The sequence below is a fragment of the Candidatus Poriferisodalis sp. genome (genome assembly GCF_965204125.1).
In the GTDB taxonomy this organism is placed as follows: domain Bacteria; phylum Actinomycetota; class Acidimicrobiia; order Acidimicrobiales; family Poriferisodalaceae; genus Poriferisodalis.
The window spans coordinates 286,567-343,337 of sequence record NZ_OZ241968.1 but is presented as its reverse complement, the minus strand read 5'-3'; the positions used below and the strand labels follow the sequence as shown (position 1 = coordinate 343,337).

The window sequence follows — 56,771 nt, the reverse complement described above, 5'->3', positions numbered from 1 at the left end:
GGCAATGCGGCGAGCCCGCTCACCGACATCAGGGCCGACTCGGAATCTGCTGCTGACGTCTCTGAGCCCGAAGCCGAGTCCGCCACGGTGGTTGCCCAGACCGGCGACACAACGGGCGCCGCCGTGCCCGGCAGCGCCGACGAGTCGGCAGTCGAGGCCCACCCGCCGGTGCTGCGGGCGCAGTCGGGCCTGGCATTCGTGCCAGGTGTCGTCCAGACGGGCAATCGGTGGCTGGTTGTCATTGCGCCGCAGTCCGGCGGCGAGGCCTTCGTGACGATCATGACCGACCCGTTCGCGCCGTCAGAGAGCGATGACGAAGGTGACGGCGCTTCAGCCACTCCGACAGGCGGCGACAGCCGTGTGGTGGTCGCAACACTGGGCCGCGAGACGGTCGCCGTCATCGACGTGCCGGCATCGGGAGTGGTCACTCACCGGCTGGCCAGCGGCACGGCCCGCCTCCTCGTGTCCGACTCGCCGTTCGCAGTGCTGCTGTGGCAGGCACGAGTGGCCGATGCAGGCCTGAGCGTGGCGCATCCGGTGGCCTGGTGAGCGGCTGATGGAGCGCCTCGCAATTGCTGCTGTTCTGATCGTGGTCGCGATCGCGATCGCGACGCTGGCCCAGCGCCGCTGCAGCGCATCGGCCACGGCGGTGCCGCGGTCGGAACTGCCCCCCGCCGTCGACCTCGTGGCGGTTGGCATCCCGGAAGGTCCGGCGCTGGTGGTCTTCACCGAGGAGACCTGCCGCACCTGCCAAGCAGCGCTTGCCGTGGTGCGAGGTCCGGCTGGCGCCGGGCTGCCCGTCGCCGAAGTGCCGTTCGGCGTCGAGCGGGAACTGCATCGCCAGCACGGCATCGACACTGTGCCGACGACGGTGGTGGCCGATGCCGACGGCCGTGTGGTCGATGGCTGGGTCGGCAGCGTTGACCTGTCGGGCCTGGCTGCGGCGCTAGCGCAGGTCGTGCGCCCCGCCGAACCGCAGGACTAGCCAGCCACGAGCGCGGTGATCTGCTCGCCCGTGACGGTCTCGTGCTCGAGCAGGGCCGCGGCGATCCGGTCGAGCGCCGCCCGGTGCTCCACGAGCGCGTTGCGTGCCCGGTCCTGCTGAGTCCGCAGGATCCGCTCGACTTCCTCGTCGATGACCCGGGCAGTCTCGTCTGAGTAGTCGCGCCCCGACACGAGATCCTCGCCGAGGAAGACCTGCGCGTGCGACCCCCAGGCCATCGGCCCCACCCGGTCGCTCATGCCCCACTCGGAGACCATCTTGCGCGCCAGCTCGGTGCCCTGCACGAGGTCGTTCGCCGCCCCGGTCGAGGTCACGCCGAACACGGTTTCCTCTGCCATGCGGCCGCCGAACAGCACCGCCAGCCGGTCCTCGATGTACTCCTGGCTGTAGGCGTGGCGTTCCTCGGGCAGCTGCATGGTGACGCCGAGGGCTTGGCCGGTCGGCAGGATCGTCACCTTGTGCACCGGGTCGGCGTGCGGGAACAGCGTGGCGATCAGCGCGTGCCCGCCCTCGTGGTAGGCGGTGACTTCTCGCTCCCGCTCGGTCAGCGCCACCGACTCGCGGCGCTGGCCCATCAGCACCCGGTCGCGCGCTGCCTCGAAGTCGGCCTGGGCGATCGATTCCGAGTCGCGCCGCACGGCGTGCAGTGCCGCTTCGTTCACCAGGTTCGCCAGGTCGGCGCCGCTCATGCCGGGCGTGCCCTTCGCCAAGGTGTCGAACTGCACGTCGGGGTCGGTCTTCTTGTCCTTGGAGTGCACCTCCAGGATGGCGAGCCGCTCGGAGAACTCCGGCAGCGGCACGACCACCTGGCGGTCGAACCGGCCGGGCCGCAGCAGGGCGGGGTCCAAGATGTCGGGCCGGTTGGTGGCCGCCATCATCACGATGCCGCCGCTCTCCTCGAAGCCGTCCATCTCGGCCAGCATCTGGTTGAGCGTCTGCTCGCGCTCGTCGTGGCCGCCGCCGAGACCCGCTCCTCGCTTGCGGCCGATCGAGTCGATCTCGTCGATGAAGATGATCGCCCGCCCCAGCTTGCGGGCGCTCTGGAACAGGTCTCGCACACGGCTGGCGCCGACGCCCACGAACATCTCCATGAAGTCCGAGCCGGTGACCGACAGGAACGGCACACCGGCCTCCCCGGCCACGGCCCTGGCAATGAGCGTCTTGCCGGTGCCCGGCGGGCCCACCAGCAGCACTCCCTTGGGGACCTTGGCGCCGATCGCCGTGAAGCGTTCGGGCGTTCTGAGGAAGTCGACGACCTCGGTGATCTCCTGCTTGACGCCGTCGTAGCCGGCGATGTCCTCGAACTTCGTGGAGGGCCGCTCGGTGGTGTAGGTCTTGGCCTTGCTCCGGCCGATCGACATGATCCCCGACATCTGGCCCTGCGCCCGGCGCTGCATCCACCAGAACAGCAGGAAGATCAAGCCGAACGGCAGCAGGAACGGCAGCAGGCTGACGAGCAGGTTGGGCCGGTCGGTATGGAACTCGATGTTCACCTCGCGCTCTCGCAGCAAGTCCAGATCGGTCTCGGGCAGCTCCACCGGACCCTCGGAGGAGAACCGGGTGCCGTCGGTGTACTCGCCGGTGATCGCGCCGGTGCCGTTGGTGACCGTGACGCTGCTCACGGTCCCCGAGGAGACCTCGGCGATGAGTGCGCTGTAGTCGATGGGCTCGCCGCCGTCGTTGCGCAGGAGTCCGGGCAGGAACATCACCGACAACAGCACCATGGCGAGCAGCCAGATCGACCAGCGCGGCCAGCGCTCGCTGCGCCGGCGGGCTCCGGAGTCGGCCGGGGACGGCGCGCTGTGCCTGGACCCGTCCTTGGGCGCGTCGTCGGCCGGCACGTCGGGAGGCTCGCTGGCGCGCGGCTTGCGCGCGCGGGAGTGCCGCTCGCCCGAGGGCACCTCGGATGCCATGGGTTCATGCTAAGAGGCTGAGCCGCTATGCGGCGATGCCGTGGCCCGAGCGGCCCGTGAGCGCAGCGAACAAGAGCGGGAAATACGGGGCCCGGCAGTCGCCGGACCCCTATCGGACGGGCCGCGTCGTCGCCTCTCCGCCCGGCCTCTAGCCTGCGCGGGTGGCCGCACTGACCACGCGCCCCTCTGATACGGGGTCGGTGTTGCGAGCGTGGGTTGAGGCTGCGGTGGTTGTGGCGAGCTGCGTTGCGGCGGTGGTGTGGCTCGAGCCGGGTGCTGTCGTGTCCACGTCGATACCCACGGGCGGCGACATGGGTGCCCACGTCTGGGGCCCGGCGTTCCTGCGCGACGAACTGCTGCCGGCGGGCTCGCTGCGCGGCTGGTCGCTGGAGTGGTACGCAGGCATGCCCGCCATGCAGTTCTACATGGTGCTGCCGTACCTGATGATCGTGGCGGCGGACGTGGTGCTGCCCTACGGCGTGGCGTTCAAGCTGGTGGCGATCAGCGGCGTCGTGTCGATGCCGGCCGCTGCCTGGCTCATGGGTCGGCTGGCGGGCTGGGCACAGCCGCTGCGGATGCTGCTGCCCGCTGCGCTGCTGCTGTTCGTCTTCGATGTCAACTTCACGATCTACGGCGGGAACGCAGCCTCGACGCTGGCAGGGGAGTTCGCGTTCTCGATCGCGCTGTCGGCGACGCTCGTGTACCTGGGCATGCTCTGGCGCTCGCTGGAGCGGGGGACCGGGCGGGCCCGGGCGAGCCTGGTGCTGGCGTTCGTGGCCCTGTGCCATCCCATCCCGCTGGCATTCGCGGTGGCCGCCAGCATCCTGATGGTGGCAGTGCGCGGCCTCCATGCGCTGCCTGGCCGCATCGGCCGGACTCCGGCGCTGGGTGCGTCGATCGCGGCGATCATGCTGTGGACCGCTGTATGGAACCTCGCCGAGTCCCCGCTGGCTCGCCTGGCGGTGCCTGCGGCGGCCGTTGCGGTGCTCGTGGCGATGGAGTGGCGCCGGTCGTGGCACGCGCTGGTCATCGGCATCATCGGCGGCGCGCTGTCGGCGTTCTGGACAGTGCCGTTCGTGGCCCGGCGGGCGTACCTCAACGACATGGGCTGGGAACGGCTCACCTCGGTGCGGGAGCACCTGTTCTTCACCAACGACATCAGCGGCGACGGGGCGCACCACAGCATCACCTGGCTGCTCGTGCTGGCGGGCGTCGGGGCCGTCGTCGGCTTCGCACGCTGGTACCGCCCGGCGCTGACGTGGACGGTCATCGCCGTCACAATGGCCATGGGGTTTGTGCACTGGCCCCAGCACCGGCTGTGGAACGCACGCATCCTGCCGTTCTGGTACTTGGCGGTGTACGTGCTGGCCGCGATGGGCCTGTGGCTCATCCTCGACACGCTGACTCGTCGCCGCTCGCCTGCTCCAGATGCAGGCGACCCGGATGCGGGCGCTCCGGCTGCCGGTATCCCTTCCCCTGCCGCGCGGGTACCGGTGGCAACCGGAGATGGCGTGCTGCCCTGGGTGAGGGTGTTCGTGCCCGTCGCTGCCTTGACGGCGGTTGCAGGCCTGCTGTCGCTGCAACTCGGCAGCGCGCCCGGTGCGAGGCTCGATGCCGAGGGTGCATATCGCTGGGGTCCGTTCACCGTGTCCGCAGAGGACCGCAACTTCGTTTCCGGCTGGGCGCGCTGGAACTTCCGCGGCTACGAGGGTCGCCCGGCGTATCCCGAGTACCACGAATTCGTCACAGCCATGAGCGATATCGGCGAGACGCCCGGCCTCGACTGCGGGCGCCTGCTGTGGGAGTACGACCGGGACATCGTGGGCGCGTACGGCACGCCGATGGCCCCGATGCTGCTGCCGCACTGGACCGACGGCTGCATCGCCTCCATGGAGGGTCTCTACTTCGAGTCGTCGCCTACGGTGCCGTTCCACTTCCTCATGCAGTCGGAGCTGTCGGCGTCACCCTCGCGTCCGATGCGCGGCCTTCCGTACAACGCCTTGAACTTCGACTTGGGTGTTCCCCACCTGCAGATGTCGGGCGTGCGCTACTACGCGGCCTTCAGCTCCGAGGCCACCGCCGCGGCACTGGGCTCTGCCGACTTGCAGCACATCGCCACGGCGGGACCGTGGTCGATCTTCCTCGTCGCCGGCAGCGAACTGGTGTCACCGCTGCGGTTCGAACCGGCCGTGGCTGAAGATGTGTCGCAGGCCGGACGGGCGTGGACCGATCCGGCGGCCATCTGGTGGAACGACCCTGCGGCGTGGGCGGTGCCGATTGCAGCGGACGGGCCGGAGCACTGGTCACGGGTGGTGCTGCTGGCGCCTCCCAACCCGGACGGAGCGCCGCCTGCGTCGCTGACGCGATTCAGCGCTGCACCGAGGCGCGCCCTGCCGCCGGTGCAGATCAGCGATCCCGAGTTGAGCCGGCAGCGGCTGTCGTTCTCTGTAGATCGGACGGGCATCCCGGTGCTGGTGAAGGTGTCGTACTTCCCGAACTGGTCGGTGCGGGGTGCGCAGGGTCCGTACCGGGTGACACCCAACTGGATGGTGGTGGTCCCCACCGACGAGCGAGTCGAGCTGACCTATGGCGCTACCGCGGTGGAGTATCTGGCTTGGCTGGCAACCGTGCTCGGAGCGATAGCGCTCGCGCTGGTGGCCGTGCGGCCCCCAGTGCGCTTCGACCGACGCCGACCGGAGGCTGAGCTTCCCGCGCGGGACGCCGGTGCTGAGGAAGCGGCGGTCTCAGTTGTGCTGCCGGCGTACCAGGCAGCGCACCTCGTCGGCGCAGCCGTCACCGAGATCAGCGCAGCCTTGGGCGGCCAGGAAGTGCTGGATGGCCCACTCGAGATCGTGGTGGTCGACGACGGCTCGACCGACGGCACAGCAGAGGCGGCCCAGCGAGCAGGGGCCGATGTGGTGGTGTCGCTGGAAGCCAACCGAGGCAAGGGCGCAGCGGTGCGCGCGGGGATGCTGGCGGCGAGCGGCCGTCTGCGCCTGTTCACCGATGTCGATCTCGCCTACCCGCCCGGGCAGCTCACCTCGCTCATCGATGCGCTCCGTGACGGGGCCGATGTGGCGCTGGGCAACCGGCGCCACGCCGAGGCACGCACGATCAACCCGGCGCGGCCCGCCCGTGCGTTGGCGAGCCGGATGTTCAACGCCTTCACGCGCCTCGTGCTCCTGCGCCGCTACCGAGACACGCAGTGCGGCTTCAAGGGCTTCACCGCGGATGCTGCGCAGGAGATCTTCAGCCGTGCAGTCATTGACAGGTTCGCGTTCGACGTCGAGGTGCTCTACCTGGTCGAGCACCTCGAGCTGACGGCCGCCGAAGTGCCCGTCACCGTGGATCACTCAGCCGACACCACGGTCCGTCTGGTGGCCCAGTCGCTCCAGGTGGTGGCCGACATCGGCCGCATCCGCCACCGCGCCGCCGCCGGCGCCTACGACGCTCCTCGAGTGCCTCCAGCCGACCTGCCTGTCGGCCCGGCCCCTCAGGCTTGAGCGTCCTGAACTGCAGGTGCGGGATCGCTGACCGGGCTCTTGGGGTGCGGCCTGTGCTCGTTGCTCGCGACGACGGCCATGAGCGGGGCAGGCCGTGCCTGACCCGGCGTGCGCCCCTTCGGCGACGCACGGTGCCGTGACGGTGTGCGCGGAATGGTCACGCCGCTGGGGCGCGTCTGGGAGAACAGGCCCGCTTCGTCGAGCAGCACCCGGTCCTCGTATTCGTCGAACCACAGCGCTTCGGGGTTCCGCCCGACGATGGTGACCTTGCCCCGGTCCGGCGCGTGGGCCGGATTTCGCAGCACCTTGAAGATCACCACGCCGTTCTCGGCGCCCGGCAAGCCGGCAATCGGCTCATCGGTCACCGCTGAGACCTCCGTCTTGCCCTTGTAGTGCACGATCGTGAGCCGGGCGTGCGATTCCACGCCCGACAGGCCGCGTTGCGAATCGTTCAGGAGCTGCCACGCGGTCTCGATGGGCACATTGAATGCCTTGTAGGCAATGATGTTCCGTCCGCAGAAGAAGTAGTGGTTCTCGACGCCGACGCCCTTGAGCGTGCGCTGGAGGATCCGCAGTGCATCGGCATCGTCGTTGACTCCAGCGATGATGGGAGTCTGGTTCTCGACGCTGATCCAGCCGCGTTCGACCAGCGCATCGACGGCTCGCCGTGTGTTCGGACGCCACTGAAGGAATCCCTTCTCACCGGCGATGTACTGGCCGTCGGCATCTTTGACCAGGAATTCGTCTGGATGGTTGAAGTGGATCATGAACCGCATCGCGACATCGGGATACACCTCATGGAAACGGTCGATCATCGCGAAGAAGGCGTCATCGAAGCGATCCGGGTAGAACGCCAGCTCCTTGGTGCCCACCCGGATGGCCTCGGCGCCCGCTTCGGCCAATGCCGTGAACCATGCTGCGAGCTTGGAATTCGGCAGCACCATGGGGTCGCCGCCCGACAGGAGAATCTCACGCAGCTTCGGTCTGCCGGTTTCCGGATGAAGTCCCCCGTTCGCTGCGACCGCGGCATTGTGTGTCTGGATGTACTCGGTGATCTCGCCGACCTGCGCCAGGCCCTTTTTCTTGACGGTGCCGTCCGACCGTTCAATCTCTTTGCGCCCAATCAACTCCTCGCGATAGCAGAATCTGCAATGAGCAGAGCAGGTTGAGATCACATACAACAGCGCCATTTCATACTTGTGCAGCAGTCCCTCGATAGGGCTGTAGTCAAGTTGATTGGCGGGGTCTGGATCACCCTCAAGATCCACAGTTTCATCAGGTGATGCCTTGACGAGCTTTTGAAGTGCTGCGCTCGACTTGGCCATTTCGAAATAATGCCGTGTCAGTTTGACAGGCATTCTTACTTCTACATCACGATCAGTCCCACGCAGTTGGCTTAAATCACTGAGCTCTTTCTCACTATAGAATGTGCGGAAATCCTCAGGAGCGGAGCCACTCATGAAGGGTTCGAGACCATTGACAATTTGACGGTCGTACCTGGGGTTCTCGACCTCGTCAAGCACCAATTGTTCCCGGTCTGTTGGCTGGTATTTGCTCTTCGTCATCGCCTCGCTCGCTTGCTTCAGGCAGGGTCGCATCCCACTCTCTGCTCCCACCCTAGGGAAACGAGGGTGCAGATTGCAAGGGGCTTGTCCGCGAGGGCCGCGCACCGCTGCGCGGTCTTTTAGGCTTTGCGAGCGTATGACGGCCCGAATCGACCCTGTAACTGCTGGCGTTCTGGCGGGCATTGTCAAGGCATATGACATACGTGGTATTTGCCCTGAGGAGCTCAGCCCGTCAGTGGCGCGCGGCATCGGTTTCGCCTTTGCGGCGTGGTCGACAGCACCGCAGATCGTCATGGCGCGCGACATGCGCCCGAGCGGCGTTTCGCTAGCCGAGGCGTTCGCCGATGGTGCCCAAGCTGCCGGTGTCGATGTGATCGACATCGGGCTGGCTTCCACGGATCTGCTCTACTTCGCCTCCGGCCACCTGGGCATGCCGGGAGCGATGCTCACGGCGTCGCACAATCCGGCGTCCTACAACGGCATCAAGCTATGCGGCCCGGGTGCTGCACCGGTAGGTGCGGGCAGCGGTCTCGATGAGATCGCTGAGCGGGCGGCACGGGGGGCCCCATCGCCGCCTGGCGGCGGCCGGCGCAGCCGCCGCCGTCTGCTCGACACGTTCGCCGGCCACGTCCGCTCGTTCGTCGATGTCTCGCGACTCGGACCGCTGCGCGTGGTGGCCGACACTGCGAACGGCATGGGAGGCCTCGTGGTGCCGGCAGTCTTCGACCCGCTGCCGTTCGAGTGGGAGCTGATGTACGGCGAGCTCGACGGCACCTTTCCCAACCATCCAGCCGACCCGATCCAGCCGGAGAACCTGGTCGATCTGAGTGAGCGCGTGCGCAGCACCGGGGCCGACGTGGGACTGGCATTCGACGGCGATGCCGACCGGGTGTTCCTTGTGGACGAGCAAGGCAGGGCAGTCAGCGGGTCGTCGCTCACTGCGCTGGTGGCTCAGGCCATGCTGCGCCACAACGGGCCGGGCCCGATCCTGCACAACCTGATCTGCTCACGCGCCGTGCCCGAGGCGATCGTCGAAGCGGGCGGTCAACCCGTGCGCACCCGGGTGGGTCACAGCTTCATCAAGGCAGAGATGGCACGCACCGGGGCCGTCTTCGGCGGTGAGCACAGTGGCCACTACTACTTCGCCGATAACTACCGGGCCGACTCAGGCCTCATCGCGGCGCTCATCGCACTCGAGCAGCTGAGTGCCGCGCAGGTGCCGCTCTCGGAGCTGCTGGCGCCGCTCGACAGGTACGCATCCTCGGGTGAGATCAACACCCGTGTTGCCGATGTCGACGAGGTGCTGCGACGGGTCGGCGCGCACTTCGCGACATTCTCACAGGACCATCTGGACGGCCTCACGGTCGACGGTGGCGACTGGTGGTTCAACCTGCGGCCGTCCAACACCGAGCCCCTGCTGCGGCTGAATCTCGAGGCGCCTGACGCCGGTGCGGTTGCAGAGCGCGTGAGTGAGATCACGGCATTGCTGGCATGATCGCCGCATGGAACCGCAGGCGCCGCCGCACGACAGCGTCACGGCACGTCCGGGAGGCACGCGTGGGCCTTGATCCGGTCGTGGCCGAAGTCCTGGCGTGCCCGCAGGACAAAGGACCGCTGTACTTCGTGCCCGCCAACGATCTGCTGTACAACCCGCGCCTGCGGAAGACGTACGCCGTCGACGGCGGCATCCCGGTGCTGCTGATCGACGAGGCGACCGATGCCGATCCGGCCTCCGCTGCAGCGTTGGACGCCCGCATTGCGAGCGGCGAACTCATCCCGACATTCCAGCCGTGACATTGCCGCGCAATGACACCCCGGTGACGACCGCCCCTGAGGCTGCGGCTGATTCCCTCGACTTGGCGCGAGCAGTGGCCGGTCTGCCCGAGCAGATGGAGGCTGCGCTCGCCTCGTCTCAGGCCACAGAGGGGGCAGTCGACGGCAGCCGTATCGCCAACGTCGTGGTCATGGGCATGGGCGGTTCCGGCGTCGCCGGTGACATCGTCTCGGCGCTTGCAGCCCCCCTGATGCCGGTTCCCGTCGCCGTAGCCAAGGGCTACGAGTGTCCGGCATTCGTCGGTCCGACCACGCTCGCCATCGCCGTTTCGTTCAGCGGCAACACCGAAGAGACGCTGACCGCAGCCACGGCGGCCCACGATGCAGGTGCTTCGGTATTGGCCGTCACATCAGGCGGGCGCTTGGCCGAGCTGGCCGGCGAGTGGGCTGCACCGCTCTACGAGGTGGATTCCGCGATCCCGATGCCGCGGGCCGCGGTGGGCGCTATCTCCGTCGCCCCGCTCGTCGCACTGGAGCGAGCCGGTCTGCTGTCCGGCATTGCCGATTGGGTGGACTCAGCGGCAGCCCAGCTGCGCACCCGTCGCAATGCCGCCGACGGTGACGGAGCCGCTGCAGATCCGCTTGAGGGCATCGTGAGAGCGGTGGGCAACGGTGAGCTGACTCCCGTCTTCTACGGCGGGGGCGCGCTCGGTGCGGTGGCTGCGGGGCGTGCCAAGGCTCAGATCAACGAGAACGCCAAGATCCCTGCCTTCGCCAGCTTCATGCCCGAGCTGTGCCACAACGAACTGGCCGGATGGGACCAAGCCGGTCGCTTGGCCGACGGCTCGCCGCTGGCGGTGATCGCGCTGCGCCACGACTTCGAGCACGTTCAGCTACAGCGTCGCTACGACTTCACCCACGGCGTGCTTGACGGTGCCCGCATCGCCGTGCCGCATGCCGAACTGCACGCTGCGGGCGACGGCCCCATGGCGCAGCTGTTCGACCTCATCTACCAGGTCGACGTGCTGAGCCTGCGTGTCGCAGCAGCCGCCCGGCGTGACCCCGGCCCGATCCCCCTGCTCGAAGAGCTGAAGGCATTCCTTGCCTGAGGCGGCAGGCTGTCGGCCTCTGCGAACGAGGTGATCCCATGACCCAGGCGTCGAGCCTGATCGATGATTTCGAGGTAGCCGACCTGAGCTTGGCGGCTGCAGGACGGCTCCAGATCGAGCTGGCTGAGACCGAGATGCCCGGGCTTATGGCCCTGCGCGCGCAGCACATGGACGCCCGGCCGCTGGCAGGCGCGCGCATCACGGGGTCGCTGCACATGACCGTGCAGACAGCGGTGCTGATCGAGACCTTGGTCGACTTGGGCGCGCGAGTGCGCTGGGCGTCCTGCAACATCTTCTCCACCCAGGACGAGGCCGCGGCTGCAGTCGTGTTGGGGCGCGGCGGAACAGTGGACAGCCCGCAAGGCGTGCCCGTGTTCGCATGGAAGGGCGAGACGCTCGCCGAGTACTGGCGCTGCAATTTCCGTGCGCTTCGCTGGCCCGACGGGCCCGGCCCGACGCTGATCGTCGACGACGGCGGGGACGCCACGCTGATGGTTCACCTCGGGGCTCGCTACGAGTCTCAAGGCGGTGTGCCGAGCCAGTCTGCCGACGGCCCGGATGCGGCATCGCCCGACGAGGTAGCGGTGCACGAGTTGCTCGACGAGATCCAGCGCGCCGAGCCCGGCCTGTGGACCCAGGTCTCGGCCGGTCTGCGAGGTGTCTCCGAGGAAACCACCACCGGCGTGAACCGGCTCTACGAGATGGCAGCACGCGGGGAGCTGACTTTCCCGGCCTACAGCGTCAACGACTCGGTCACGAAGTCGAAGTTCGACAATCTCTACGGCTGCCGGCACTCCCTGATCGACGGCATCAACCGGGCGACCGACGTGATGCTGGGCGGCAAGGTGGCCTTCGTGGCGGGCTACGGCGATGTCGGCAAGGGGTGCGCGCAGGCGCTGCGCGGCCAGGGTTGCCGGGTCATCGTCTCCGAGATCGACCCCATCAACGCGCTGCAGGCCGCCATGGAGGGCTTCGAGGTGGATCGGCTCGACAACGTGCTCGATATCGCCGACATATACGTGACCGCGACGGGCAACCGCGACATCATCTCGGCCGAGCACATGTCGGCCATGAAGCACCAGGCAGTCGTGGCCAACATCGGGCACTTCGACAACGAGATCGACATGGCGGGATTGGCGGCGATGTCCGATGTCCAACGCCGTTCGATCAAGCCGCAGGTGGACGAGTTCGTGTTCCCGAACGGGAATTCGGTGATTGTGCTGGCTGAGGGTCGCTTGGTGAACCTCGGCTGCGCGACCGGGCATCCGAGCTTCGTGATGTCGATGAGCTTCACGAACCAAGTGCTTGCTCAGCTTGAGCTGCACGCTCATGCAGAGGAGCTCGAGGCTGATGTTCACGTGCTTCCCAAGCGGCTGGATGAGGAGGTGGCTCGGCTGCATCTGGATCGGCTGGGTGCAAAACTCACTCGTCTGACGCCGGGACAGGCCTCGTACCTCGGTCTCGACGTGGACGGTCCCTACAAGGCGGATCGCTACCGCTATTGAAGAACAAATTCGTTTCAGCAGCGGGCACCGTCGCTTCTATGGTCCGGCGGGTGCTGTTTGAGGTTCGGTGTGCTGGGTGTGGAGCGTTGGGGTGGTGTCCGTGTGCGGGGTGCATCGAGGCGCTGGCTGATCCTGAGCCCGCGCCGGTGCCGGGCGCGCAGTCCGTCGCGGTGCTGTTCGCTCACGACGATGTCGGGCGTGAGTTCATTCATGCGCTCAAGTACCGGGGCGAGCGGGCCATTGCCGGATGGCTGGGCGAGTCGTTGGCACTTGCTCATCTGGCCGCGCGAGGAAATGCGGTGCCGATTGACACGGTGCCGGTCGGGCCGGCGCCGATTGACACGGTGCCGGTCGGGCCGGTGCCGATTGACACAGTGACGTGGGCGCCGACTACTGCGGCGCACCGCCGGGCGCGGGGGTTTGACCAAGCCGAGACGCTGGCGAGGGCCACGGCCAAGGCGCTGCGGGCACGGCCGATGCGGCTGCTGCGACGGATCGGCGGGACGGCGCAGTCCGGCGCCAGCCGGGAAGAGCGGCTGGCCGGCCCTCGCTTCGAGGGCCGCGCACGCGCGGCCGGGCGCCGGATCTTGCTCGTGGACGACGTGGTCACCACCGGGGCCACGCTGCGGGCAGCAACGGTTGCGCTGATGGATGCCGGTGCTGCGGCTGTCCATGTGGCAGCGTGTGCTCGACGGGGTCGCGACCGCTGCGCGGCGGTTGCCTAACATGGCACTCCCTTCAGTTGGAGCAGAGCTGCAGCCCGGTGCAGCCGCTCAGAAAGCCGAGGCAATGCAGATCACCATCACGGGTCGCAAAGTTCAGGTTCCCGACGATGTGCGGGCTGCGGTGGAGCGGAAGATCGGGGCACTGGATCGATTCGTCAGCGGGTTGGATCGTGCCGAGGTGGTGTTCCGTGAAGAGAAGAATCCTCGCATCGCCGAGCGGGAGCAGGTGGAGGTGACGCTGCTCGGCCACGGCCACCATGTGCGCGCCTCGGTCGCCGGTGTCGACCAGCACCAGGCGGTCGACCTGGCGGTCGGCAAGCTGGGCAAGCAGCTGCGCAAGCTCAAGACCCGTGTCGTGCGCCGGCACCGTCCCAATCTGCACCGCGACGAGGCGCATCATCCGCTCGCACGTCTCGAGAACGACCTCGTCAATGGCGCTCAGGCGCCCGACACCACCGCTGGGCCTGACGATCCCGAGTGGGTGCCGCGCATCGTGCGGCGCAAGAGCTTCGACCTGGAGCTGATGGACGCCGCCGAAGCCGTCACTCGGATGCAGCTGCTGGATCACGATTTCTTCCTCTTCGTGAACGCAGACACCAGCAAGCCGAGCGTGGTGTATCTCCGCTCCGACGGCGACGCCGGCCTCATCGAGATCGACGCATAAGCATCGACCGGCAGCGGAATAATCCTCGGCTCTGGCGCCGGGGGGCAGCGGTAGCCTGCGTTTGTGGCTCTGTTTCAGCGCGTGCTCCGTGCCGGGGAAGGCAAGAAGCTGCGCCTGCTGACCGAGTTGGTGCCCGAGATCAACGCTGTCGAGCCGGAAATCGAGCGCCTCTCCGACGATGCGCTGCGAGCCCGCACGGGCGAGTTCCGCGCTGAGATCGATCGTGGCGCCGACCTCAACGACGTCTTGGTTGATGCCTTCGCGGTCACCCGCGAAGCCGCACGCCGGGTCATCGGTCAGCGCCACTACGACGTGCAGCTCATCGGCGGCGCGGCGCTGCATTTCGGCTGGGTGGCCGAGATGCGCACCGGCGAGGGAAAGACGCTGGTGTCCACCCTGCCGGTGTACCTCAATGCGCTGAGCGGCAAGGGCGTCCACGTGGTCACCGTGAACGACTACCTGGCCGCTCGCGACGCCGAGTGGATGGGACGCATCCACCGGTTCCTGGGCCTGGAAGTGGGGCTGGTGGTGCCCGGCCCCTATGACGCAGCACACAAGCGCCGCCAGTACGAAGCCGACATCACCTACGGCACCAACAACGAACTCGGCTTCGACTACCTGCGAGACAACATGGCGCCGAATCGCGGCGCTCAGGTCCAGCGCGGCCACAACTACTGCATCGTCGACGAGGTCGACTCGATCCTCATCGACGAAGCCCGCACGCCGCTCATCATCAGCGGCCGGGTGGCCGACGCCGCCAAGCTCTACCAGCAGTTCGCACGCATCGCCGCCACCATGACCCGCGACGTCGACTACGAGGTGGAAGAAGACAAGCGCAACGTGGCCGTGCTCGAGCCGGGCATCTCCAAGGTCGAGCGAGCGCTCAACATCGACAACCTGTACGACCAGGTCTCGGCCAATCTCGTCCACCAGATGAACGCGGCGCTGCGGGCCAAGGAGCTGTACCGGCGCGACAAGGACTACGTCGTCTCCCACGGCGAGGTGAAGATCGTCGACGAGTTCACCGGGCGCATCCTGGAAGGGCGGCGCTGGAGCGAGGGTCTCCACCAGGCGGTTGAAGCCAAAGAGGGCGTGGCGATCAAGGAGGAGAACCAGACGCTCGCCACGATCACGCTGCAGAACTACTTCCGCCTCTACGACAAGCTCGCCGGCATGACCGGCACGGCCACCACCGAAGCCGCCGAGTTCAACGGCACATACGGACTCGACGTGGTGCCGGTGCCGACCCACCTGCCCGTGGCCCGCGACGATCAGGGCGATCTCATCTACAAGACCGAGGCAGCCAAGCTGGAGGCGGTCGTCGACGACATCTCCGAGCGGATCCGCTCCGGGCAGCCCACGCTGGTCGGCACGGTCAGCGTGGAGAACTCCGAGAAGCTGTCCACGGCACTCGAACGCCGGGGCATCGATCACAACGTGCTCAACGCCAAGGAGCACACGCGCGAGGCCGAGATCATCGCCCAGGCGGGCCGGCTGGGATCGGTCACCGTGGCTACGAACATGGCCGGCCGCGGCGTCGACATCCTGCTCGGCGGCAACCCCGAGGGCTTGGCGCGGCGCGACATGCTGCGCGAGAAGCTCGACCCCGACGATCCCGACAACATCGCGGACCTGGCGACCCGGGCTGAGCGCTACGAGCCCGAGTGCCGTGCCGAGGGCGACGAGGTGCGCAAGCTGGGCGGCCTGTACGTGCTGGGCACCGAGCGGCACGAGTCTCGGCGCATCGACAACCAGCTGCGAGGCCGTGCGGGCCGTCAGGGCGACCCCGGCGCCAGCCGCTTCTACCTCTCGCTGGAAGACGACCTGATGCGCCTGTTCGCGACCGGCGCCGTGAACTGGGTGATGGATCGCACGCTGCCCGATGACGTGCCGCTCGAGGCGAAGATGGTCACCAAGGCCATCGAGCGGGCGCAGAACACCGTCGAGCAGAAGAACGCTGAGGTCCGCAAGAACGTCCTCAAGTACGACGAGGTGATGAACGAGCAGCGCAAGGTGATCTACGCGCGGCGCGAGCAGATCCTCGACGGCGACGATCTGCGCACCGAGTCGCTGGGGTATCTCCGCGATGCCGCCGAAGCTGCGGTGCTGGACCACTGTGTGAGCGAGGTCCCGACCGAGTGGGACCTCGACGGGCTGCTGGCCATGATCGGCACCTACTGGCCAACCGAGCTCACGGCTGCGGAGCTGTCGGGCGACGGCGAGCGCGACTGGAGCGTCGACGACGCCGTGGAGCTGGCGTGCGCCGACGGCGAGCATCACTACGAGGCGCGAGAGGCCGAGATCGGTCCCGAGGCCATGCGCGAGGTGGAGCGCCAGGTGATGCTGCGCCTCATCGACCAGCGCTGGCGCGAGCATCTCGCCGACATGGACCACCTGCGCGAGGGCATCCACCTGCGCGGCATCGGCCAGAAGGATCCCGTGGCGGAGTGGCAGCGGGAGGGCTTCGACATGTTCGGCGCCATGCTCGAGCGCGTCTACCGCGACTTCGTGACTTACGTGATGCACGTGCAGGTCACCGCGGCACCGCCTGACGCCGAGACCGCCACCGACGGCGCAGCCCCGCCGGCCGGGCCGTCACGGTCGACCTCGGCAGACGGCACACCCCGCACGACCGACGTGCAGTACTCGGCACCCGACCTCACGCCCGCCACCGTCGGAGCCGGCAACGGCGCATCGGCTGCTGGCCCTGCGCCCGCGGCGCAGCGGGGCCCCAGCGGGCCGTCGCAGTCGCGCCGGATTGCCGGCGCGTCGACCGGCACCGTGGTCAAGTCGGCCCAGGAGAAGCTGGGCCGCAACGATCCCTGCCATTGCGGATCAGGACGCAAGTTCAAGCACTGCTGCGGTCGCTGAGGTGAGCCGATCGTTGAGCGATCTTGCCGACGCGCTGGCCGACTTGGATCGGCGCGTCAACGAGGCGCACCAGTATCTCGGGATCGACGAGGCCCGTGCGGTGGCGAATGGCTTGGAGGCCGAAGCATCGGAGCCGTCGCTGTGGGACGAGCCCGACCGCGCCCGTGCGGTCACCACGCGCTTGTCGCGTGTGCGTGACGACATCGAACGCTGGGAGCGGGCACGAGCCGAGGTCGATGATGCGGCGGCACTGGTCGAGCTGGCCACCGAAGAAGACGACGCGGAGCTGCTGCCTGAGATCGACGAGGTGGTCACCGCAGCCGAAGGTCGGCTCGCCGACATCGAGCTGATGGCGCTGTTCGGCGGCGAGCACGACGAGAACGACGCCGTGTGCGAGATCAACTCCGGGGCCGGAGGCACCGACGCCTGCGACTGGGCCGAGATGCTGCTGCGCATGTACCAGCGATGGGCCGAGCGCAACGACTTCTCCGTAGAGCTCACCGAGGCCACCGACGGCGGGGAAGCCGGGCTCAGCTCTGCGACGTTCCTGGTCAAGGGACGGCACGCGTTCGGGTTTCTTGCAGCGGAACGGGGAGTGCACCGGTTGGTGCGCATCTCGCCGTTCGACTCGCAATCGCGCCGGCACACAGCCTTCGCGTCGCTGTCGGTGGTGCCGTTCTTCGACGAGGTGTCAGACGAGGTGCCCATCGACGAGAGCGATCTGCGCATCGACACCTACCGTTCGTCGGGCGCGGGCGGCCAGCATGTGAATGTCACCGACTCCGCCGTGCGCATCACACACCTGCCCACCGGGGTCGTCGTGGCCTGCCAGAACGAGCGGAGCCAGCACCAGAACAAGGACCGGGCCATGCAGATGCTGGCGGCCAAGTTGGCCGATCTGCAGCGAACCGAGCGGGAGGCCGAAGTAGCGGCCCTCGCAGGCGAGCAGCGCGATGTTGCGTGGGGCAGCCAGATCCGCTCGTACGTGCTGCACCCCTACCAGCAGGTCAAGGATCTGCGCACCGGCATGGAGATCGGCAACGTCGACGCCGTGCTCGACGGCGACCTCAGCGGCCTGATGGAGGCTTACCTGCGCTGGCAGCGCTCCCAGCAACCCCCGGCCGTCGAGACCTGAGGCTGAGCCGATTGGTGACGGGGTTGCGGCGGGTCGCTGGCGTACCTTGGGACGCGCATGATCCGCTTCGACAACGTCACGAAGATCTACAAGGGCGAGACGCGGGCGGTCAATGGCGTGACGCTCAACATCGAGAAGGGTGAGTTCGTCTTCCTGGTGGGACCGTCGGGCTCGGGCAAGTCCACGATGCTGCGCCTCATGACGTGCGAGGAGAAGGTCACCGCCGGTGACGTCCACGTGGCCGGCAAGGACCTCTCCAAGCTGAACAGCTGGCGTGTGCCCTACCTGCGACGGAACATCGGCTCGGTCTTCCAAGACTTCAAGCTGCTGCCGAACAAAACCGTCTACCAGAACGTGGCGTTCGCGCTCGAAGTCATCGGCCGCCCCGAGAACGTCATCCGCACGCAGGTGCCGGCCATCTTGGAGCTGGTCGGCTTGGAGGACAAGCACCGGCGGTTTCCCGACGAGCTCTCGGGTGGCGAGCAGCAGCGTGTGAGCATCGCCCGGGCATTCGTGAACCGGCCTCTGATCCTGCTGGCAGACGAGCCCACCGGAAACCTCGACCCCGACACCTCAGAAGAGCTCACGTCGCTGCTCGACCGGATCAATCGCACCGGCACCACCGTGGTCATGGCCACGCACGACCGCACGATCGTGGACCGCATGCGGCGCCGGGTGATCGCGCTGCGCCACGGCGAGCTCGTGCGTGACGAACAGCGCGGCGCCTACGGCAGCGAGACCGACTCGCCAGAGTCGCTCGGGGTCCATCCTGTCGATGGGGCGAGTCCGTGAGCCGGATCCGTTACTTCGCGCGGGAGACCTGGACCAATATCCGGCGCAACCTCACGCTGACGTTCGCAGCGATTCTCACCGTGGCTGTCGGCGTGATGCTGGTGGGCATGGGGCTCATGGCTGGCTACGCCAGCGGGAACGCGCTCGATCGCTGGGAGGGCGGCGTCCAGTTCGAGGTGTTCCTGAATCCCCAGATCGATCCCAGCCAGATCGATGCGCTCGGCATCGAGCTGCAGACCCACCCCGAGATCGACCGCATCGAGTTCTTCAGCGCCGAGGAGGCTTACGCGCTGGTGTCCCAGCAGATGGCCGACCAGCCCGAGCTGCTCGCCCAGGTGTCGCCCGAGGCGCTGCCTGCGTCGTACCGGGTAGTGCCCCGGTCGGTCGAGGCGGAGCTGATCGAATCGCTGGCCGCCCAGTTCCGCCAGCGGCCCGGTGTGATGTCAGTCCAGACAGGCCGAGAAGAGGTCGACGCCATTCGCACATGGTTCACGTCGTTCCAGGGCATCGTGCTGCTGCTGTCGATCGTGCTGTCTGGCGCCAGCGTCATGCTCATCTTCAACTCGATCCGAGTGGCGATGTTCGCCCGCCGGCGCGAGATCGAAGTCATGAAGCTGGTCGGCGCCACGAACAGCTTCATCCGGTTCCCGTTCATGCTCGAAGGCATGCTGCACGGCCTCGCCGGCGGCATCATCGGTGCCATAGCCGCGGGAGCTCTGCGAGGCCACGTCGAAGGCCTGTTCTCGCGCTCGGACATCCTGGCGTTCTTCCGGTCGTTCGTGGTCACGTCCAATCAGTTCACGACCGTGGTGTTCGTGACGGTGATCGCCGGCGTGCTCGTGGGGATGATCGGCTCGGCGTTCGCAGCCAGCCGCTTCCTCGACGTGTAGCGCAGCCCGGCTCAGCCTCTCAATCGGCTGCTCGACGCAGGGTGCGGCCGGGCGTGTAGAAAAGCCGCCGACACCGCCGTCCGTAACCCGGGCGGCAACGGATTGAGGGGGCGCTGTGCCGGAGTTCGAGACGATCCTGTACGAGGTTGACGACCGCGTCGCCACCATCACGCTGAACCGCCCCGAGCGCCTGAATGCGTTCAACAGCCAGATGCTGCGTGATGTGATGGACGCCATCGACCTGGTCGATGCCGACGACGATGTACGGGCGGTGATCTTCACCGGCGCCGGCCGTGGCTACTGCGCCGGGGCCGACCTGAGCGGGGGCGCCGACACCTTCGACTTCGACAGCCAATCCGATGAGCGCAAGGCCGAGCGAGCCTCTGAGCGGGGCGAGGGCGGCGACCTGGCGTGGATGCGCGACGGCGGTGGGCTGCTCACGCTGCGCTTGTACGAGTGCAACAAGCCGCTGATCGCGGCGATCAATGGGCCTGCGGTCGGCGTGGGCGTCACGATGACGTTGCCGATGGACATCCGGCTGGCGTCCACCAAGGCCCGTATCGGGTTCGTGTTCGCCCGTCGCGGCGTGGTGCCCGAGGCCTGCTCGTCGTACTTCCTGCCGCGCGTGGTGGGGTTGTCGCGGGCGCTGGAGTGGTGCTTCAGCGGCCGGGTGTTCGACGCAGACGAGGCGCTCGAAGGCGGGCTGGTGCGCAGCCTCCACGAACCCGATGACCTGCTGCCGACGGCCCGGGCCATTGCAGCGGAGATCGCCGAGAACACCTCGGCCATCTCGGTGACGGTGATCCGCCACATGCTGTGGCGCATGCTGGCTGCCGATCACCCGATGGAGGCCCACAAGATCGACTCCCGGGGGATCTTCCACCTCGGACGGGGCGCCGATGCTCATGAGGGCGTGGCGTCGTTCCTCGAGAAGCGGCCACCGGAATTCTCGCTGCGCCCCACCCAGGACCTGCCCGAGTACTTCCCCTGGTGGGACGAGCCCGAATTCAGCTAACCCCGAATTCGGCTGGCTCGGGCCGGTCGGCTCAGGCCTCGGACTGCTCTATAGGCACAGGGTCGTCGCCCCAGCCGGTGAGCAGGACGCCTGCGACGCAGGCGGCAACGGCGAGCCCGAACGCGGGACCGAAGCTGTCGAACCAGTCGGCTGTTGCACCGCCGAGCTGCGGTCCGGCCGCCAGGCCGAGGCCGAACACGATCGTGGCGACCCCGTAGGCCGCGCCGAACTCATCACCGGCGAGGCTGTCGCTGACGCGGGCCGCGATCGAGGCGATGATGCCGGTGAACGCCGTGCCGAAGATGAACGCCGCCGCCCACGCCAGTGCCTGCCCGCCTACGGCGAGCAAGGGGTAGGCCGTCATGAAGACCATGGAGATCATGGACACGCAGAACCCGATGGTGACGGTGCGCCGCCTGCCAAGACGGTCGGCTGAGCGTCCGAAGATCGGCCCGCCGGCGATGCTGCCGACGCCGATCAACGAAAAGGCGATCGTGGCGTCCCGAGGGTTGAAGAGGTCGGCGTAGCCCTCGAGATGCGCCACGATGAACGTGAGCGCCGTGGTGACGACGAAGGCGTGCAGCGTGTAGGCGGTGATGAGCCGTCCCGCTTGCGGCACCTTGGCGAGGGCGGCGCGGGCACCCCCGAAACCCGTGCGACCGGGTGTGCGCGGCCATCTGCGCACGGCGACGGCGAGGGCGATCAACATCGCCGCGCCGATGATGAGCTCGACCCGGTACACGTTGCGCGGATGGCTGAGGTCGGCCGCGACCAGCACTGCCTCGCCAGACTCGATGCCGTCGGGACGGCTCAGCAGCGCGTCGATGGCCGCCGCTGCGACCATGCCGCTGCCGACGCCGCCGGTCATCCAGCCGGCTGCTGCGCCTCGGCGCTCAGGTCCCAGCAGCTCCGCGGCGAGCCCAGGAGTGCCCACCCACACGCCGGCTGCGCAGAAGCCCGTCAACGCGAGCGCGAAGGCCGCAACGCCCACGTTCGGGCTCCACGACAGCAGCGCCAGCCCGGCCACGTTGCCCGCAAGGCCGATCCGCACAGCGCCGCTCAGGCCGGTGCGTCCCACCGTGAGCGCAACCACCAGCGAGCCCACCACGTACAGCAGCAGGTTGAGCGAGCTGAGAGCGCTGGCCACGGTGTTGGACAGGCTGAACCCGTCGCGCATGTCGGCATAGAGCAGCGAAAAGGTGAAGCGGCCGAACGATTGCGACACCGCCGCTGCCCCCGCCAGCGTCAGCAGAGTGCCGATCCGGCGTGCAGGGCTGAACGCTTCGGTATGGGGCGTGGCGGTCACGACGAGTTCGCTTGGTGGCTCATGGCGCGAGGAAGGCGAGGCCCGGCGTGGGGAACTGTGCGCGGGTCAGTCGTGCGGCCAGGTCACTGCCGGCAGCGGGGGACGCTCGCGGTAGATTGTCTCGGTCGCTATCACCCGCCGTGGCGAGCGCTCGGTGTCGGCGAACTTCGCCACGTCGGCACGGATGACGTCGCGGTCGTGGTCATCGCCGAAGAAGCGTTCACGCATGTCCTCAAGCGAGGCGAACGCGACCAGCGCGAACCCGTCGTAGGACGGGCCGTTGAGGGTGGCCACGACGCTCAGCTGGGTGTAGTCCCACATGCCCGGGTGATGCTGCAGCGCCAGCGGAACGTGGGTGTCGCGCCAGTGGCTGTCGCCCTGCGCGTGGGTCAGCCGAGGGTGATGGACCATGGGGAAGATGGCGGTGAGGCCCGGCGAGGCAGTGCCCGGGTCGGCCCCCAGCGGGCGCTCGCGGATGACGCGTGAGAACGCCAGGTAGGTGCCGACCGTCGCGGCGGGCGTCAGCAGGTCCGGGGAATCGGTCATGGCGCGCACGAGCGTGCGGAAGGGGAACTCGCGGCGATCGTCGGGATCGGCCGCGTAACACACGCCCCCGACGCTGGCCGCTACGTCCGCAGCGGCATCCGGATCGTTTCCCGTGACGACGAGCTCGTGCATGCCTGCAACCTACTGCTGGCCCCAGCACAGCGCCCGACCCCCCAACAGTGCCTTGCCGCTGACGCGGGCCGGCTGGCCCGGCAGGATGGGGGCGTGCTCGAGATGGACGAGGCCCGCTTTGCCGACCTGGTGGAACAGGCGCTCGAAGACATTCCCGACGCGCTGCGCTCGCTGATGGACAACGTGGCCATCTTCGTGGAGGACCGCGGGGAGGATCCGGACCTGCTCGGCGTCTATGAGGGCATCCCGCTGACCGAGCGCCACGACTACGGCGGCTTGGCGATGCCCGACAGCATCGTCATCTACCGGCTGCCGATCCTGGAGATGTGCGAGACGGCCGACGACGTCGTCGAAGAAGTGCTGGTGACGGTGGTGCACGAGATCGCGCACCACTTCGGCATCGACGACGACCGGCTGCACGAGCTCGGTTGGGACTGATCGAGGCCCAGCAGTCACACCCGGCCAAGGCCGAGGTCCAGCCGGCCTCGGGCAACGTTTGCCGCGAGTACTTCGGTGGGTCCCTCCGCCAGTCTCAGTGCGCGGACTCGCCGCAGCATGTCGGCCAACGGATGGCCGTCCACGAGCGCGGTTCCTCCGACGAGTTGCACGGCGTCGTCGCAGATCCGGCTCAGCGTCTCGGTCGCCAGCGACTTGGCCGCCATCACCTCGTTGACGGCGTTCTCGCCGGCATCGAGCAGTCGTGCCGTGCGGTAGAGCGCGCTGCGAGCCGCGTAGGCGGCGATCCGCATGTCTCCCAGCGCCACCCGCTCCAGGTCGGTGCCGACCTGTGCCCGTTCGTCTGTCGAGTCGCGCCGCCCCGCCCGCTCCACCATCAGCTGCTCGACGAAGTCGATTGCGAATCGGCACTGGCCGATGCATTCGGCTGCAATTGCCATACGCGTGGCGTTGATCTGGCTCATCGCCCGTCGCAGGCCGCCCCCGGCCTCGCCGATGACGTGGGTGGCCGGCACGCGCACATCGCTGAATGTGAATGCAGCATGGTGGCTGCCGTCGAGGGTGCCGAATCGCTGCTCAAGCGTCACGCCCGCCCGATCGGTCTCGATAAGCACCATCGCGGGGCCGATCCCATCGACCTCCACCAGCGCGTTGATGAAGTCGGCGTCAGCGCCTCCCGTCACGTAGGACTTCGCTCCGTTGACCACCAAGTCGTCGCCGTCACGGCGTGCCCACGTGTGGCGCGTGGCGTTGGCAGGCTCAGTGAACCCGAATCCGCTGCGCATGTCCCCAGCGAGATACGGCAGCAGGAACTGGCTGCGCAGGGGCTCGCTGACGTCGGCGAGCACGCCCGGCGAAGGCCCGCAGACTCCTGGCAGGTGACCCACATTGCGGCTGGCGAGCGTGTCGCGCACCACGGCAAGTGCCAGCGCGCCCGCTTCGGTGCCGCCAACCGACGTCGGTTGGGTCATGCCGAACACTCCAACCGCCTTGGACGCGTCCCGGACCGCCGCCCCGATGTCGCTCTCGGCGACCCGGCCCGAGAGCGTCGCAAGCTCGTCGGCAAGCCGCTCGGCGGTGCGCAACAGCTCGGTGTGCTCGGCGTCGAGGAAATCGGGCATCTCTCGCGCTCTCTAGGCCGTGTGGGTGCGGACCCAGTCGGCTATGAGGTCAGCGGCTTCGGCCCGCGCACCGGCGGGTTCCGTCAGGTAGTGGTCGCCGGAGATGGAGTGCACCGGCACGTCCGGTGCACCGGGCCGGCCGCGTAGCGCGTTGACGATCTTGGCGGTATCGGAGGAGAAGATGCCCGTGTCGGCATCGGCGTCGATGACCATCGCCGGCAGATCGATGTGCCGCGCTTGGTCGGTGCTGCACTGCGAATCGGCGAGGCTCCACATCGACAACCAGGTGCGCAGGGAGCTCACCGTTCCGACGCCGAAGATCCCGTAGTTGGCCCGGCGCGGATCGCCGAGGTAGCAGCCGGGCACGATGCGCTGGCTGGGGTCGATCGAGCCGTCGAGCATGCGCAGGTCGGCCCACAGCCGCGGCACCACGAACAGGCGCTCGCGATGCCCCGCTGCTGCGAGCCGGTCCAGCTCGTTCTTGCACCAGGCAGTGATCCGGTCGTTGCGAGCACGCTGGCCACGCCGGTACGCCGCGATGAATTCAGCGTCGAACGGCGGCTCCCGGTCGGCGCTGAACGGGTCGAGAGCCGGGTCGGCGCTGAGCGGGTCGTTCTCGTCGGTCACCGACGGATCCATCCAGTTGGTCAGCACCTCGGCACGGCCGGTGTGGGCCACGATCGAGACGTACAGGTCGCCTCCCGCCAGGTCCTCGATCGCCGGGTGTAAGCCTCGCCGGCTGTACTCCGGAACCAGATTGGGCGCCGTGGCCTGCGCCTGGTAGGTGGCCATGAGCGAGCCGCCCCCGCTGTTGCCAAGCAGCACGACGCAGTCGACGCCCTGGCTGCGCAGCCAGCGGACGCCGACGTCGATGTCGGCGAGCGCCAGATCGGCCAGGAAGTAGGGCTCGGCACCCCGGAAGCGGGTGTTCCAGCCGAGAAAGCCCAGGCCCCGCTCGGCGATGTAGGAGGCCAGGTAGTGCTCGCTGAAGTCGATGTTGTAGTGGGTCGCGATCAGCGCCGTGCGCGGCTTGTGTCCTTCGGGTCGGTGGTAGACGCCTTGGCAGGGATGCCCGCCCACGCCGGACCGGGGGGCACTGGCGCTCGGCAGCGCGACGAACTCGCGGGCGATGCCCATCTGTCGGCCAGCCCGGAGCTCAGGCCGTTGCGTCGGCGGGGATGGGGGAGCGCATCACTTCCAGCGCCTCGGCTGGATCGGGCTCGATGCCGGTGGTGTCCCGGCAGAGCTCCACCATGATCCCGTTCGGGTCCACGAAATAGAGCGAATGGCACCAGCCGTGGTCCACTTCCATCAGCGGCTCGATGTCGGCGGCAGCCATACGCTCGCGGGCGGCCTCTTGCTGCTCAGGCGTCGCCCGGACGGCGACGTGATTGACCCACACCGGCAGCCCCACCGTCGCGCTGAGATCGGTGCTGTAGTCGGCCCGCTCGCCCATGTTCTGGATGTAGAAGAAAGCGATGCACTCGCCGTCGCCGATGTCGTAGAAGACGTGCTTGATGTGGCCTGTCGGCCCGCCGTCGGGGTGCGGCCGCTCTGCCTGTTCGGCGTGGACCAGCGGGAACCCCATCAGGTCCTCGTAGAAGCGATGTGTCGCCTCGAGATCTCGTGTCGCGTAGGCGACGTGGTGAAGTCCCATGGCTCCCCCTGCTGCGGTGTTCACCGCAAGGTTCTCACATCCCGATGGGCCGATTCGCCTCACGGACCGGGCCCGGCGTGCTCGTGGAGCGGGAACTTCGCGACGTCCAGGTACTCGCCCCACGGAGATGACTCGACCAGGCTGATCTCGGTGACCTCGAACGTCTCACCCAGGCGTGGCCAGTCCACCGTCGGCTGCCGCTTGCGGAACCTGGCAACCGTGAGGTGCCCCACGAAGGGGTGATCCGGCGGCGGATCACCGATGTAGCGAGTGCAGTCGATGACGGACGCAGCGAGATCGTCGACGCCCACAGCCGGAAGCATGAGCACGCCCCGACCGAGACGCTCCGGCGCCGGGCCGAGCGTTACCGACGTCTTGCCGAATGACTGCGCACCGAGGGCGCTGAGCGCTTCGCCGGTGTCGCATTCGCCGAGGAAGCGGAGCGTGATGTGCAAGCGGTGTGGCTTGGTCCAGCTGACACCTGGCTCGGATGGTCTTGGCAGCCCAGCCAGTTCGTCGACGACGGAGGGGGGCGGCCACACGGCGACGAACAGGCGCGGCACGGCGCGAACCTAGCGGCGCGTCTCCGCCATGCCGGAGACACTCGGCCCCAGGGTTGATGCTGCTTGTGAGCCGGCAAGCCGGAGACACCCGCTCAGGTTCCGAAGCCGCTTCTGAGCCCGCGCGGAGGCGGGTTACGCTCGCAAGGGTGATGCTGGTACTGCGCCGAGCGGCTCTGTTCGCTGCCTCGTGCGCAGTAGGTGTGGGCCTGTTCGCCGGTTGCAGCGACAGCGACGAGACACCGCAGACCGTGGCAGCCACCACGGCCGTACCGGCGGCGGCGAAGACCGAGCCGTCTGCCAGCGGGACCAAGGCGCCCGTGTCTGCTGAGCCTGCAGATGCCGAAGGCACTGCAGATGACGCCGGCACCGCCGACGAGGCGGGCACTGATGTTGCGGATCAGGCCGCCGCGCAGCCCGAGGACGACGCTGCCGCAGAGCAGCAGGACGAACCTGACGATCAGCCCGGTGATGCTGCCGAGCAGCCGGCGGACGACGAAGCCGATGATGCTGGTAGCGGCGGAGAACAGGACGCTGCCGCGGCCGCCACCGGCGAGGACAGCGAAGACAAGGCCCAAGCAACGGAGTCAGAAGCCGGCGGCTCATCGCAAGAAACCCAAACGGAGGATGAGCGGGCTGCCGAACCGGAAGCCGACGACGGCGAGCAGGACGGAGAAGACAGCAAGTCCGAGGGTGAGTCCGAAGAAGCCGCGGAAGCTGAGGAACCCGAGGAGGCTGAGACTGCCGGCGAGGCAGAGCAGGACCCCGACGGAGACGACGCCGAAGAAGCTGTCACCGATCCCGAGCCCACCGAGGATCGGCCCAAGGTGCTGGCGCTGGCCGTCGCACAAGTCGACGGCACGACGCTCGACGTCAGTGCATTCGCTGGCCGCGACGTGCTGGTGTGGTTCTGGGCGCCCTGGTGACCGAACTGCCAGCGAGAGGCGCCTGCGGTCGCAGCGCTGAAGACACAACACGGAGGCAAACTGGCCCTCGTCAGCGTCGGGGGACATGACACAGCGTCGGCCATCTCACGCTTCGTGAGCTCCTACGGACTTGGCCACATGCCGAACTTGCCCGACACCGAGAATCAGCTCGCCAGAGCGCTCGGCGTCAGCTATCACCCCCGCTGGCTGCTGATCCGCGCCGACGGCACTGAGCAGGCAGGCGGCGGCGCGATCCCCGATGCAGTCGTGACCGACGCCCTCACCCCCGGCTGATCGGGGAGCGGCTAGTGGCCGCGGGAGTCAGCAAGCAGGTCGCGCAGCAGCTCGGGCGGGTCGTCGGCCACGACGAGTGCTTCGCCGATCAGGGCGGCGTGGTAGCCGGCTTGGGCTATCGCTCGCATGGACGTGCCGCCGGATACGCCGATGCCTGAGGCCGCAATCAGCAGGATCTGATCGTCGATGTTCTCGAAACTGCGGCTGACCCGGACGGCCTTGTCGTAGTCGACGGTGAACTTGGTCGACTCGGGGTTGTCGCGCTGGTTGATGGCGATCATGTAGGCGCCGAGATCGACTGCCGTCTCTAGCTCGGCTTCGTCGCGGACCTCGGTGAGAACGTCCACGCCGAGCGACAGCGCCAGTTCCTGCATGGGCGGCAAATCGGCCGGGTCGATGTCGGCGAGGATGACGAGCATTGCATCGGCGCCCATGGCATGGCTGTCGCGGACGTCATCGAGCGTGCGCAGGAAATCCTTGCGCAGCACAGGCAGACCCGTCACCGCCTTGGCCGCTTGCAAATCCTCGGGCGATCCGCCGAACCGCTCGCTCTCGGTCAGCACCGACAGGCACGCAGCCCCGCCCGCCTTGTATTCGGATGCCAGATCGGCTGCGTCGGCGTCGGCGTTCAGCGCCCCGCGAGACGGCGAGCGCCGCTTGATCTCGGCGATGACCGACAGTCCAGCTTCTCGCAGTGCGGCCGCAAACCGGTTCCCAACCGCGACCGAGCCCGGCTCGGCGTCGTCAGCGGGATTGTCTGCTGCCATGGGACGATCTCACTCCGCGAGTCGGCCTGATTGACCAGCGACTCTACGCCGCCGCTCGTCACGTCGGCCCTCAGATTGGGCCGCAGCATCTGGCAGTTACGCCTGCAGCCGGGGAAGTCCTACCGCGACTGCAACGTGGCAACGACAGATGACTACACTGTAGTCATGCCAGTTGTGTCGGTCCGCATTTCGGATAACGAGTTGTATGACCGGCTTCGCCAGAACGCACGACGTCACAGTCAGGGAATCTCGACACTCGCGGAGCGTCTGATCGACGAAGGATTGCGCATGCAGGCCCATCCGGCGCTGATGTTTCGGGACGGTCCACGGGGCCGCCGGGCAGCGCTGGCAGCCGGACCGGAGATCGTCGATGTCATCGGATCGCTCATTGGGGGCGATGTGCCGGCCGGTCAACGACGAGCGCGAGCGGCTGAGCTGCTGAACATCAGCCCGGCTACCGTCGACGCGGCACTCACGTACTACGCAGAATTCACCGACGAAATCGACGCGGAGATGGCCGAACGAGCGAGGGCGTCCGAAGAGGCTGAGGCTGCTTGGGCCCGTCAGCAAGCACTGCTTGAAGCGTGAAGCTGCTCCTCGACGAGATGCATGCGCCGACCGTCGCGGCCGCACTCGTCGAAGCCGGGCATGACGTCGTAGCCGTGGCGGCGAACCCCTCGCTTCGTGGGTGCAGCGATGCGAGCCTGTTGCAGCACGCGATGGAGTCTGGTCGGGCGCTGGTGACCGAGAACGTCGGCGATTTCTCGGTGCTGGTGCAGCGCCGCGTGGCCGCTGGAAAGTCGCATCCAGGCGTCATCCTCACGAACCCCGCCCGCTTCAACCGGGCGTCACTGGCCTACCCGGGAAATCTGATAGCCGCGCTCGCTGCCTTGCTCATTGACCCGCCAGTGGATGGCGATTCGTGGATGTGGTGGCTTCAGCGCGCTTGAAGGCACGAGCAGCATAAATCACTTGGATGATGGGAAAATAATGAAATAAATTGAAATATATGGAAGATGAGCTCATGAACGATGATGGCGGCGAGCTGCAGCGCCGCCAGCTGCGTGCCGCTGGGGTGCTGGTGGCTTCCGATGCACGCCTGCGGCCGACGACCACGATGGTCGCGGATGACGAGTCGGGCGCCACGGTCGCCGTCGCCACGCTGCTGCTCGACGTCACCCGCCCGGATTGCATCGATCGGGTCGTGAGCTGGATGCGCGACACCGCCACCCTCCTCGAGACCATCCGAGAACTCGAACGCTGAGCGGATCGAGCATGATCAGGAGTTGCTTGAGCGCTTGGCCAGGTGACGCTGTATCTCAGTGCCGCCGATCAGACGTCCGTGCCTCGGTCGGGGGTTCGGAGTTGGCTGTGCTCAGTGAGGCTTCGGTGCTGGGTTGTTGGGCCTGGGGTTGCGAACAGGAGGCGTCCGGGTTCGTTAACGACGAGCCGGTGCCATGTGCCGCGGGGCACGACACACATGCGGCCGTGCCCGAGGGCTGCGGATTCGATCTCGTGTCCGTGATCAAGGATGATCTCGATCGAGCCGGACAGCCCCACCAAAATCTCATCGCCGCCCGGATGCATCTCCCACTGGCTGTCCTGTCCTAGGTGAACCACTCCGGTCAGGCGACCGTCGAGGTTGCGCTCGGCGAGTGACTGCCAGAAGTCGGGCGCGCTGGCGTCGAGCCGGATGGCATCGCCGTCGAGCGCGAGGTGCAGGAAGGTCTGCTCGGGATCCAGTGACGCGTGCTCAGCCACAACGGCGATCCTTGCACTTCTCGGCGGCCTGTTGCGATCGCCGGGTGGGGTGCGGATGTGTAGCGCAGGGAGCGCGGTAGCGTCGCCGCGGTGCTGAGCGAACTGCGGGAGCTGCCGCGGGCGGTGTGGCCGAGAGCCGTGGCGTACGGCGTCATTGCCGCCGTGCTCATCGGGATTCCGTCGGATCTGATCGACACGCCGATCTTCGGCCGACCCATCGACGCTCGGTGGCTGGACTGGGTGATCCTGGCGACGACCTCGGCGTTGATCGGGCTGATCCTGGCAATCCGGCCGCCGTCGAGCGCCGAGACAGGCACCGAAGAGGCCGTTGAGCGGCAGGGCACCACCACCTTGTGGGGCGGGCTGATCTCGTTTCTCGCGGTCGGCTGTCCGGTGTGCAACCAGGCGGTCGTGGCGCTCGTGGGCATCTCGGGGGCGCTGTCGTGGTGGGCGCCGGTGCAGCCCTTCGTGGGGCTGGCAGCACTCACGCTCTTGGTGTGGACACTGCGCAAGCGACTGCGTACCTATCGAGCCGTCGCCTGCCCAGTTCCCGCGCCGTAATCGAGCATCGAGAGCGCTGCAGGCGAATGCCGGCCGGTCAGTCGGGCGGCCTGAGCTCGGTGCGGATCCGGTGGCGGGTGATCCACAGTCGCAGCAGTATTCCCGCCGCAAGCAGGAATGCAGTGCCTCCGTAAAACATGATCGGTATCGCCGCGACCAGAACCCCGAAATAACCCCACAAGATTCCCTCCCAGGCCGTGAGCACCCACGTGAGCGGGGCCACGCCGACCGGCGCGTATGACCGCCAGGCAGCCCACACCGACGGCCCCAGGTACAGGCCATTCGCAAAGGCGAGCACCGTGCCCAGCCACGTCCAGCCCGCGACAAGCTGCAAGCCCACACATGCCACGCCCACGGCAATACCGGCAATGACAGCGATGCGCACGTCTGCGCCATTGCGCCAGAGCAGATACAGCACGAGACCGAAGCTGATGACCGCCGCCAGTACGGCGGGCATTGCCTCCCAGACCTCTTCGGCGATCACCCACGCAGTCCAGCCAACGTTAACCACCATGCCGATTGCTGCCCATGCAGGCGTGGTGCCTTCGATTCGCTTCAGGCGCACCAGCCGCACCACCTGGGGCACGACTTGCACGAATGTCACCGTGTTGGCGACGACGGCGATCAGGAATGCCAACGGGTCCTCGCTCACGGCACGCTCTGGCCATCTCGCGCAGCGTCACACCATGACCGTTGTCGACGACAGCCTGGGCGCACCGCGACCATCCCGAAAGTGTCGCATCCCGAAGCGATTCGCAGAGCGCCGACCGGCTCGGCGAGGCCAGCCGGAGGCGTGAGCTCGGCACCCGAGAGTGCACCCGACGCCGTTTCGGGGTTGGATGGTCATTCGTGACCGCCCTCGGCAGCGACGCGACATCCCATCGGCGCAGGCTGATGGGTACGGCCGCGGTGATCCTCATGGCGCTGCTCGCTGCCATCGCTCAGTCGTTCGGGCGATTCACCTACGGAGTGCTGCTTCCCGCAGTGCGTGACGATCTCGACCTGTCGAACACGGTCGCCGGGTCGCTCGCAACCGTCAACATGGCGGCATACCTGCTGGGCACACTCGTCGTCGCCGCGGCCTCCAGCCGCTTTCGACTGTTGTCCGTGATGCGGGTCGGACTAGTGCTCGCCATCATCGGCCAGGCGCTCGCGACCATTGCTCCAGGGGCGGCGGTGCTGGGTGTCGGATTGTTCACGCAGGGTCTGGGCGGTGCCTTGACCTGGATCCCCGCCCCGGTCGTCACCGCCGATGCGATAGCTCCTGAGCGGCGCGGTCTCGCCGTGGGTTTCCTCGGCGCGGGGATGGGTTTCGGCGTTGTCTTCGCCGGTCAGCTCGCGAGCTTCGTTCGCTCCACCATGGGCGACGCGTCCTGGCGCAACGTGTACTTCGTGCAGCTCATCATTGGCGCCATCGTGGCGGCCGGCGTGCTGCTGTTCATCGGCCATCGCCAAGAGCGGCTTGCGTCACGGACAGGCGTCGGCGGATTCAGCGCACTGCGGCGGATGCCCGGCTGGGTGCCGCTCGTAGGGGCATTCGTCACCTTCGGGTTGCTGTACCTGATGGTCATCGCGTTCTTGACCACACGGCTCGAGGACGACAGCGGTTGGACCAGCTCGCAGGCAGCGCTGGCGTTCACGCTCGTCGGCTTGGCGATGATCTTCGGCGGACCGCTGTTCATCGCGATCTCGGAACGCATCGGACCGAGACCGACACTGGCGATGTCATTCGCGGGCTGGGCCATCGTCACCACGCTGATCTTGCCGGGCTGGTTCGTGCCGACGATCGTCCTGTCGGTGGCTATCGGCGTGTTGTTCGCTGCCATGCCCACGGTGCTGACCGTCTATGTCGTCAACAACACCACCACCGACGACTACGGACCCGCGTTCTCCGCCACCACCTTCTGCTTCGGCGTGGCTCAGATGATCTCGCCGCAGCTCGGCGGGTTCATTGCCGACGCGGCCGGGTCATTCACGCCCGTCTTCCTGCTGTCGGCGGCGCTTGGCGTGGTCGGCATGTTTGCGTCGCTTGGACTGCCGCGCCGTGTGCGGCCAGGCTTTGCGGCCGTGCCGGCTCCCGTGTCGGCTGTGGCGCCGGAGCCCGACTGGCGCTTGGTCAACATGACCTTCGACGTCATCGCTGCCGACGCCACGGCCGACGCGGTAGTCCAAGGATCACGGTCGGGCACTGTCAGGGCGTGACCTAGGCTCAGGCTTGGCGCCGTGATGGCGTGCACGCCTTTCGAGGCGTCGCAACCTCACGTCCGAGGAGGCGCTTCCCTGTGATGAACCTGCGGGTCCTCAAGGCCTCACTACTGCTTGCCGCCACAGCACTCCTTGCTGCGTCGTGCGGAGATTCCGACGACAGCGATGCGCCCGCGGCTCCCGCAGAACCCGCGCCGACCGAGGCCGCCGTGCCCGATGAGGTCTCGCTGACGCCGGGCGAGGGCGTGCCGGTCACCCTGGGCCGGGCCAACTGGAACAGCGGTTACTTCCAGGCCGAGATATTCCGCCAGCTGCTCGGAGAACTCGGCTACGAGGTGTCCGATCCCGCAGAGCTGGAGCTCGGCCCCAACGCCGCCTATGTCGCGATGGCAGAAGGCCAGATGGACTTCTGGGCGAACAGCTGGTACCCGCTGCACCTGTCGTGGCTCGCCGGCGAGCTGCCCGACGGCTCGCTCGTCGGCGATCACTTGACTGTCGTCGGCGAGCAGATGATCGCCGGCGGCATCCAGGGCTTCCTGATCACCAAGTCTTTCGCGGACGAATTCGGCGTCTACACGATGGACGAGCTCAACCGCAACGCCGACGCGCTCGCGGCCTTTGATGCGGCTGACCCGGTGCCCGGCAACGGCATTGCGGACATCTTCGGCTGTGCCGAGTCGTGGACCTGCGACAACATCATCGAGTCGCAGATCGCGTTCTCGGGCTGGGACAACATTGCGCAGACGATCGCCGGCTACGACGCGATGTTCGCCCAGGCGGTGGATGCCGCGGACGAAGGTGTGCCGATGGTGATCTACATGTGGACGCCATCGGCGTATATCACCCTGCTTCGGCCCGGCGACAACGTGTACTGGCTGGGAGTCGAGCAGATTCTGGACGACTCGAATCCGACCGGCTTCGAGGGCGGCGAGGCGCACGATCAGCGGGGTGCCGACGGGACCGGCGGCTATGCCGCGATCGGGCCGGACCTGTGCCCCGCCGCCACGGACCATGCCGAGGGTTTGTGCCCGATCGGCTGGGTCGCGGCAGACATTCTCGTCACGGCAAACACCGAGTTCCTCGAGGCCAATCCGGCAGCCGGGGCACTCTTCGAGGCTGTGACGCTGTCGGTGATCGAAGTTTCATTGGCCAACGTGGCACAAGACGAGGGCACAGGAGCTGCCGACCTGGCAACGGCGTGGATCGCGGACAATCGCACCACAGTCGACGCCTGGCTCGACGCCGCTCGAGCCGCCGCGTAGGCCATTCCTTCGAGCCGTCGCCCCACCGGCGCGTCCTCAACGGCACCGGCACCGTACGAACTAGCGTCCACATTGATGTCTGGTCCGAGCGGGCCTCGTGTGCCCACCGGCAATCCGGTCGTGCCCTTGACGCCGTCGGACATCGCCACCCAGGTGTCTCACCTGGCGATACGTCGGGCAGCGCTGAGCTTCGGGTCGATGTCGGTGCTGGCCGCGATGGCGGGCGTGTTCGTTGCACTCGGCGCCATGCTGACCAACACCATTTCGGCGTCGTCGAACCTCGGCCTCGGCCCCACCCGGCTCCTGATGGGCATCGGACTGTCGACGGGGCTGTTCCTTGTGGTGATCACCGGCGCGGAGCTGTTCACCGGCAACAACCTCATGGTGATCGGGCTGCTGGACCACCAGATCACCGTCCGCCAGCTCATCCGGAACTGGATCTCGGTGTACTTGGGCAATTTCATCGGTGCCTTGGCCGTGGTGCTGGTGGTGTTCTGGTCGCGCTGGTGGGAGATCGCTGATTATTCGTTCGGTGCCGCGGCGCTCACGAACGCCCACGCCAAGATCGATCTCGGGCTCGGCACGGTGTTCGCCCGGGGGATTCTCGCGAACGTGTTCGTGTGCCTGGCGCTGTGGCTGGCGACCGCAGGCCGCTCGCTCATCGACAAGCTGGTTGCCGTGGTGCTGCCGATCTCCGCGTTCGTGGCCGGCGGGTTCGAGCACAGCGTGGCCGACATGTACTTCGTGCCGATCGGCATGCTGGTCTCGGGTCAATCCGAGGTGGCTGCAGCTGCCGGGCTCTCGACCGCCCAGCTGGACGGCCTGAACGGGGCGTGGTTCGCCGGTTTCCTGGCGATCGTGACGCTGGGCAATGTGGTGGGCGGCGTCCTGGTGTCGCTGGCCAACTGGTTCGTGCATCTGCGGAGGATCCCGACCGTCGGCTGAGCCTTCGCATAGCTGCCGGCTCGGGTGCGCTTAGCTGCCCCCGGTCTCGGCTGCGGTCTCCTCGACCGGCTCGAGCATGACGATGGGGAACTCGCGGTCGGTCTTGCGCTGGAAGTCGACGTAGTGATCACCCTGGCTGGAGATGTGGTCCCACAGCTCGGCGCGCTCGTCGCCTTCGGTGAGGCGAGCCGTCATTTGGCGCGTGCCGCTGCGGTTGCGCACGGTGACTGCAGGATCGTCACGCATGTTCAGGAACCATGCGGGGTGATGGTCGGAACCGCCACGCGAGCCGATGACTGCGAAGGCGCCGTCGCGCTCGGCGACCGCGGACAGCAGCGTCGTGCGGGGCTGGCCGCTGCGGCGGCCCGTCATGGTCACCTCGATGATGGGTGTGCCCTTGTGGATCCAGCCGAGCCGGCCGCCGCTCAACCGGATCGTCGTGCGGTTCAGCCAGTTGGCCGCTTTGAAGGTGAAATCGTTCGTCCACATGGAAATCCTCGGCGATCAGGCGCGGGCGCTCGCTCCACGCTCGCGATCTAGTTTGGGACGCTGCTTCCACCGATCACGTGCCTGTGTGTCATGGCTCTCACAGTAGTGACACCTCGAATCCTCGCCCATTCGTGCTCGGCGACGGTCATACGTGCAGACTGGGTGTCTGAGCATCACCCCGAGGAGGCGGCCCGGCCATGACCCGCCCTACTGAGCACGGCGGCGGCGAAGCCGGCCCCCTGATCGCAGGAGACCCCTCGTCGTTTCCCACTGATGCCGAGCTGTCGCGCACCTTGGTGGCAGCGGCCAAGGTCGCCAGCCTCGCGACGCTGACTGCGGACGGCTTTCCCTACGGCAGCGTGGTGTCCTACGCCGCAGACGACGCCGGCAACCCTGTCGTGCTCATCTCGGAGATGGCTGAGCACACGGTGAACGCCCGGGGCGACGACCGTGCGAGCATGCTGATCGTCGACAGCGCCAGTGACGGCGACCCGCTGGGCAGGGCCCGGTTGACGCTGGTGGGCCGTCTAGGGGTGCTCGACGACCCCGGTGAGCTGCGTGACCGCTACCTCGAAGCACACCCGTACGCGGCCTACTACGCAGACTTCACCGACTTCTCGTTCTGGCGCCTGGAGGTAGAGCAGTGCCGCTACGTGGGCGGATTCGGCCACATGAGCTGGGTGACTGCCGACGGCTACCGCGGCTCGGGCGTGGACCCGCTGTGGCAGGCCGCCGCGGGCATCATCGAGCACATGAACGACGACCACGCCGACGCCAACCTGATGTATGCGCAGGTGCAGGCTGGGCTCGGCGACGCGACCGAGGCGACAATGGTGGGGATCGACCGCTACGGGCTCACACTGCGCGTCGCCACCCCAGCCGGGCCCCGGATGGCACGCGTCCCGTTTCCCGCCGCGCTTCCGGATGCTGAGGCCGCTCAAGCGGCCGTGATCGACCTGCTCAAGGTGGCCCGCGCTCAGCTGCAGCAGCAGTCCTGATCGATCGCATAGCCAGCAGCTCGGGTTGCGAGACAACTATGAACGCCGCGCAAAGAACGTAGAAGTGCGCGCAGTACTGTTGGCCGCGTGACGTCACAGCCCGAAACGGCCACTGTGGCCGAACTCAAAGAACTCCTGGCCGATCCGGCGTGCCGCATCGAGCTCCACGACTTCGTCAGCGACGAGACGCTGCGAACCATCGAGGCCCTCCGCAGCGCCGACTGCGAGGGTTATGACGAGTGCCTGCGGGCGTACGAGCATGCGTCCGCCGATCTGATCGGCATGCTCGTCACCGGCGCGTACTTCTCCAACTGCGCTGATCACGACAAGGCCTGGGCACACGCCGTACGCCTGCTGGCCAACCGGATCCCGTACACGAGTTCTGACGGCGGGCCCGCCATCAATCTGGAGCACCACGTCACGCTGTTGGCGATCTACGCCGTCGCCTTCGGTGCCGCCGCAGCCGATCGGCTCGATCCGCTCGCGAGAATCATCGGCACGGTGCGAGCCGAGGAGGACGGCAGGGTCGGGCGGGTCACCTACCTGGTCAACTGCGACCGGCTGAAGAAGCCAGATGAAGCGCCGATCCAGGCATCGCTCCGGCTGTGGATGACGCTGCGCTCGATGACCGACGAGTTCATTCCCAGGACCACCGAGGACACACTGTTCGATGCCATGCTCGACGAGATCGAGTACCTGCTCGGTGTGACACATGGGCGGGACACCGCAGAGGGCACCGGGCCCGTCGGATACGGGGCTATCCAGGTGCTGGCGACCCGAGTGGCGCCCGATCGTCTCGTGCGGCGCAATCTGGATCTGTTGATCGCCCACGAGGCGTTCCAGAGCGCCGACGAGTTCTACATCTGCCGCGAGCGGTACAACAAGGCCTACGCCGCAGAAGCCCGCGTCTGAGCCGCTCGACGTTATGCCGATGATTCAAGGAGACGGAGTCGAGCTGTACGCGGAGGAAGCCGGCGATGGGCACCCCATCGTGTGGCTGCACGAGTTCGCCGCCGACTACCGCACGTGGGAGGGGCAGATCCGGCGGTTCAGCCGGAGCCATCGGTGCATCGCGTACAACGCCCGCGGCTATCCGCCGTCGGATGTGCCCGACAGCGATGCTGCGTACACGTTCGAGCGGGAACGGGACGACTTGCGGGCCGTCGTCGACAGCCTCGGCATCGAGCGGGCCCACGTCGTCGGTCTCAGCATGGGTGCCTACACGGGGCTGATGTTTGCGTTGCGGCATCCGGAGCGGGTCACGTCGTTGCTGTTTGCCAGCGGCGGGTCGGGCGCGTTCGGCGACACCCGTGAGGCGTTCCTGGCCGAGGTCCGCGCGGCTGCCGAGGCGATGATGAACGAGGGGATGGAGGTGGCTGCGGAGCGGCTGGCGGTGGGCGCCACCCGAGTCCAGCTCCAGAACAAGGACCCGCGGGGCTGGGAGGAGTTCAAGCAGTACCTGTCGGAGCACTCGGCGATCGGCTCCGGGCTGACCATGCGCAACTTCCAGGCCGGGCGACCGTCGCTGTACGACTTCGAGGCCGAGCTGCGCCAGCTCGACGTTCCCGTGCTGCTGGCCGTCGGCGACGAGGACGACCCCGTCATCGAGACCAACATCTTCCTCAAGCGGGTGCTGCCGAAGGCCGGCCTGTGGATTGCGCCCCGCACCGGCCACGGCATCAACCTGGAGGAGCCGGCCGCCTTCAACCAGATGGCGGCGGACTTCTTCAGCGCCGTCGAGGCTGGTCAGTGGACCCGCCGTGACCCGCGCGCCGATCCCGCCCACTCCTCGCTCGGCGGTGCCCGCCCCGGGAGCTGAGCCGGCGAAGGTCGCGATGCGCCGATGGCCGGGCGGGTGAGAGGTCCTTCCGGGGACGTGTCAGACTCGATGGCAATCGGCGTGATCGCAGGAGCGAAGCGTGGACGATGAAGGTCTGAACGTCGCCAGGGCACTTGAGGAGACGATCCAGCAGGAGGCCGCCGAGGCCGAAGCGGCGAATCCGCCGGACGTGCCGCCCGATTCGTGGGTCCGCAAGAACATCAAGTCATATCCGCATGCGGAGAAGCTGCAGTTGCCCCACCCTGCTCCCGCCCCCATGTCTGTCGGCGACGTGTTGTCTCGCCGTCGCTCGTGCCGGAATTACTCGGGCGAAGCGGTGCAGCTCACGGCGCTGGCTTCCGCGCTGGGAAGCGCGCTGTTGACCCGCGGCGACGCGTTGTCGCGGCCCTATCCCTCGGCAGGTGCCCGATGGGCCGTTGAGACGTACGTGATTGCCCGCAATGTCGAGGGTCTGGCTGAGGGCGCATATCACTACGACGCGGCCAACCATCTGCTCGCTCGTGTGAACGCGAGCATCAGCGCCGAGTCGCTCGCGAAATGCTTCAGAGTGCAAGAGTTCGGCCCGCTGCCTCAGGCGGTGGCGGTCGCGACGGCCACGTTCACACGGTCGTGGGCCAGATACGGCACCCGGGGCTCCAGATTTGCCTACCAGGAAGCCGGAGCGGCAATCATGGCCCTCGATCTCGCGAGCATCGCTGCGGGGCTCGACACCGTCTGGCTCGGCGGGTTCGACGATGTCGTGCTCTCGGAAATCCTCGGCCTTGACTGGAGTCAAGACTCGGAGACACCCGTCCTCGGATTGGGCATTGGCCGAGCTGTGCCAGAGTGACCCCCCGGGGGAACCCGAGCGCTCGGCACATCGTGGCCTACGCCGCCAGCAAGCTGGCAACCCGCGACACGCACATCGACCACAGTGCCCGAACTGATCGGAACCGAACGCAGCACCATGACCCGCCAAGAAAACGTCCGCCGCCGAGCCGCACGATGAACGAGCAGAGCCGCTGGCGGCAGGCGGCAGAGTGGACGCTTCTGATAGTGACCGTAGCCGTGAGCTGCTGGCTGTTCGTCGGCGACGTAGTCGGGGCGTGGTGATGGGCCGCGCGATGGGCAGGATGCGGCAACGGCAATCTGCACCAGCGACGGGAGGCGGCATCGGGACGGGTCGAGCACTCGGGGAGCGGGACGGTGACTTCTGAACAAGAGGGCCGGCCGGGCCGGCCAGCGAGGCCACAGCGACTGCGGCGGATGGAGCGTCGGACGCCGGTCTGGGAGGCGCCGGGCGAGATCGTCGAGTTGATGGGCGAGGTGTCGGGCAACGAGCTGAACGGCTGGGGCTCGTCTGAGTCTCGGCAGCCGACGCTGGTCATGTGGGCTCATCCCGCCACGATCGCCCATGGCCCAGTCCAGGTGCGCATGACCGAGGAGTTCCTGGCTCATCCTCAACTCCGCACAGTGCTGCGAACCGATGACCGCCACGAGCCCGCACCGGTCGATCCGCACAGGATCGATCGCACGCCCGCGGAATGGCTAGCGGACATCACCGAGTTCGCGACGAGCGAGCAGGGCCACAGCGTCGAACTGGTGGCGGTCGTGGCCGCCCGACGCGAGTGGTTCTTCGAGGGCCGCGAGTCCGGCCTTCCCTGGGCGATCCTGCTGGCGGTCGCGATGGACCACGGCGAGTTGTCGACCGCGCCCGAGTACACCTCGGCCATGGAGGTCCACCGCCAATACAACCGGGGAACCGCTGCGGCGAGGGCGCTGGCCGACTGGATCCGCAGCCGAGGATTCGAAGCGGTCGGCCACGGCGGCCCCGGCGCGGGACCGATGCAGATGGTCCCCGCTGCGATCGCCGCCGGGCTCGGAGAGCTCGGCAAACACGGCTCGATCATCAACAGCGAACTCGGGTCCTCGTTCCGGCTAGCGCTGGTGCTGACCGACGCGCCGCTCGTTGCGACCCCTCCGGACACCTTCGGTGTCGACGAATTCTGCAGCGGCTGTCGCGTCTGCACCGATGCCTGCCCTCCCGACGCCATCGCCCCCGACAAGCGCCTGGTACGAGGAACCGAGAAATGGGCGGTCGACTTCGACCGATGCCTGCCGTATTTCGCCGTCAGCTACGGGTGCGGCATCTGTATCGCTGTGTGCCCGTGGTCGACACCCGGCGCCGCCCCGCGGCTCGCCGACAACATGCGCCGCAAGCTCGCCCGAGACCAAGCAGACGAGCCTCCAGCGCAGACCAACTGATGTCAGGGGCACATCGTCGCCCCAGGCAGCCTCCCCGCGACCTTGGACGTCTCGGTGGGTCTTCTCCGAGCGCAGTCGCTCCCTCGGGCCTGGTTCGATTCCCGCTAGAAAACCCGGATGGGAAAGATCGTCATCACCGGCTCCGCCGGCGGGATCGGCCAAGCAACCAGGGAGCGGCTTGCGCGCGACGGCCACGAGGTGATCGGGGTGGACCTCCGGGACGCCGAGGTGATCGCCGACCTCTCCACGGCCGAGGGTCGCGCTGCGATGGTCGATGCGGTTGCCGCCGCCAGTGGTGGGCGGATCGACGGTCTCGTAGCCGGTGCTGGAATCACCGGACCCGACCCGGCGGAGGTCGTGTCGATCAACTACTTCGGGGCAGTGGCCACGATCGCAGGGCTGAGACCGCTGCTCGTCGACGGGTCTGATCCCTCAGCAGTCGCCGTCAGCTCAAACTCCAGCACCGCCATGCCTGACCTGCCTGAGGATCTGGTGGATGCCTGCTTGGGCGGCGACGAAGCCGAGGCTCGTGCCCTGGCGGGTACTGAACCCATCGTGGCCTATGCCGTCAGCAAGCTGGCACTGGCTCGATGGGTGCGGCGCACCGCAGTGGGCTCGGATTGGGCCGGTTCCCGAATCCGCCTGAACGCAGTGGCTCCGGGGCTCATCGACACTCCCATGACGGCAGACATGATCGACGTCGTCCTGTCGCTCGGCGAGCTCTACCCCATCCCGCAGGAACGGGCGGGACGCCCAGAAGAGGTGGCGAACCTGCTGGCGTTCCTGCTGTCGCCCGAAGCGGGCTTCTTCTGCGGATCGGTCGTGTACATGGACGGCGGCAGTGACGCCGCCCTCAACCCCGACGCCTGGCCCACCCACGTCACCTAGCTGCAACCGCGGGAGAGAGCGGTTTCTGGCGCCATAACGGCCTTGTGGCGCGGTGTTGAGTATGCAAACTGAAGTTAGTACTTGCAGATTGCATACTCAGTTACCACGGCCCGACTGGTTGTTGGAGGTTTCAGCGGCGCCAACAGGCCGCTGTCAGTCCCAGTCGGCGACTCCGTCGACACCAGTGATGCTGGTGGGGTGCAGGCGCACCAGGCACTCGCCTGGACCGGAGTTTCGCTCGCCGAACGACTCGGCCTGATCCTCGCCCATGTAGCGGGCGCCAGTGAGGGTGGACACGCGCCGAAGTTCCTCGGAGTTTTCGGTGAGTTCCACGACCCCGTCCACCTTCACGAACGCGTACGGCGGCGTTTCGGTGTCGACGACGAGCGAGACACGCGGTTCGCGCTTCATGGCCAGTGCCTTGCCGCTTCGAGTGCCGGTAGCGAAGAGCAGGTCACCGTCTTCCACGATGAACCACACCGGCGCCACATGAGGGCGCCCGTCGGCCGCGACCCATGCGAGCTTGCCCGTCCGTGAGCCCTCGCCCAGGAAATCCAACGCCTCCGTATTGCTCATCGGTTGCATGTCGGCTCCCTTCGTGCAGCCGAACGCATCGGGATCGAACGAATCCTCGACGGGGATGGCCTCAATGGCTGGTCCCGCCATGAACTCACCCACGGTATGTGCATCTAGCGCGCCAACTCGCTCATGCAACTCCTCACCAGCGCCCGCACTGCGCGGTCGAAGTGCTCTCGATCGAGAATGTCGAGGTGGTCGCCGAGGGAGCTTCGGTAGACCGTGCCGATGACGAAGCGCTCAAGCAGATCGAAGCACAGATCGACTGCGCGCGTGTCGTTGCCTTCGGGCACCAACCGTCCCATCCCCGTCCGTCGCCGATCGACGAGGACCGGCATGAGCGCGGGGTGTGCACTCAGTGTGTCGAGCAGCAGATGGGCACCTTGAATCAGAAGCTCCTCGGGCGCACCATCGTCGCTCCAGACATCCGTGAGGGGCGTGCGCCGGAGCGCAAGCTCCGCCGCTCCGACGACGATTTCCTGCTTGTTCTCGAAGTGGTGGTAGAGAGCCGCGCTCGAGACTCCCAGCTCGCGGCCGAGACGGCGAACGCTGAGGGCATCGATCCCGTCGTCGTCGATGACCCTCAGCGCGACCGCGAACACCGTGTCGCGCTGGACGATCGGGGTGGACGGTCGCGGCACGTCGCCCAGTCTGTATCCGGCTACTGCTTGCGGTCGGGATGCCCCAGCAGTTGCCTGCCGAGCTCGACCGGTTCGTCCTCGAACCGCGCCTGGGGATGCACACTCGCAGCAAGCGTGTCACGGAAAACCCGCTCGAACGGATACTTGTCGAGCACGACGCTGGGGCCGATGGTGTTGTACAAGCTGAGCACTGCTTGTTGCACCTGCTGGCCGATCCTGCCGAGGTCCATGAAGTTGGCCAGCACGCCGGGCGGCAGGCCCTCGCCGTTGACGACTCTCTCAACCGCCTCGCGGTAAACGCCCTCAAGACGCGACCGGCAGCCGTTCACCACCGCCTGCGCATGGCCCAGCCGTTCCTGGACGCGAAGATCGTCAGTAATGAAGCCAGTGCCATAGGACCGCTTCTTGCCCTCGACCATTTCGATGCACACGTCGATAGCGCTCTGGCCAAACCCAATGATGACCGAGTTGATCGCGGCAGTGGCCATCAGCCAGAACGGCAGCCCGTTCCTCGACCCCGTCAGTGATGTCACACGGTGATCAGGAACGAAGGCTCCTTCGAAGGTGATGGTGCACGAGGCAGTCCCTTGCAGACCCATGGCATGCCAGTCGTCGACGATCTCGCCCTCGTCGAGCGGGATGAAAAACCCCAGATGATCGTCTTGGCCGTCGAGACCCGGCCCATGGGCTCCTACAAGCGCCCAGCCAGCGTTGCGGCATCCGCTCGATGTCGGCCACTCGCCCCCGACTACATAGCCTCCGTCGACCTTCTTGCACGTGCCGCGCGGCACGTACGAGGACGAAATCAGAACGCTGTCATCCTCGCCCCAGACCTCCTCCATGCACTGCGGCAGGGCAGCCACTGTTCCTTGGTGGGCGCCCAACACCAAATACACCCAGGCCGCACTCCCGCTGCTCCCCCCTCGGGCCAACTCCTGCACCACCCTCATGAAGGTCAGTAGGTCATGCCCGTATCCACCGAACTGCCGCGGTTGCACCACCTTGAACAGACCGGCATCTCGGATCGCGTCGATGACATCCGGCGGAACGCTGCGCTCAGCGTCGATATCAGCAGCTCGTTCGCGCAAGAATGGAATCAGCTTCCTGGCCCGCTCCAAGAGTTCTTCTTCGCTTGGGATCTCAACTTCGACGGACGTGCCTGGGCTCGATGTGTATGTCACCGTGGGTCCCCTCCGTGGCGGTGTCTCCGAATAAACTAATCAGCGATAAGTTTCTGGCGCAAGGGATCTCTCGCGACGTCAGTTTGGGTCGCTGCTCGGGCACGATGTCAGATCAAGACTGGCCGGACTTGGAGCGAGCACTCGCCGCGTGGAGGTGGCGGGAATCGAACCCGCGTCCTTCAACGTTTCGGTGAGTCTTCTCCGAGCGCAGTCGCTGGGGGATTGTCGGGCGACGGCGGGCAGCGACACCCTGCCAGTCGCCGTAGCCGTCTGTGCGTGTCCCCGGCGCCCCGTCGGCACGGGCGGCGGGCGAGCCCTGCAGATGATGGCACCGGCGCCCGCAGGACTGGGGCTACCGGGCCGAACTCACAACCTGAGATCAGGCTGCGAGCACCAGATCGTCTTGATCGACGTTGGCGTTTGTATTTGTTTCCGGCTCTTTTTCGTGGATCCGGAGACCACGGCTCGCTTCTCTCACTTCAACCGTCAAAGTCGAAACCGATCACCCCCAGGTGGTTAGCGGTACCCACGCTGTGCGGGTCCCGTTCGGCGGGCTACCACCCTAGCGATGGGCTGTGACGGGCCGAACGCGGCGTCATGACGGTCTGATGGCGAGAATGCTGGGGTGAGCGATCCGCTGCCGCCGGCTGCGCTGTGGGGTGACGAGCGGTACGGCGGTGCGTGCGTGGTGCTCGCCGACGATGCTCCGCTGGGGATGGGTGGCGGTGAAACGCCAGATGGCGGGCTGCTCAGACCCCCGCTGCCGGAACGGCTGGATACAGCGGCGCTGACGGTCACGCACGGATGGCTCGGGCGGGGCCGGTGGGTGAGTCGGGTGCGGGTGACCGACGACCGCACCGCTCGGGAAGTGGTGGCGGAGCTGCGAGCCGACTCTCACGCCGCCGTGCTGGGGCCGCCCGACGAGGCGCACGCTGTGGGTTGGCTGAATCGCAATCGGGCGGTGCTGGTCGGCGGGAAGCTGGCCGTTTGCTTCCCGTGGTCAGACGCCGACACTCCGGCGGTCGTCGAGATCGACCCAGGCGAGGCTTTCGGAGCGGGCACCCACCCGTCTACCCGGCTCCTGGCCGAGTGGCTCGCTGAGCACATCGCCGGCGGCGAGCGGGTGCTCGACGTGGGGTGCGGCAGTGGGGTACTGGCGCTTGTAGCGGCTCGGCTGGGCGCAGCCGAAGCGCTGGGCATCGACATCGAGCCCGCAGCAGTCGCGGCGGCCGTGGCCAATGCCCGCCGCAACGGCCTCGACAAGGTAACTGCCTTCGGCACCGCTCCAGTCGGCGGGGCCGAACTCGGCACATTCGACGTAGTCGTCGCCAACATCACCGTCGATGTGCTGGTGCCGCTGGCCGGCGATATCGCCGAGCGCGTCGCGCAAGGTGGCCAACTCGCCATCAGCGGCGTCTCCGCCGGACAAGCCTCGCCGGTCGGCGCCGCCTACCGCCGTCATGGCATCGAACTGGCCGATCCCGTCCGGCTCGATGACTGGGTCTCGTTGTCCGGGCGAAGGTCGTAGGGCTTCTCGAGTGCTTCCCTGAAGCTGCCGCACAGACTCGCAGCAGAGCCTGGTGCTGATTGCTACGAGCTGGGGGCGGGGTAGTTGGCCCAGGCGGTGACGCCTTGGTAGCCGCCGTCGACGGTGATGGTTTGGCCGGTGACGTAACGGGCTTCGTCGCTGGCGAGGAACGCGACGACGTCGGCGATCTCTTCGGGCACGCCCCATCGGCCCAATGCGATATGGCGCTCGAGGCCGTCGGCGAGACCGGGGATCTCGCGGCCTGCCGCCCACATCTCAGTGATGATCAGACCAGGCGCCACGGCGTTCACACGGATGCCGAAGCGGCCATATGTGGCTGCCTGCGAGCGGGTGAGCGAGTCCAAAGCAGCCTTGGTTGCCCCATAGGTGGCCAGCTCGCTGACGCCGACCGAGCCGGCGATCGAGGACATGTGGATCACCGAGCCGTGACCTCGCTCGCCCATCTGGCGGGCCAGTGCCCGGGTGGTCTCCAGCGGCGCCAGATAGTTGAGCTGCAGCACTGCCTGATCGCCTCCGGGTTCTCGCAGCTCGCCCCGGCCGGCGTTGTTCACCAAGATGTCGACCCCGCCGAGAGCATCAACAGCGACGGCGGCCAGATCGGCCCCGGCACCCTCCGCGCTCAAGTCACTCTCGATCACCACCGGGTCGTGCGGCAGCTCGGCCGCGATCCGGTCAAGATCGTCGGTGGTTCTCGCCGCCAGCGCCACCCGTGCACCGTCCCGGGCCAAGGCCCGGGCGCAATGCTCGCCGATACCCCGGCTTGCCCCCGTCACCAACGCCGTCCGTCCGCTCAACCGTTCTGCCACGTCCCGATCCCTCTGTTGCCGTGCGCTGCATCAGTCTGCGCCAGATGATGGCCAGCCGCTCGCTTGACGTTGGCACCGCTCGCGTCACACGGCCCGTGCGCTCGCCCGAAAACCTGTTCGGACAGCCCGCACGGAGTGCGTAGCGTCGTGCGCATGGCAGACGGACGAGGGGGCGGGACGCTGCGGATCACGGATGCCCACGTCCATTTCGACGGCTTCAGGGCGCTGGACGGGGTGGACCTTGCCGTCGGCGACGGAGAGATGGTGGTGCTGCTAGGACCGTCGGGCTGCGGCAAGACCACGCTGCTGCGTGCTGCCTCGGGGCTGCAGCCGCTGGACGCTGGCCAGATCGAACTCGACGGGCGCGACCTGACCGGTCAGCGCCCCGACCAGCGCGGCATCGGCCTGATGTTCCAGGACGAAGTGCTGTTCCCGCACTTCGATGTCGAGGGCAACGTGGCGTTCGGGCTGCGCATGGCCAGAGTGCCCTTCGCGGAACGGCGCCGGCGGGTGGCTGAAGTGCTTGAGCTGGTGGGGCTTGCGGGCTTTGAAGGCCGCGACGTGGCCACGCTGTCGGGCGGTGAGGCGCAGCGGGTCTCGCTGGCGCGGGCGCTTGCGCCCGAACCCAGAGTGCTGCTGCTCGACGAGCCGTTCGGCTCGCTGGACCGGTTGCTGCGAGAGCGGCTCATCGACGAGCTGCGCCCCGTGCTCGACCAGGTCGGCGTCACCGCCGTGCACGTCACCCACGACCATCACGAGGCGTTTGCCCTGGCCGACCGAATTGCGGTGATGGCGTCGGGCCGCATATTGCGGATCGGCACGCCCGAAGAGGTGTGGACGGATCCTCGAACTGCCCAGGTGGCCCGATTCTTGGGTCACACGAACGTGTTCGACTCCGAAGTGCCGCCGGTGCTCGCCAGTGCTGCCGGGCGCCAGGACAGCTTCGTGCTGCGCGCCGACCGCATCGAGGTGGTGGTAGCCGACGACGACGGCGCGGAGGTCGTAGACGCGGTGACGGCGCAGCTGCCGGCCACGGTGGACCGGCGTCGTTTCCGCGGCGACCGCTACGAGCTGCGGCTGGAGGCAGACATCGGCGGCGTCGCCACCACCTTGGACGCCATCACGCCCCACGGCCCCGCAGTGGGCGCCAACGTGACGCTGCTCATCGGCCCAAGCGCTGTGCTCGCGCTTGAGTCCTGACACAAACCCTGTCGGGCCGAAAGCACCGCGAGCCCGAACGGACGGGCGGCCCGCCGGACCGGCGACTCGTGCAGTTCAGAAACGCTAGATGCCGAGGTCTTTGAGGTTGTAGTCCTTGATGGCCTCGCGAGCGTCGTCGTCCCAGACGAACTCGTGCTCGCGGCCCACGTTGGGCTGGTACACGAACGGCGTCTCGTCACCGAAGCGCTTGCTGCGGGCATCGATCGCCCAGCCGATCACCCGGGAGCGCTCGGCGATGTAGGCCTCGTCGTACAGCGAGATCGGGTTGTGGACGCCGCCGCTGCGCACGCCCAGCACTGAGCGACGCCGGTGGAAGCCGAAGTTGATGGTGACCCGCGGCCGCTCGGACGTGTTCGCGAACGAGCCATGGATGGCCTGGCGGCTGGTGATCGCGACATCGCCAGGGTTGCAGATGAGCGGCACTGCATCAGGGAGTCGGTCTGAGCCTGCCTCCTGGCACATCGCATTGATGTCCAGCTTGCCCATGCGGTGCGAGCCGGGCACTACCCACAGGCCGTTGGTGGCATCGCAGCCGTAGAGCTGGGCCATGAAGTTGAAGCCGTGGGTGCCTTCGTCGAGCTCGGGATGGTCCCAGTGCGTCCAGCCGTCCTGGTGCCACGCCACCGAGCCGCCGAGGCCCGGGTGCTTGATCCACACCACCTCGTTGAACGGCGTGAAATCGGGGCCGTTGAGCGCTTGCGCGACGCCCAGCAGGCCGGGGTGCGCGTACACCCGCAGGCAGGCCTCGGAGTACTGCAGCGAACCGCTGATGACCTGCGCCACCCATTCCGGCGCGCCGTCGGGGGCTGCGGGCTCGAACATCTTGAACGGATGGCGCCCGTGGGCGACATCGGTGCCGCCATAGGGATCCGACAGCGGGCGGACGAACGAGATGGCCTTGCCCGTGCGGCCGGCATCGAGCGCCGGGCGGCCGTGCCGGTCGATGTCGGAGTCGGGGCCGGTGGGGCAGCGGTCGAGCAGGTCGATGACATCGGCCTCGATGTCGGCCAGCTCGTCAGGGCCGAGCACGCCCGTGAAGACGTAGAAGCCGCAGCGCGAGTAGGCCTCGGCGATCTCGGGATGCAGATCGCCGCTGTCGGTGAAGCGGATCGGTCCACGGTTGCCGAGCTGCATCGCCCGCTCGGTGCCGGCTGCCCGGTAGGCGACCATGTCGTCTTCGACATCGCCGTATTCGACGATGGGTACCTCGGTGAGTCCCAGCGTTGCTGCGTTCGCGCTCATAGTGCCCCCATTGTGGTCAGTCGGCGGCTGGTTCGCTGGATTGCTCGGCGGGCGCTGCCGGGCGCAGGTCGCGTTCGCGGCCGTGCTCAGAGGGTTCCCAGTAGACGTTGCCGGCCACCTCGTCGGGCCGGTGCTGCTGGGGAACCCAGCCACTCGGGTCGTCATGCGGGTAGACGTAGCCCTCGCCGTGGCCGAGCGACGCGGCGCCCTGGTAGTGGGCGTCTCGCAGGTGGATCGGTACCTCGCCGGCGCCGGCGGACCGGGCATCGGACTTGGCGCGGCTGAGTGCGACCGTGACCCGGTTCGATTTGGGGGCGGTGGCGAGGCGCACCACAGCGTGCGCCAGGTTGAGCTGGGCCTCCGGCAGCCCCACGTACTCGACCGCCCGGGCGGCAGCTTCTGCCACCAGCAAGGCGGTGCTGTCGGCCATGCCGATGTCCTCCGAAGCGAGGATCACCATGCGGCGGGCGATGAAGCGAGGGTCCTCGCCGGCGTCGAGCATGCGGGCCAGCCAGTACAGACCGGCGTCGGGATCGGAGCCCCGCAGCGACTTGATGAACGCGCTGATGGTGTCGTAGTGGCCATCGGCGCCGTAGCGCACCGCCTTGGCATCCACGGCATGCTCGGCATCGGCCAGCGTGACGTGAGTGCCTGCAGTCGATGCTTCGGGGGCAGCGTGGGCTGCTCCGCTGATCTCGATGGCTTCGAGGGCCTCTGCCTCCTGGCGGCGCATGGCGAGTGCCACCGCCACCTCGGTGCTGGTGAGAGCGTGGCGCCCGTCGCCGCCGCTGCGGGCAGCGATGTGGTCAACGGCGTCGGCGTCGGCCTGGGCACCCTCGGCTTCCAACGCCCGATCGATGAGGGTGCGCAGCGCGCCGTCGTCGAGCGGCACCAGCCGGAATAGCGTTGAGCGGGACAGCAGCGGCGGGTTTACCTCGAAGTGCGGGTTCTCGGTGGTGGCGCCGATCAGCACGATCAGGCCGTCCTCGACCGCCGGCAGCAGCGCATCCTGCTGCGCTTTGTTGAAGCGATGCACTTCGTCGAGAAACAGGATGGTGCCCCTGCTGTGCTCGCCGAGCCGCAGCCGGGCGTCCGCGATGACCTCGCGCACGTCCTTGACAGTGGCGCTCACCGCTGACAGCTCGCAGAACTCCTTGGCGGTCGATGCGGCAACCACCCGGGCCAGCGTGGTCTTGCCGGTGCCTGGCGGCCCCCACAGGATCACCGACGACAGCCGGTCAGCCTCGATCAGCTCCCGCAGCGGCCGCCCGGGAGCAAGCAGATGGTCCTGGCCGACGATCTCGTCGAGCGTGCGAGGGCGAAGCCGTGCGGCGAGCGGCGCCAGGCGCGCCAGCCGCTCGTTGCCGGCAGCCTCGAACAGCCCCTCGCTCACGCCCCGACGGTACGCGCTCGTCGTGTCGGCGGGATCACAGCTCGGGGTGGTCGACCTCGTATGCGCGGATGCGCTTGGCGAAGCTCAGGTCGTGTCCTGCGGGGTCGAAGATGGGGAACATGCGCTCACCCCAAGGGGCGTCCCGGGGAGCTGCTTGCGGCGTCAGGCCCGCGTCGAGCGCTTGCTGGTAGAGCGCGTCCACATCGTCCACATGGAAGATCACCCGGCCCCAGCCGGTCTCGGCCCCCGCAGGGTTGTCCACGGCGATCAGGTTGACGAAGCAGTCGGCGCTGCGCAGCGTGCTGAACGGCGCATCGTCCCCGCCGTAGGTGAGCCGGAATCCCAGTGCCTCGTAGAACCGCACCGATGCGGACATGTCGGCGGTCCGCAGCGTGATCGCATTGATCGACTCGACGCCAGCCACGACGCCATTCTCGCCGCAAGATCCGCTCACGCGCCGACACCGCCCGCAAGCGTCACAAACCCGACGTGCCGGTGCGGTCGGCTCGCCAGCGTGCAAGCGTCCGTAGCATGAAGCAATGAGCACCTACGCCCACGTGGAGTTGCTTCCCACGGGCCCTGCCGACGTGACTTACCGGCACCTCACCTCCGACCATGTCTCGACTGTCACCGCCGCGGGCCGGCGCTTCCTGCAGGTTGAGCCCGAAGCGCTGCGGTTGCTCACTGCTGAGGCCATGCGAGACATCTCGCACCTGTTCCGCACCGGTCATCTGGCCTCGATCGCTGCGATCCTGGACGATCCCGAAGCCTCGGCCAACGACCGGTTCGTCGCCCTGGAACTGCTCAAGAACGCCAACATCGCTGCCGGGGGAGTGCTGCCGAGCTGCCAGGACACCGGCACGGCAATCATCTGGGGCCACAAGGGTGAGCGGGTGCTCACCGGCACCGATGACGAGCCCGACTTCGACGATGCCGAGGCCATCTCACAGGGAGTTGCCGACACGTTTCTCACGTCGAACCTGCGCTACTCGCAGATGGCCCCGCTCGACATGTTCACCGAGCGCAACACCGGCAACAACCTGCCCGCACAGATCGAGATCTACGCATCGCCGGGCGACGAGTACGAGCTGGTCTTCATGGCCAAAGGAGGCGGCTCGGCCAACAAGAGCTTCCTGTTCCAGGAGACCAAGGCCCTGCTCAATCCCGACAGCCTCACCCGGTTCCTCGACGAGAAGCTGCGCACGCTGGGCACTTCCGCCTGCCCGCCGTACCACTTGGCGGTGGTGATCGGCGGTACTTCGGCCGAGTTCGCGGTGAAGGTGGCCAAGTACGCGTCGGCCAAGTATCTCGACACGCTGCCCACTGCCGGCAGCGAGGCTGGCCACGGCTTCCGCGACCTCGAATGGGAAGGCCGGATCTTGGAGCTCACCCGTGAGTTCGGCATCGGCGCACAGTTCGGCGGCAAGTACTTCTGCCACGACGTGCGGGTGGTGCGCCTGCCCCGTCACGGGGCGAGCTGCCCCGTTGGCATCGCTGTCTCGTGCTCGGCCGACCGCCAGGCACTCGGACGCATCACCGCCGACGGCATCTTTCTCGAACAGCTCGAGACCGACCCCGCCCGGTTCTTGCCCGAGACCGAGGAGCAGGAGTTGTCCACCGGGGTGGTGCCCATCGACGTGAACCAGCCCATGGATGCCATCCGCAACCAGCTCACCCAGCACCCCGTCAAGACCCGCTTGTCGCTCACCGGCACGCTGGTGGTGGCCCGCGACATCGCTCACGCCAAGCTGAAGGAACGCCTCGACGCCGGCGAGGGGCTGCCCGACTACCTCCGCGAGCGGCCGGTGTATTACGCCGGCCCTGCCAAGACACCCGAGGGCTACGCCTCGGGCTCGTTCGGCCCCACGACTGCGGGGCGCATGGATTCCTACGTGGAGCAGTTCCAGGCGGCCGGGGGCAGCCTTGTCATGCTGGCCAAGGGCAACAGGTCTCGCCAGGTCATCGAGGCGTGCGCTCGCTACGGCGGCTTCTACCTGGGCTCCATCGGCGGCCCGGCGGCGCGGCTGGCCAAGGACTCGATCCGCAAGGTCGAGGTGCTTGAGTATCCCGAGCTGGGCATGGAGGCGGTCTGGCAGATCGAGGTGGAGGACTTTCCGGCCTTCATCGTGGTGGACGACAAGGGCAACGACTTCTTCAGCGAAGTCTCAACGCCCGTGCTGATTTCTGCGAGCGAAGGGGCTTCGCCCCCGCTCGCGACATAAGGAACTGAGGGCCTTGCCCTCAGTTCCGCCAGAACAGGATCACGTCGAGCGGGTTGATGTCGCCGACCGTGAACCAGATCGAGGCGGCAATGCCCGCCGCGGCGAGCAGCACCATGGTGGCGATGGTCGAGCGTGGCAGCTTGCCATCGGCATCGGAGGGCAGGCGTTCCCGCACCTTGCCCAGCAACCGGTCGGCCCATGCTGCGTCCCGGGCCAGGATCGCCAAGCCCACGGCCACCACCAGCATCCCCGGCCCGGGCAGCGGCATCATGATCACGCCGAGCACCACCACGCTGAACCCGAAGCCCATCCGCACCATCCGGAGCATCGAGCTGCGCCACGCCTTCTGACGGGTCGGCTCGCGCTCGCCTGTCTCCAGCTCGGCCGCGATGGCGGCTTCGCGGAAGCGCTCGCTGCGGGTCGGATCGCTGGGATCAGGCGTGTGTCGATCGGGTTCGTTCATGGTTCAGCACGGCAGCGGTCGGCAAGGCGGCAATAGTGTGGCGCGTCGCAGGCGCTGCGCAACGTCGCCTCCGCGATCAGCGCCGCGCTTGTGAAACCGAAATGAGGAGAGCCGACGATGCCGACCGTCGACAAGTCCACACCCATCGCGTGGACCGTGGGCGATGCCCAGCTCACGCGCATCGCAGAGCTCGAAGTGCACTGGCCCTTCGGCATCCTGCTGCCGGGCGCCGAAGACGTCATCGACGACTACGACTGGCTGCGGCCCGACTTCGTCACCGACGACGGCCGTATGCGCCTGTCCATGCATTCGGTGGTCATCGAGTCGGCGGGATCGCGCATCATCGTGGACACCTGCGTCGGCAACGACAAGTCACGCCCGGGCGCGCCCCCGTTCGAGCAGCTCTCCACCCCGTTCATGGCAGACCTCGAAGCGGCGGGATTCGCGCCCGAGACGATCGACTTCGTGGTGTGCACCCACCTGCACGTCGACCATGTGGGCTGGAACACCCGCCTCGTCGACGGCGCCTGGGTGCCCACGTTCCCCAACGCCCGCTACCTGTTCGTGCAAGCCGAGTACGACTACTGGCGCGCCGAGCCGCAGGACTACGGGCCGGTCTTCGAGGATTCGGTGCAGCCCATCATGGACGCCGGGCTCGCCGACCTCGTCAGCCCCGACCATCGCATCAACGACGAGGTCTGGTTCGAGTCCACGCCCGGCCACACCCCCGGCCACGTCAGCGTGATCATCGAATCGGCGGGCGAGCGAGCCGTCATTACCGGCGACATGATCCACCACCCCCTGCAGTTCGCCCGCCCCGACATGGCCTCCAGCGCCGATTACACCGCTGACGGAGCCTCCACGGCCACGCGACTCGAAGCGTTCCCACGCTGGTCTGACGGCCGGCTGGTGATCGGCACGCACTTCGCCGGCCGCACCGCAGGCCACATCCAGACAACCGACCAGCCCAACAGCTGGATCTTCGCCCCCTGACCGCAGCGCGGGCCCGGTGAATCTCGGCCCCTAGCCGCGGGGTTCTCGGGGCAGCCTGAGGATCCGCTCGCCGATGATGTTGCGCAGGATCTGCGTGGTGCCGCCCATGATCGTGTAGGCGGGCGCATACACCACGTTGCGTGACACCCGGTTGGCAAGCATCGTCTCGGCGCCGGCCACGTCGCCCACGAAGCGGGAGACCTCCTGCTCGAACTCGGTGCACCACGTCTTGGTCACCGCCGAGTACTGGGGGAAGGGCGTCTGGCGCAGCACGTTGCGCAGCACCATGTCGCGGCCGATCCGGTAGCCGGTCTCGATACGGGCCATTCGCTGGCGAATGAGCGGGTTCGAGGTGTCGGCCCGGTCCTTCATGTCGAGGTACAGGCGCTGGTTCGACGCCAGCCGGTCGATGCCGCCCCGCTCGTGCTCCAGCTGGCGCATGGTCTGGGAGAAGCTGTTATTGAGCTCGCCCACCAGGTGCTCGACCGGCACGGCCACCTCGTCGAAGTACACCTCGTTGAAGTGGGCGTCGCCCGACGCGTCACGGATCGGCCGCACCTCGATGCCCGGGGTGTCCATCGACACGACCAGCTCGCTCATGCCCTTGTGCGGCGGGGCGTCGGGATCGGTCCGGCAGATCAGGTAGCACCAGTTCGCAGTAGCGGCGCCGCTCGTCCAGATCTTCTGGCCGTTCACGATGAAGCGGTCGCCGTCTCGCACCGCCGTCGTGCCGATCGCGGCCACGTCCGAGCCCGCATCGGGCTCCGACATGCCGATGCACCAGCGGGATCGCCCGGCGCGCATCTCGGGCAGGAACCGGGCCTGCTGTTCGGGCGTGCCGTAGGTGAGCAGTACCGGGCCGATCTGGCGATCCGGGAAGAACGAGCTGGCCATCGGAGCGCCCGCGAGCAGCAGCTGCTCGGTCACCACGAACCGCTCGACTTCGGGCCGCCCGTCGCCGCCGGCCTCGGCGGGCCAGCACATCCCGATCCAGCCGCGCTCGCCCAGCCGCAGCGTGAACTCCTCCGAGTAACCCACCAGCCAGCTGTCGTCGATGGTGAACAGGTCGGCGGTCGCCTCGCGCACCCACCGGGCTGCTTCGTCGGCCAGATCGGTCAGTTCCTGGGGCCAGCGGTAATCCATCGCCGAGACCCTACGGCGCAAGGGCGAGACGGTTCATGACACCGATCGTCCCGGGGGCACGGAGGCTCCGCTGGGTCGGCGAGGCCGAGTTGTACTCTGCCCGACCGTCGGCCCGCCCACATTTTCCTGACGCGAGGACACACCCATGATCCGAGCCCGTCGCGGCACGGCGGCCAAGGCCGCAGCCATCTCGCTCGTCGCTGTGCTGGCATTGCAGCTGGCGGTCCCAGCTGCCGCTAGCGAGCACAACGACGAGCGGTCAGAGCGCCAAGCGCTTGAGGAGCTGTTTGCTGCGACCGGCGGGGACAACTGGAGCCGCAACGACCTCTGGGGCTCGGGCGCGCCGCTCGGCCAGTGGCACGGCGTCACCACCGACGGCGACGGGCGGGTGGTGCGGCTCGAACTGCAGTCCAACGGGCTATCGGGGGAACTGCCGGAGGCGATCGGCCAGCTCACGCGCCTGCAACGCCTCGACCTAGGAGACAACGGCATTCACGGCGAGATTCCCCGAGCCATCGGCGAGCTCACCGATCTCCGAGAGCTCGACCTGCAGAACAACCGGCTCTACCGCCAGATCCCTGCCGAGATCGGCGAACTCACCAACCTGACGCTGCTCGACGTCAAGCACAACGCCCTGTGGGGCCGGAATCCCGTCGAACTGTGGCAGCTCGACAACCTGCGAGTCCTCGACATGCGGGGCAATCGCATGTCGGGCCCGCTGCCGTCCGAACTGGGCGAGATGACCCAGCTCTCGCACCTGGTGATCAGCGACAACCTGTTCTGGGGCGAGCTTCCCGCCGAGATCGGCCAGCTCGGCAACTTGGCGTGGCTTGATGTCAGCCGCAACAGCCTGTCCGGCGAGCTTCCCGCGGAGATTGGCGACCTTGCCAGCTTGACCTGGCTCGATGCCAGCAACAACACGCTCTCGGGTGAGATTCCCGCCGAAGTGGGCAATCTCGGCGAACTCATCACGCTCGACCTGCGCGCCAACCAGCTCACCGGGCCGATCCCCGCAGAACTGGGCGGCCTCGGCGAACTCGAGTATCTGGTCATCAGCGAGAACCGGCTGTCCGGGGAGCTTCCCGCCGAGATCGGCCAGCTCGCCGAACTCAGGCATCTGCGCCTCGAGCACAACAGCCTCGGCGGAGCGCTGCCGCCCGAGTTGGGCGACCTGGGCGAACTGCGCTACCTGCGGCTTGAAAGCAACCAGCTGACGGGTCAGATTCCGTCAGAAGTGGGCCAGCTCGCCAGGCTCAAGGAACTCCGGCTGGAGCGCAACCGGCTCACGGGCGACATTCCGAGCCAAATCGGCGAACTCGGCAAGCTCCAAGCGTTGAACCTGGGCGACAACCAGCTCTCGGGCACCATTCCCGCTGAGCTCGCGGACGCAGCGAGCCTCGCCGAACTGCGTCTCGACCGCAACCTGCTGACTGGCCGGATCCCGAGTGCCCTGGGCGCGCTCACGAAGCTGAAGCACCTCGACCTCAGCGACAACGTCCTCTACGGTCAGGTCCCCTATGCGCTGTGGGACCTGACCGAGCTTCGCGAGCTCCGGCTGAATGACAACGAGCTGTCCGGCCCGCTGAAGACGGCGGTTGCCAACCTCACCGAGCTCACCGAACTCGACCTGAGCAACAACCTGTTCTCCGGCCAGATCCCGGTAACCGTCGGTCACCTCGCCAAGCTGCGCAGCCTGCGCATGGCGAACAACGAACTGAGCGGTTCCATCCCCAGCAGCATCGGCAGGCTCGGCCAGCTCAGGAGCCTTGATCTCAGCCGGAACTCGCTCACCGGCACATTGCCGGGGGGCTTGGCTCGGCTGGCGCAGCTCCAGCAACTCGTCGTGCACGACAACCAGTTGTCGGGAGAGATCCCCGCTGAGCTCAGCGGCCTAGACGAGCTGCGCAACCTCGACCTGAG

The 56,771-nt window shown here is 67.5% G+C and carries 56 protein-coding genes and 1 other RNA gene (2 of these 57 only partly in view); 35 read left to right on the top strand and 22 right to left on the bottom strand.

Features of this window, described 5'->3' with window-relative positions; translation table 11 throughout:
* Positions 1–549 carry the 3' portion of a hypothetical protein gene (locus ACOGXD_RS01805; RefSeq protein ID WP_419916222.1) on the top strand. It extends 1,107 nt beyond the left edge of the window, so the window shows 549 of its 1,656 coding nt (coding positions 1,108–1,656); its start codon lies off the left edge, out of view; the stop codon is at positions 547–549.
* A gap of 7 nt (positions 550–556) precedes the next feature.
* The gene (locus ACOGXD_RS01800; protein WP_419916221.1) at positions 557–985 is read left to right on the top strand and encodes a TlpA family protein disulfide reductase; all 429 of its coding nucleotides are present in this window, start codon (positions 557–559) and stop codon (positions 983–985) included.
* Here ACOGXD_RS01800 and ftsH read toward each other — a convergent pair.
* The gene (gene ftsH / locus ACOGXD_RS01795) at positions 982–2,916 is read right to left on the bottom strand and encodes an ATP-dependent zinc metalloprotease FtsH (RefSeq protein WP_419916220.1); all 1,935 of its coding nucleotides are present in this window, start codon (positions 2,914–2,916) and stop codon (positions 982–984) included. The two genes, ACOGXD_RS01800 and ftsH, sit on opposite strands and share 4 nt — an antisense overlap.
* A gap of 161 nt (positions 2,917–3,077) precedes the next feature.
* Between ftsH and ACOGXD_RS01790 the strand changes: the two genes are divergently transcribed.
* Positions 3,078–6,419 carry a glycosyltransferase gene (locus ACOGXD_RS01790; RefSeq protein WP_419916219.1) on the top strand — a complete coding sequence of 1,114 codons (3,342 nt, stop codon included), beginning with the start codon at positions 3,078–3,080 and terminating at the stop codon, positions 6,417–6,419.
* On the opposite strand, the gene ACOGXD_RS01785 is transcribed toward ACOGXD_RS01790, so the two are convergent.
* Complete coding sequence (locus ACOGXD_RS01785; protein ID WP_419916218.1) at positions 6,410–7,984, bottom strand: KamA family radical SAM protein; 1,575 nt, start codon at positions 7,982–7,984, stop codon at positions 6,410–6,412. The two genes, ACOGXD_RS01790 and ACOGXD_RS01785, sit on opposite strands and share 10 nt — an antisense overlap.
* A gap of 136 nt (positions 7,985–8,120) precedes the next feature.
* Here ACOGXD_RS01785 and manB point away from each other — a divergent pair, with 136 nt between their 5' ends.
* From manB to ACOGXD_RS01730, 11 genes are all read left to right on the top strand, one after another.
* Entirely contained in the window at positions 8,121–9,479 is a 1,359-nt protein-coding gene (gene manB, locus ACOGXD_RS01780) for a phosphomannomutase/phosphoglucomutase (RefSeq protein ID WP_419916217.1), read from the top strand.
* 62 nt (positions 9,480–9,541) lie between these two features.
* Complete coding sequence (locus ACOGXD_RS01775; RefSeq protein ID WP_419916216.1) at positions 9,542–9,778, top strand: Trm112 family protein; 237 nt, start codon at positions 9,542–9,544, stop codon at positions 9,776–9,778.
* The gene (locus tag ACOGXD_RS01770; RefSeq protein WP_419916215.1) at positions 9,775–10,866 is read left to right on the top strand and encodes an SIS domain-containing protein; all 1,092 of its coding nucleotides are present in this window, start codon (positions 9,775–9,777) and stop codon (positions 10,864–10,866) included. Before ACOGXD_RS01775 ends, ACOGXD_RS01770 begins: the two co-directional genes overlap by 4 nt.
* Before the next feature lie 38 nt (positions 10,867–10,904).
* Positions 10,905–12,371, top strand: coding sequence for an adenosylhomocysteinase (gene ahcY, locus ACOGXD_RS01765; RefSeq protein ID WP_419916214.1), 1,467 nt, complete (start codon positions 10,905–10,907; stop codon positions 12,369–12,371).
* A gap of 50 nt (positions 12,372–12,421) precedes the next feature.
* Positions 12,422–13,096 (top strand): ComF family protein, encoded by a 675-nt coding sequence (locus ACOGXD_RS01760; RefSeq protein WP_419916213.1) that lies wholly within the window; start codon positions 12,422–12,424, stop codon positions 13,094–13,096.
* A gap of 64 nt (positions 13,097–13,160) precedes the next feature.
* Positions 13,161–13,760 (top strand): ribosome hibernation-promoting factor, HPF/YfiA family, encoded by a 600-nt coding sequence (gene hpf / locus ACOGXD_RS01755; RefSeq protein WP_419916212.1) that lies wholly within the window; start codon positions 13,161–13,163, stop codon positions 13,758–13,760.
* Between the two features lie 63 nt (positions 13,761–13,823).
* Positions 13,824–16,631 carry a preprotein translocase subunit SecA gene (gene secA, locus ACOGXD_RS01750; protein WP_419916211.1) on the top strand — a complete coding sequence of 936 codons (2,808 nt, stop codon included), beginning with the start codon at positions 13,824–13,826 and terminating at the stop codon, positions 16,629–16,631.
* 13 nt (positions 16,632–16,644) lie between these two features.
* Positions 16,645–17,766 (top strand): peptide chain release factor 2, encoded by a 1,122-nt coding sequence (gene prfB, locus ACOGXD_RS01745; protein WP_419917342.1) that lies wholly within the window; start codon positions 16,645–16,647, stop codon positions 17,764–17,766.
* 57 nt (positions 17,767–17,823) lie between these two features.
* Positions 17,824–18,558, top strand: a complete 735-nt coding sequence (gene ftsE / locus ACOGXD_RS01740; protein ID WP_419916210.1) for a cell division ATP-binding protein FtsE — start codon at positions 17,824–17,826, stop codon at positions 18,556–18,558.
* Entirely contained in the window at positions 18,555–19,448 is an 894-nt protein-coding gene (locus ACOGXD_RS01735) for a cell division protein FtsX (RefSeq protein WP_419916209.1), read from the top strand. Before ftsE ends, ACOGXD_RS01735 begins: the two co-directional genes overlap by 4 nt.
* 115 nt (positions 19,449–19,563) lie before the next feature.
* On the top strand, positions 19,564–20,463 hold the full coding sequence (locus tag ACOGXD_RS01730) for a crotonase/enoyl-CoA hydratase family protein (protein WP_419912526.1): 900 nt from the start codon (positions 19,564–19,566) through the stop codon (positions 20,461–20,463).
* Between the two features lie 31 nt (positions 20,464–20,494).
* On the opposite strand, the gene ACOGXD_RS01725 is transcribed toward ACOGXD_RS01730, so the two are convergent.
* Entirely contained in the window at positions 20,495–21,769 is a 1,275-nt protein-coding gene (locus ACOGXD_RS01725) for an MFS transporter (RefSeq protein ID WP_419916208.1), read from the bottom strand.
* Between the two features lie 66 nt (positions 21,770–21,835).
* Positions 21,836–22,447: an EthD family reductase gene (locus ACOGXD_RS01720; RefSeq protein ID WP_419916207.1), complete on the bottom strand. Its 612-nt coding sequence runs from the start codon at positions 22,445–22,447 to the stop codon at positions 21,836–21,838.
* A gap of 93 nt (positions 22,448–22,540) precedes the next feature.
* Here ACOGXD_RS01720 and ACOGXD_RS01715 point away from each other — a divergent pair, with 93 nt between their 5' ends.
* Positions 22,541–22,885 carry a metallopeptidase family protein gene (locus tag ACOGXD_RS01715; RefSeq protein ID WP_416246681.1) on the top strand — a complete coding sequence of 115 codons (345 nt, stop codon included), beginning with the start codon at positions 22,541–22,543 and terminating at the stop codon, positions 22,883–22,885.
* Positions 22,886–22,899: 14 nt separating this feature from the next.
* Here the strand turns inward: ACOGXD_RS01715 and ACOGXD_RS01710 are convergent, their stop codons facing one another.
* Genes ACOGXD_RS01710 through ACOGXD_RS01695 form a run of 4 tightly spaced genes read right to left on the bottom strand, consistent with a single transcriptional unit; the run spans position 22,900 to position 26,244 of the window.
* A complete protein-coding gene (locus tag ACOGXD_RS01710; protein WP_419916206.1) occupies positions 22,900–24,024 on the bottom strand; it encodes an acyl-CoA dehydrogenase family protein in 1,125 nt (374 codons plus the stop codon).
* Between the two features lie 12 nt (positions 24,025–24,036).
* Entirely contained in the window at positions 24,037–25,161 is a 1,125-nt protein-coding gene (locus ACOGXD_RS01705) for an alpha/beta hydrolase family protein (protein ID WP_419916205.1), read from the bottom strand.
* Positions 25,162–25,180: 19 nt separating this feature from the next.
* Complete coding sequence (locus tag ACOGXD_RS01700; RefSeq protein ID WP_419916204.1) at positions 25,181–25,705, bottom strand: VOC family protein; 525 nt, start codon at positions 25,703–25,705, stop codon at positions 25,181–25,183.
* Between the two features lie 35 nt (positions 25,706–25,740).
* The gene (locus ACOGXD_RS01695; protein ID WP_419916203.1) at positions 25,741–26,244 is read right to left on the bottom strand and encodes a 2'-5' RNA ligase family protein; all 504 of its coding nucleotides are present in this window, start codon (positions 26,242–26,244) and stop codon (positions 25,741–25,743) included.
* A gap of 149 nt (positions 26,245–26,393) precedes the next feature.
* Between ACOGXD_RS01695 and ACOGXD_RS01690 the strand changes: the two genes are divergently transcribed.
* A complete protein-coding gene (locus ACOGXD_RS01690; protein ID WP_419916202.1) occupies positions 26,394–27,167 on the top strand; it encodes a hypothetical protein in 774 nt (257 codons plus the stop codon).
* 138 nt (positions 27,168–27,305) lie between these two features.
* Positions 27,306–27,461, top strand: coding sequence for a hypothetical protein (locus ACOGXD_RS01685; protein ID WP_419916201.1), 156 nt, complete (start codon positions 27,306–27,308; stop codon positions 27,459–27,461).
* Positions 27,462–27,472: 11 nt separating this feature from the next.
* Here ACOGXD_RS01685 and ACOGXD_RS01680 read toward each other — a convergent pair whose 3' ends face one another.
* Entirely contained in the window at positions 27,473–28,228 is a 756-nt protein-coding gene (locus tag ACOGXD_RS01680) for an indole-3-glycerol phosphate synthase TrpC (RefSeq protein WP_419916200.1), read from the bottom strand.
* Positions 28,229–28,393: 165 nt separating this feature from the next.
* Between ACOGXD_RS01680 and ACOGXD_RS01675 the strand changes: the two genes are divergently transcribed.
* Genes ACOGXD_RS01675 through ACOGXD_RS01665 form a run of 3 tightly spaced genes read left to right on the top strand, consistent with a single transcriptional unit; the run spans position 28,394 to position 29,492 of the window.
* The gene (locus ACOGXD_RS01675) at positions 28,394–28,816 is read left to right on the top strand and encodes a hypothetical protein (protein ID WP_419916199.1); all 423 of its coding nucleotides are present in this window, start codon (positions 28,394–28,396) and stop codon (positions 28,814–28,816) included.
* Positions 28,813–29,178, top strand: a complete 366-nt coding sequence (locus ACOGXD_RS01670) for a DUF5615 family PIN-like protein (RefSeq protein WP_419916198.1) — start codon at positions 28,813–28,815, stop codon at positions 29,176–29,178. The genes ACOGXD_RS01675 and ACOGXD_RS01670 overlap by 4 nt, the downstream gene beginning before the upstream one ends.
* A gap of 59 nt (positions 29,179–29,237) precedes the next feature.
* Positions 29,238–29,492, top strand: coding sequence for a hypothetical protein (locus ACOGXD_RS01665; RefSeq protein WP_419916197.1), 255 nt, complete (start codon positions 29,238–29,240; stop codon positions 29,490–29,492).
* A gap of 68 nt (positions 29,493–29,560) precedes the next feature.
* On the opposite strand, the gene ACOGXD_RS01660 is transcribed toward ACOGXD_RS01665, so the two are convergent.
* A complete protein-coding gene (locus tag ACOGXD_RS01660) occupies positions 29,561–29,989 on the bottom strand; it encodes a cupin domain-containing protein (protein WP_419916196.1) in 429 nt (142 codons plus the stop codon).
* A 90-nt stretch (positions 29,990–30,079) separates the two neighbouring features.
* Between ACOGXD_RS01660 and ACOGXD_RS01655 the strand changes: the two genes are divergently transcribed.
* A complete protein-coding gene (locus ACOGXD_RS01655; protein ID WP_419916195.1) occupies positions 30,080–30,550 on the top strand; it encodes a hypothetical protein in 471 nt (156 codons plus the stop codon).
* Between the two features lie 37 nt (positions 30,551–30,587).
* Here ACOGXD_RS01655 and ACOGXD_RS01650 read toward each other — a convergent pair whose 3' ends face one another.
* Positions 30,588–31,202, bottom strand: coding sequence for a hypothetical protein (locus ACOGXD_RS01650; protein WP_419916194.1), 615 nt, complete (start codon positions 31,200–31,202; stop codon positions 30,588–30,590).
* 197 nt (positions 31,203–31,399) lie between these two features.
* On the opposite strand from ACOGXD_RS01650, the gene ACOGXD_RS01645 reads away from it, so the two are divergent.
* From ACOGXD_RS01645 to ACOGXD_RS01635, 3 genes are all read left to right on the top strand, one after another.
* Positions 31,400–32,752: a CynX/NimT family MFS transporter gene (locus ACOGXD_RS01645; RefSeq protein WP_419916193.1), complete on the top strand. Its 1,353-nt coding sequence runs from the start codon at positions 31,400–31,402 to the stop codon at positions 32,750–32,752.
* Positions 32,753–32,835: 83 nt separating this feature from the next.
* On the top strand, positions 32,836–34,017 hold the full coding sequence (locus ACOGXD_RS01640; protein WP_419916192.1) for a glycine betaine ABC transporter substrate-binding protein: 1,182 nt from the start codon (positions 32,836–32,838) through the stop codon (positions 34,015–34,017).
* Positions 34,018–34,092: 75 nt separating this feature from the next.
* The gene (locus tag ACOGXD_RS01635; protein ID WP_419916191.1) at positions 34,093–34,962 is read left to right on the top strand and encodes a formate/nitrite transporter family protein; all 870 of its coding nucleotides are present in this window, start codon (positions 34,093–34,095) and stop codon (positions 34,960–34,962) included.
* A 30-nt stretch (positions 34,963–34,992) separates the two neighbouring features.
* Here ACOGXD_RS01635 and ACOGXD_RS01630 read toward each other — a convergent pair whose 3' ends face one another.
* On the bottom strand, positions 34,993–35,451 hold the full coding sequence (locus ACOGXD_RS01630; RefSeq protein WP_419916190.1) for a nitroreductase/quinone reductase family protein: 459 nt from the start codon (positions 35,449–35,451) through the stop codon (positions 34,993–34,995).
* Positions 35,452–35,648: 197 nt separating this feature from the next.
* On the opposite strand from ACOGXD_RS01630, the gene ACOGXD_RS01625 reads away from it, so the two are divergent.
* The 6 genes from ACOGXD_RS01625 (at position 35,649) to ACOGXD_RS01600 (ending at position 41,421) form a co-directional block, all read left to right on the top strand.
* Positions 35,649–36,449, top strand: a complete 801-nt coding sequence (locus ACOGXD_RS01625) for a HugZ family protein (RefSeq protein ID WP_419916189.1) — start codon at positions 35,649–35,651, stop codon at positions 36,447–36,449.
* 87 nt (positions 36,450–36,536) lie between these two features.
* Positions 36,537–37,361, top strand: a complete 825-nt coding sequence (locus ACOGXD_RS01620; RefSeq protein WP_419916188.1) for a hypothetical protein — start codon at positions 36,537–36,539, stop codon at positions 37,359–37,361.
* Between the two features lie 19 nt (positions 37,362–37,380).
* On the top strand, positions 37,381–38,268 hold the full coding sequence (locus ACOGXD_RS01615) for an alpha/beta fold hydrolase (protein WP_419916187.1): 888 nt from the start codon (positions 37,381–37,383) through the stop codon (positions 38,266–38,268).
* 100 nt (positions 38,269–38,368) lie between these two features.
* A complete protein-coding gene (locus ACOGXD_RS01610) occupies positions 38,369–39,118 on the top strand; it encodes a SagB/ThcOx family dehydrogenase (protein WP_419916186.1) in 750 nt (249 codons plus the stop codon).
* Positions 39,119–39,534: 416 nt separating this feature from the next.
* Positions 39,535–40,533 (top strand): 4Fe-4S dicluster domain-containing protein, encoded by a 999-nt coding sequence (locus tag ACOGXD_RS01605; RefSeq protein WP_419916185.1) that lies wholly within the window; start codon positions 39,535–39,537, stop codon positions 40,531–40,533.
* 117 nt (positions 40,534–40,650) lie between these two features.
* Positions 40,651–41,421 carry an SDR family oxidoreductase gene (locus tag ACOGXD_RS01600; protein ID WP_419916184.1) on the top strand — a complete coding sequence of 257 codons (771 nt, stop codon included), beginning with the start codon at positions 40,651–40,653 and terminating at the stop codon, positions 41,419–41,421.
* 153 nt (positions 41,422–41,574) lie between these two features.
* Here ACOGXD_RS01600 and ACOGXD_RS01595 read toward each other — a convergent pair whose 3' ends face one another.
* From ACOGXD_RS01595 to ssrA, 4 genes are all read right to left on the bottom strand, one after another.
* The gene (locus tag ACOGXD_RS01595) at positions 41,575–42,006 is read right to left on the bottom strand and encodes a PPOX class F420-dependent oxidoreductase (protein ID WP_419917341.1); all 432 of its coding nucleotides are present in this window, start codon (positions 42,004–42,006) and stop codon (positions 41,575–41,577) included.
* 104 nt (positions 42,007–42,110) lie between these two features.
* The gene (locus tag ACOGXD_RS01590; protein ID WP_419916183.1) at positions 42,111–42,638 is read right to left on the bottom strand and encodes a TetR/AcrR family transcriptional regulator; all 528 of its coding nucleotides are present in this window, start codon (positions 42,636–42,638) and stop codon (positions 42,111–42,113) included.
* 20 nt (positions 42,639–42,658) lie between these two features.
* The gene (locus tag ACOGXD_RS01585; protein WP_419916182.1) at positions 42,659–43,819 is read right to left on the bottom strand and encodes an acyl-CoA dehydrogenase family protein; all 1,161 of its coding nucleotides are present in this window, start codon (positions 43,817–43,819) and stop codon (positions 42,659–42,661) included.
* A 146-nt stretch (positions 43,820–43,965) separates the two neighbouring features.
* Positions 43,966–44,329, bottom strand: a transfer-messenger RNA (tmRNA) gene (gene ssrA, locus ACOGXD_RS01580).
* Positions 44,330–44,444: 115 nt separating this feature from the next.
* Between ssrA and ACOGXD_RS01575 the strand changes: the two genes are divergently transcribed.
* Complete coding sequence (locus ACOGXD_RS01575) at positions 44,445–45,347, top strand: 50S ribosomal protein L11 methyltransferase (RefSeq protein WP_419916181.1); 903 nt, start codon at positions 44,445–44,447, stop codon at positions 45,345–45,347.
* 62 nt (positions 45,348–45,409) lie between these two features.
* Here ACOGXD_RS01575 and ACOGXD_RS01570 read toward each other — a convergent pair whose 3' ends face one another.
* Positions 45,410–46,174: an SDR family NAD(P)-dependent oxidoreductase gene (locus ACOGXD_RS01570; RefSeq protein WP_419916180.1), complete on the bottom strand. Its 765-nt coding sequence runs from the start codon at positions 46,172–46,174 to the stop codon at positions 45,410–45,412.
* Between the two features lie 153 nt (positions 46,175–46,327).
* Here ACOGXD_RS01570 and ACOGXD_RS01565 point away from each other — a divergent pair, with 153 nt between their 5' ends.
* Positions 46,328–47,374: an ABC transporter ATP-binding protein gene (locus tag ACOGXD_RS01565; protein ID WP_419916179.1), complete on the top strand. Its 1,047-nt coding sequence runs from the start codon at positions 46,328–46,330 to the stop codon at positions 47,372–47,374.
* Positions 47,375–47,458: 84 nt separating this feature from the next.
* Here the strand turns inward: ACOGXD_RS01565 and ACOGXD_RS01560 are convergent, their stop codons facing one another.
* The 3 genes from ACOGXD_RS01560 to ACOGXD_RS01550 are packed head-to-tail and all read right to left on the bottom strand — an operon-like array spanning position 47,459 to position 50,454.
* Positions 47,459–48,637 carry a phytanoyl-CoA dioxygenase family protein gene (locus tag ACOGXD_RS01560; protein WP_419916178.1) on the bottom strand — a complete coding sequence of 393 codons (1,179 nt, stop codon included), beginning with the start codon at positions 48,635–48,637 and terminating at the stop codon, positions 47,459–47,461.
* Between the two features lie 16 nt (positions 48,638–48,653).
* Complete coding sequence (locus ACOGXD_RS01555; protein WP_419916177.1) at positions 48,654–50,030, bottom strand: replication-associated recombination protein A; 1,377 nt, start codon at positions 50,028–50,030, stop codon at positions 48,654–48,656.
* 34 nt (positions 50,031–50,064) lie between these two features.
* Positions 50,065–50,454: a VOC family protein gene (locus ACOGXD_RS01550; RefSeq protein ID WP_419916176.1), complete on the bottom strand. Its 390-nt coding sequence runs from the start codon at positions 50,452–50,454 to the stop codon at positions 50,065–50,067.
* A gap of 115 nt (positions 50,455–50,569) precedes the next feature.
* Between ACOGXD_RS01550 and ACOGXD_RS01545 the strand changes: the two genes are divergently transcribed.
* On the top strand, positions 50,570–52,252 hold the full coding sequence (locus tag ACOGXD_RS01545) for a fumarate hydratase (RefSeq protein WP_419916175.1): 1,683 nt from the start codon (positions 50,570–50,572) through the stop codon (positions 52,250–52,252).
* A 19-nt stretch (positions 52,253–52,271) separates the two neighbouring features.
* Here the strand turns inward: ACOGXD_RS01545 and ACOGXD_RS01540 are convergent, their stop codons facing one another.
* Entirely contained in the window at positions 52,272–52,715 is a 444-nt protein-coding gene (locus ACOGXD_RS01540) for a PGPGW domain-containing protein (RefSeq protein WP_419916174.1), read from the bottom strand.
* A gap of 117 nt (positions 52,716–52,832) precedes the next feature.
* On the opposite strand from ACOGXD_RS01540, the gene ACOGXD_RS01535 reads away from it, so the two are divergent.
* Positions 52,833–53,708 (top strand): MBL fold metallo-hydrolase, encoded by an 876-nt coding sequence (locus ACOGXD_RS01535; protein ID WP_419916173.1) that lies wholly within the window; start codon positions 52,833–52,835, stop codon positions 53,706–53,708.
* A 30-nt stretch (positions 53,709–53,738) separates the two neighbouring features.
* Here the strand turns inward: ACOGXD_RS01535 and ACOGXD_RS01530 are convergent, their stop codons facing one another.
* Positions 53,739–54,851, bottom strand: coding sequence for an acyl-CoA dehydrogenase family protein (locus tag ACOGXD_RS01530; protein WP_419916172.1), 1,113 nt, complete (start codon positions 54,849–54,851; stop codon positions 53,739–53,741).
* Between the two features lie 145 nt (positions 54,852–54,996).
* On the opposite strand from ACOGXD_RS01530, the gene ACOGXD_RS01525 reads away from it, so the two are divergent.
* Positions 54,997–56,771, top strand: the beginning of a protein-coding gene (locus ACOGXD_RS01525) for an ABC transporter substrate-binding protein (RefSeq protein ID WP_419916171.1). The gene runs 2,398 nt beyond the window's last position; 1,775 of the gene's 4,173 nt are visible here — the first part of the coding sequence; its start codon is at positions 54,997–54,999; its stop codon lies off the right edge, out of view.

Coding starts and splice junctions, on each gene's coding strand:
- ACOGXD_RS01800 (WP_419916221.1), top strand. CDS start 557: ATGGAGCGCCTCGCAATTGCTGCTGTTCTGATCGTGGTCGCGATCGCG.
- ftsH (WP_419916220.1), bottom strand. CDS start 2,916: ATGGCATCCGAGGTGCCCTCGGGCGAGCGGCACTCCCGCGCGCGCAAG.
- ACOGXD_RS01785 (WP_419916218.1), bottom strand. CDS start 7,984: ATGACGAAGAGCAAATACCAGCCAACAGACCGGGAACAATTGGTGCTT.
- manB (WP_419916217.1), top strand. CDS start 8,121: ATGACGGCCCGAATCGACCCTGTAACTGCTGGCGTTCTGGCGGGCATT.
- ahcY (WP_419916214.1), top strand. CDS start 10,905: ATGACCCAGGCGTCGAGCCTGATCGATGATTTCGAGGTAGCCGACCTG.
- hpf (WP_419916212.1), top strand. CDS start 13,161: ATGCAGATCACCATCACGGGTCGCAAAGTTCAGGTTCCCGACGATGTG.
- ftsE (WP_419916210.1), top strand. CDS start 17,824: ATGATCCGCTTCGACAACGTCACGAAGATCTACAAGGGCGAGACGCGG.
- ACOGXD_RS01720 (WP_419916207.1), bottom strand. CDS start 22,447: ATGCACGAGCTCGTCGTCACGGGAAACGATCCGGATGCCGCTGCGGAC.
- ACOGXD_RS01710 (WP_419916206.1), bottom strand. CDS start 24,024: ATGCCCGATTTCCTCGACGCCGAGCACACCGAGCTGTTGCGCACCGCC.
- ACOGXD_RS01705 (WP_419916205.1), bottom strand. CDS start 25,161: ATGGGCATCGCCCGCGAGTTCGTCGCGCTGCCGAGCGCCAGTGCCCCC.
- ACOGXD_RS01690 (WP_419916202.1), top strand. CDS start 26,394: ATGCTGGTACTGCGCCGAGCGGCTCTGTTCGCTGCCTCGTGCGCAGTA.
- ACOGXD_RS01685 (WP_419916201.1), top strand. CDS start 27,306: ATGCCGAACTTGCCCGACACCGAGAATCAGCTCGCCAGAGCGCTCGGC.
- ACOGXD_RS01680 (WP_419916200.1), bottom strand. CDS start 28,228: ATGGCAGCAGACAATCCCGCTGACGACGCCGAGCCGGGCTCGGTCGCG.
- ACOGXD_RS01675 (WP_419916199.1), top strand. CDS start 28,394: ATGCCAGTTGTGTCGGTCCGCATTTCGGATAACGAGTTGTATGACCGG.
- ACOGXD_RS01665 (WP_419916197.1), top strand. CDS start 29,238: ATGGAAGATGAGCTCATGAACGATGATGGCGGCGAGCTGCAGCGCCGC.
- ACOGXD_RS01640 (WP_419916192.1), top strand. CDS start 32,836: ATGAACCTGCGGGTCCTCAAGGCCTCACTACTGCTTGCCGCCACAGCA.
- ACOGXD_RS01635 (WP_419916191.1), top strand. CDS start 34,093: ATGTCTGGTCCGAGCGGGCCTCGTGTGCCCACCGGCAATCCGGTCGTG.
- ACOGXD_RS01630 (WP_419916190.1), bottom strand. CDS start 35,451: ATGTGGACGAACGATTTCACCTTCAAAGCGGCCAACTGGCTGAACCGC.
- ACOGXD_RS01625 (WP_419916189.1), top strand. CDS start 35,649: ATGACCCGCCCTACTGAGCACGGCGGCGGCGAAGCCGGCCCCCTGATC.
- ACOGXD_RS01615 (WP_419916187.1), top strand. CDS start 37,381: ATGATTCAAGGAGACGGAGTCGAGCTGTACGCGGAGGAAGCCGGCGAT.
- ACOGXD_RS01605 (WP_419916185.1), top strand. CDS start 39,535: ATGGAGCGTCGGACGCCGGTCTGGGAGGCGCCGGGCGAGATCGTCGAG.
- ACOGXD_RS01600 (WP_419916184.1), top strand. CDS start 40,651: ATGGGAAAGATCGTCATCACCGGCTCCGCCGGCGGGATCGGCCAAGCA.
- ACOGXD_RS01595 (WP_419917341.1), bottom strand. CDS start 42,006: ATGCAACCGATGAGCAATACGGAGGCGTTGGATTTCCTGGGCGAGGGC.
- ACOGXD_RS01565 (WP_419916179.1), top strand. CDS start 46,328: ATGGCAGACGGACGAGGGGGCGGGACGCTGCGGATCACGGATGCCCAC.
- ACOGXD_RS01560 (WP_419916178.1), bottom strand. CDS start 48,637: ATGAGCGCGAACGCAGCAACGCTGGGACTCACCGAGGTACCCATCGTC.
- ACOGXD_RS01545 (WP_419916175.1), top strand. CDS start 50,570: ATGAGCACCTACGCCCACGTGGAGTTGCTTCCCACGGGCCCTGCCGAC.
- ACOGXD_RS01540 (WP_419916174.1), bottom strand. CDS start 52,715: ATGAACGAACCCGATCGACACACGCCTGATCCCAGCGATCCGACCCGC.
- ACOGXD_RS01535 (WP_419916173.1), top strand. CDS start 52,833: ATGCCGACCGTCGACAAGTCCACACCCATCGCGTGGACCGTGGGCGAT.
- ACOGXD_RS01530 (WP_419916172.1), bottom strand. CDS start 54,851: ATGGATTACCGCTGGCCCCAGGAACTGACCGATCTGGCCGACGAAGCA.